Raw genomic sequence first — 55294 nt, 5'->3', positions numbered from 1 at the left:
GGCGCGGGTGGCGGCCAGCTTGTCGGCGCGGCTCGTGGTGGCGTAGGGCGGCAAGTGCTCGAACACCGGGTCGCCCGGCAGCGCCGGACGGTCCTGCCACACTTCGTCGAGCAGGTCGATATCCGTGCGCAGCGCGATGCCTTTGGCAGACAGCGCATCCGCCAGCAGGCGCGCGCCGGCCAGGCCGAGCACGCGCGCATCGACGGCGACGGTCTGGCCCTTCACCAGGTTGGCGGCCAGCCAATCGACGTGCATCTGGCTCGCCGCTCCCGGGATTTTCATCAGCGCGATCTCGCTGCCGGCCAGTTCGGTCTCGGCCTGGGTCCAGTAGCGGCCATCGGTCCAGACGCCGGCAAAACCGGCGGTGGCGATGAAGGTGCCAACCGAGCCGGTGAAGCCGGACAGCCACTCGCGTCCCTTCCAGTGGCCGGGCAGGTATTCCGACAGGTGCGGGTCGCTCGACGGCACGACATACGCATCGATGCCGGCACGCGCCATTGCGCTGCGCAGCCGGGCCAGGCGATCGGCAGTGGCAAGGGCCGGGGCTTGTTCGAATTCTGGGGACATGGCTTGCTTGTTCACGTTGTTATCCAAGCTACGTATGATACGCCGCAATGCCGCAACGTGGCGCGCTTGCATATTGCGCCACGACATCATTTCAGCATCAGTCGCCGGCACAGGCGCTACAATGCCGCGCACGAACACATACATCGACCGGCCCACACGCCGGCACAGGAGACGACATGGATTTCGAAGCCGCCAAGGACTTGTGCCGCAGCTTCCCCGGCTGCACCGAAGACGTCAAATGGGACCACGACACGGTCTTTTCGGTCGGCGCCAGGATGTTCGCGGTGACCAACAGGGACGTCCCGGCGCAGGGCATGAGCTTCAAGGTCGACGACGACCGTTTCCTGGCGCTGACCGACCGGCCCGGCATCCTTCCCGCGCCCTACATGGCGCGCAACAAGTGGATCTACGTGACGCCGCAAGCGCAGCTCGGCGACGAGGAAGCCGCCGCCCTGCTGCGCCGCTCGTACGAGCTGGTGTTTGCCAAGCTCACACGCAAGCTGCAACGGGACATTTCAGGAAACTGAGTCCCGGACAGCCGGGCCTTCCGCGCTGCAACCGGCACTGATTCCAACAGGAACGCCCCCATGCACCCGATTGGCGCATAATCGGGCTGCTTTCTTCCTACAGAACGACAGAAGACCATGCAAGACTACCACCACGACCGCGCCCGCGCGCTGCTTGCCAACGCCACCCAGATCGTCTCGCCCGACGAAGTCCAGAATGCCGTGGCGCGCGTTGCCGCGCAGCTCAATGCACGCTTCGGCAATTCCAATGACAAGGCCTTTCCGCTGGTGCTGGGTGTAATGGGCGGCGCCGTCGTCTTCACCGGCAACCTGTTGCCCCGGCTCGACTTCCCGCTCGAGTTCGACTACATCCATGTCAGCCGCTACGGCGACGCCGACCGCGGCGGCCAGATCGTCTGGAAGGTGATCCCGCGCCAGGACGTGGCAGGCCGCACGATCGTGGTACTCGACGACATCCTCGACGAAGGCGAGACCCTCGCCCACGTCAAGCAGCGCCTGCTCGACATGGGCGCGGCGGAAGTGATTATCGTGGTGTTCGCCGACAAGGACCTGAAACGCGCCAAGCCGATCAAGGCCGACCTGGTCGGCTTGACGATCCCGAACGAGTTCGTGGTCGGATTCGGCATGGACGTGTATAACTACTGGCGCAACCTGCCGGGGCTGTGGTCGATCAACCAGGACGACCTGAGCGCGGCCGAACCGGCGCCGCCGTTCCCGACGCCGGACGCCAAGCGCCTGGATTGATTGGTCGACTTCAGGCCAGCGCCAGGCGCGCACGCGCCGCGGCGTATTCCGCCTTGAGCCGCGCGACCATCTCGGCCACCGTCGGCACGTCGTCCATCAGGCCCACGCCCTGGCCCGCACCCCAGATGTCGCGCCAGGCCTTGGCGCTGCCGGAACCAAAGCTCATCTTGCTTTTGTCCGACTCGGGCAGGTTGTCCGGGTCGAGGCCGGCCGCGACGATCGATTTCTTCAGGTAGTTGCCGTGCACGCCGGTGAACAGGTTGGTGTACACCACGTCGGCCGCGGCCGATTCGACGATCGCATCGCGGTAGGCGTCGCTCACGTTCGATTCCTTCGTGGCCAGCCAGCGCGAACCGATATACGCAAAATCCGCCCCCATGGCCTGCGCCGCCAGGATCGCGTCGCCGGTGGCGATCGAGCCGGACAGGGCCACCGGCCCCTGGAAGAACTTGCGCACCTCGCCCACCAGGGCGAAGGGCGACAGCGCGCCCGCATGGCCGCCGGCGCCGGCTGCGACCAGGATCAGGCCGTCCACGCCCGCTTCCAGCGCCTTTTCGGCGTGGCGGATCGAGACCACGTCGTGCAGCACGATGCCGCCATAGGCGTGCACCGCGTCCAGCATTTCCTTCGGCGGCGCGCGCAGCGAGGAAATGATGATCGGTACCTGGTGCTTCACGCAGACTTCGACGTCATGCGCCAGCCGGTCGTTCGACCCGTGCACGATCTGGTTGACCGCGATCGGACCGACTTTCGCGTCCGGATTGGCTGCCTGGTACGCACCGAGTTCGCGCTGCAGATCCGTCAGCCAGGTGTCGAGCAGCTCGGCCGGGCGCGCGTTCAGCGCCGGGAAGGAACCGACGATGCCGGCCTTGCACTGGGCCGCCACCAGCGCCGGACCGCTGGCGATGAACATGGGCGATGCGATGACGGGAAGGGACAGGTGTTGCAGCACGGGTGGCAGCGTCATGGAGGGCTCGCGTGATAGGTTGATGGGAACTGCGGAAAGCGCTGCGGGCATTATAGCCCTGAAAAAAGAACGATCGTGCTAGATCCTGGCCTCTAAATTTCACGCATTCACCAGCAAGCCGCCTTCGACCCGGGCAGCGCCGGCGCGCACCAGTGCCGCGGCGGCCCATTGCGCCAGTGCTTCCCGAGTGCGGCCGAGGGGTGCGACGCGCACCCGTTCGACCAGAGGGATCGAGGCCAGCAAGGCCGGCAGCATCTCCAGCGCCAGCGTGCCCCGCTCCAGCAATAAAAACTTGAGCAGCACCTTGACCGCATTCTCGGCATTGCGCACCGGGTCGCGGCGCAGGTAGTCGAGGCGCCCGCGGGCGCGGACGAGCGCCCCGTCGACATCGGTGAACACCCGGCCGTGGCCGGGAATGACGACACGCGCACCGAGCGTGGCGATCAGGTCGAGCGTCGCCGCAACGTCCGTAAAACCGGGTTCGCCCCTCAATTCCGGGAAGATCACGCCGAAGCCGTTTTCCCACAGCGCGTCGCCCGAGATCAGGATGCCCTCCTCCTCGCAGAACAACAGCAAGGCATGCGGATCGTGGCCCGGCGCGGCCAGCACGCGCCAAGGCAACCCGCCCAGTTCCAGGCTGTCGCCGGGCGCGAGCGTGGCGTCGAAGGTAAAGCGCGCGCACTGCTGGCCGGTGGCGCGGTAGCTGAGCGCCTCCTCGTCCCACGCGGCGACCGCGGGCGCGTCGAACGCGGGAATCGCGGTATGGCAGCCGTAGGCGGCCTGCAGCAGCGCGTTGCCGCCGCAATGGTCGGAGTGCAAGTGGGTGTTGAGCAGGCGCTCGAGCGGGCGGCCGCCCAGGGCGTGGCGCACTAGCGCTAGCGTCTGCGGCGCATGCGTCAGGTAGCCGCTGTCGACCAGCGCGCTCGCCCCGCTGCCCGTAAACAGGATGTTGTTGGACGAGAGCCAGCCCCGTTCGAAGACGTGCATCGAGGGTGGTAAGCGCGGGGGCAGGCGCGTGTCCACCTCAGCCCCAGTCGATCTCGGCTTCGCGGCGCCGGATCTCGGCCCATACGGCGCGCTTGTAGTCGTCGCCCGACTTGCCCCAGGCCACGATCTCGTCGATCGTGCGCAGGCAGCCGCGGCACAGGCCGATGCCCGGTTCCATCTGGCACACGTTGATGCAGGGCGAAGGGACGGGGGTCGGCAGTTCTGGATGATCCGGCATACGGCGCTCAGGAAAAAGTGGACAAACCCAAGGTGGGGAACATCGGCATTATCGCCGATCGGTGGGCACGGCCTGCTTGCGCGCCACCCGCGCCGCGAAGCGTGCCGGGTCGATCAGGCAGCGCTCATGCTCGCCTTCGCACACTTTGTCGACGTCGTCCCAGGCCTCGACCCGGAAACGCACCCGGTTGCCCTCCACCTCGGTTACCTCGCCGCGGATGGTGAGCGTCAGGCCGGGCGGCGTCGGCGCCAGGTGGCGAAAGTTCACCATCGTTCCCAGGCTCTGCTCGCGCGGCCAGTCCATGAAAGGCATCAGGCCGTGCAGGCAGGCCAGCTCCATCATGCCGACCAGGTAACCGGTGGCCAGGACGTCGGGCATGTCGCGGCAGAACGGCGTGTCGTGGTAGAGCTCGGGAACGGTGGCCCGCTGGGGAACCGTGTACTGCCATTCGAAACAATGGCCGAGTTGTATTTTTGCACCCATGTGCGCAGGTTAACGTAAGAAAGGAATTTCCGCTTGACCCTTCGACACAGCGGCGTACACTCCATCCACCATCCAGCTGGATGGTGCAAGCGTGGCGTAAGGAAGCAAGGAGACAGTGTGAACAAAGAACTCGTGCCCAAAGAGTTAGCAAGACCGGTCGATTCGGAAAAGATCACGATCAACCTCGGACCAATCGACCTCGGGCAGATCGACCTGCTGGTAAGCGAAGGTTTTTATGCCAACCGTTCCGACCTGATCCGCACGGCAATCCGCAACCAGTTGCAGGCCCATGCGGACGTGGTGCGGCAGACGGTGGCGCGCCGCAGCCTCGTGCTCGGCATGCACCATTACACCCGTGCCGACCTGGAACGGGCACAGCAGGCCGGAGAACGCCTGCAAATACAGGTACTCGGCATGGCCAGCATCGCGCACGACGTTCCGGTCGAGCTGGCGCTGGCCACCATCGAATCAATCGTCGTCCTCGGCGCGCTGCATGCGAGCAGCGCAGTGAAGACGGCACTTGCCGGGCGCATCCGCTGATCGCGCCGGCCAAAGGACAACCATGAAACTGAACATGCACCTGCTTGCCAACATGCGCAAGGTCACCAGCACCCTGCTGAAGAAAGGACCGGTGGACACCACGGCCATCGTTCAGGAAGCGATGAAGCACGCCACGGCGTTCCAGCACACCACGCGTCCCCCCGCCGCGCCGCCGCCGATGCGCGACATTAACCCGCCTCCTGCGGGAAGCGCGGCCAACGAAGCCATGCACGATGCCCGCCACCGGGCCACCCACGAGGCGCCGCAGCAGCGCGCCACGCCGGACGCGGTCCCCGACATGCTGGCCAACCTGCAGCGCACGATGGAATCGGTGCGCGAACAATTCGGCGGCCTCGGCGGTCTTGGCAATCTCGGCGGGCACGGTGCCGACACCGGTCCCTCGCCGTGGCCGGGCACCTTCAGCAGCGGCAGCTACACGAACGAAGCCGGCACGCGCGACTACAAGCTCTACGTGCCCAGTACCCTGGCCGACCAGCCCGCAAGTCCCGTGGGCCTGGTGGTCATGCTGCACGGCTGCACCCAGAATCCCGACGACTTCGCGCATGGCACGCAGATGAATGCGCTGGCCGAGGAATTGCAATGCCTGGTCGTTTATCCGGCCCAATCGCAGGGGGCCAACGCTTCGCGCTGCTGGAACTGGTTCAACGAAACCGACCAGCAACGCGACCGCGGCGAACCGTCGATCATCGCCGGCATCACGCGCGACATCATGGCGCGGCACCCGGTCGACCCGGCCCAGGTCTACGTGGCGGGACTGTCGGCCGGCGGCGCGATGGCCACCATCATGGGCACGCTCTACCCGGACCTGTATGCCGCCGTCGGCGTCCATTCCGGGCTGCCGTTCGCCTCGGCCAGGGACCTGCCTTCGGCGCTAGCCGCGATGAAGGGCGACTTCCGCCGCAGCCAGGCACCGGGACGCACCGTGCCGATCATCGTGTTCCACGGCGACCGCGACACCACCGTCCATCCCGCCAACGGCGACGAGCTGGTGGCGCAGGTCCGTGCCCGTGGCGCCCGCAAGACGGCGGTCGAGCCGGGACAGGTGCCGAACGGCCATGCCTATACGCGCACGATGCACCAGCATGACGACGGCACGGTCCATGCCGAGCATTGGCTGATCCACGGCGCCGGCCACGCCTGGTCGGGCGGCAATGCGCGCGGCAGTTACACCGACGGCAAAGGGCCCGATGCGAGCCGCGAAATGATGCGCTTTTTCCGCACGCGCCGCAGCAGTTGAGCCGGACTCACGGTGCCATGCCGGTGTCCCGCTTTGCCTGCTCTGCCTCGATATGGCTGCGCAGGCAGGCCGGGCACCAGCAACCCGCTGCCTCCTGCGGCACGGGTACCGGTACGACAGGCGGCAACGCCGTGCACCAGCACGGTTCCGGGTTGCCATCACGCATGGCGCAGCCGAAGCTGGCCCCACAACGGGTACATACGCTCACGGCGCGCTCCAGGATGGAATGGTGGACATGTTCTGATAGGTGGCGATAAGGACCATAAAATACAACAAGACGCCATATAATCAGCACAAGCACTACCCTGTTGCCTTAAAATCTCGCGACATTTATTTTGGACCCTCCATGAACGCAACCTTGAGCAGCCTGAATACCGACGACCAACCCAACGACCTGACCAAGGTGTCGCCGCAGATCAAGGCGCAGATCCTGGCCGAGGCGCTCCCGTACATCCGCAACTTCCACGGCAAGACCATCGTCATCAAGTACGGCGGCAACGCCATGACCGACGAACGCCTGAAGCACGGCTTCGCCCGCGATGTCATCCTGCTCAAGCTGGTGGGCATGAACCCGGTCGTGGTGCACGGCGGCGGTCCGCAGATCGACAACGCGCTCAAGAAGATCGGCAAGCAGGGCACCTTCGTACAAGGCATGCGCATCACCGACGAAGAAACCATGGAAGTGGTCGAGTGGGTGCTGGGCGGCGAGGTGCAGCAGGACATCGTGATGCTGATTAACCACTACGGCGGCCAGGCCGTGGGCCTGACCGGCAAGGATGGCGGCCTGATCCGCGCACGCCGCATGAGCATGCCGGACAAGGAAAAGCCGGGCGAATTCCTCGACATCGGCTTCGTGGGCGAAATCGAAGCGATCAACCCGGCGGTCGTGAAAGCGCTGCAGGACGACGCCTTCATCCCGATCATCTCGCCGATCGGCTTCGGCCAGGACGGCCAGGCCTACAACATCAACGCCGACGTCGTCGCCGGCAAGATCGCCGAGATCCTGAAAGCCGAAAAGCTGATCATGATGACCAACATCGCCGGCGTGCAGGACAAGAACGGCAACCTGGTCACCGACCTGTCGGCGCGCGAGATCGACGAGATGTTCGCAGACGGCACGATTTCGGGCGGGATGCTGCCAAAGATCTCGTCGGCACTGGACGCCGCGAAGTCGGGCGTCAATACCGTGCACATCATCGACGGCCGTATCGAACACTCTTTGTTGCTGGAAGTCTTGACCGAACAGGCTTTTGGCACTATGATCCGGTCTCACTAAATTTTTTGTGGCGGAAATCTTCGCCACAAAAAACGACCTGAATGCCCTTGTAGCTCAGTGGTAGAGCACTCCCTTGGTAAGGGAGAGGCCACGTGTTCAATCCACGTCAAGGGCACCACTTCCCGCACTACCCTCCCCAGTAACTCCCCAGTCCGGTTTCAATAGACGCGCTCGACCTTCGCGCCGCGCTGGCGCAGCAACTCCGGCAATCCTTTTTTCCCCAACAGGTGCAGCAAGCCGACCGCTACCACCGCGTTGTTTTCGCGCGCCAGCAGGGACGCCACCTTGTCCGCCATCGGTTCATTGCGCTCGTCCCACACGATCCTGCGCAAGAATTTGCCGCCCACGCTATCGTCGGCTTCCATGCGGCGGGCGATCCGGTCCAGCGCCGCCTGGTCGGCGCGTTCGTAGGCATCGAACAGTTCACGCGCCTCGCGCAGCTGGCGGCCCGACGCCATGTGCGCCAGCGACTCTTCCAGCAGGTCCCACTGCTCGTCCATCGGCAGGCCGCCCAGCAGCGCCGCCTGGTACTGGATCGACTCGAGCTCGGCGATGCGGGTTTTACCGCCGCGCGCCAGCTGCGCCAGGTGGTGATCCACGCCGAGCTCGGGGTGGTAGCCCAATCTGGTGAGGTCGGCCACCGCGAGCATCATCAGCAGCATCCAGGGTTTCATTGGCGCCACGGCGGCAGGATCGATGCCCTGCTTCTTCAATGCCGTTTCGATGCGCAGGCGGCGTTCGGGCGGCAAGCCCGCATAGCCGGGACTGCCGGCCGGGAACAGGCCGTGTTGCTGGAATGCCGCTGCCGTGGCGGCCGGATCGCGCGCGACGTCGATCTCCAGCGCCAGCGTGGGCGCAGCCGCCATCGCCGCGCGGATGCGCGGCTCGAGCGGATAGAAGTCGGCGCGGCCGGCGTGGATGGTGCCGTACAGGTACAGCGTGTTGCCCTTGTCCGTCACCTTGAACAGGGCCCCGCGTTCGGCGGCAACGGACTGGAACGCCAGCAGGAACAGGCTGAGGAACACCACTATAATCGGACGTCGCATTCTTCTCTCCGTGTCTGAATCGTGCCCAATCATAATCCTGCCTCTCCCGTCTGGCTATTTGATCTCGACAACACGCTGCATGACGCCTCGCACGCGATCTTCCCGGCAATCAGCGCCAACATGAACACGTACATCGCGCGCGTGCTGGGTGACGGCATCACCCCCGCCAGCCAGGAAGCCGTCGACGCTGCGCGCCTCGGTTATTGGAAACGCTACGGCGCCACGCTGCTCGGCATGATCCGCCACCACGGCGTGTCGCCAGCCGACTTCCTGCACGTGACGCACGACCTCGGCGCGCTCGAAAAACTCGTGCGTGCGGAAAAAGGATTGGCTACCTTGCTGCGCCGCCTGCCGGGCCGCAAGATCCTGCTCACCAACGCGCCGACCCGCTATTCGACGGACGTGATGCGTCACCTGGGCCTGAGCCGCCATTTCGCGCACCACGTCGCCATCGAGCACATGCACGTGCACCGCCAGCTGCGTCCCAAGCCGTCGAGCCTGATGCTGCGCCGCCTGCTGCGCAAGCACGGCGTGGCGGCCCGGCGCTGCATCCTGGTCGAGGACACGCTGGCCAACCTCAAAAGCGCCAGCCGGCTCGGCCTGCGCACCGTGTGGGTGACGCAATACCTGCGCATGAGCGATCCGATCGGCAGAGCTCCCCTGCCGAGGACCCTGAAACGCCCCCGTTATGTCGATGTCAAAGTAAAATCCGTGCGGCAACTACCTGCGCGCCTGCACCGGCTGCGCTGAGACAACAACAGGAACCTCGACAACCATCGCGAGCGGCGGTCAGCCGGCCGAAAGCGCAGCATCGCCAGCCGGGACGACGACGCGCCGCGGGTAGCGCGAGGTTCACGACAATTACATACTAGGGATCACATGGTTAGCACCAAGCCTGGCCAGCGCAAGCTGCAAATCCTCCAGGCCCTGGCCTCGATGCTCGAGCAGCCGAAGGGCGAGAAAATCACCACTGCAGCGCTGGCCGCACGCCTGTCGGTGTCGGAAGCGGCGCTGTACCGCCATTTCGCCAGCAAGGCGCAGATGTACGAAGGCCTGATCGACTTCATCGAGTCGAGCGTGTTCAGCCTGATCAACCAGATCGCCGAACGCGAGGAGCGCGGCGTGGACCAGGCGCATGCGATCCTGCAGATGCTGCTGGGTTTCGCCGCCAGCAACCCGGGCATGACGCGCGTGCTGATCGGCGACGCGCTGGTGGGAGAGGACGAGCGCCTGCAGCTGCGCATGAACCAGTTTTACGACAAGATCGAGCTGGCATGCAAGCAGGCGCTGCGCGTGGCGGTGACGCAGGGCCACGGCCTCGAGGCGGACGTCGCGGCGCGCGCGAGCCTCCTGGTAAGCTACGTGACGGGGCGCTGGCACCGTTTCGCCAAGAGCGGTTTCAGGCAGAACCCGGCCGAAGGCACGGCCCTGCAGCTGTCGCTGCTGCTGGCCGCGTAGGCAATCACAGGGAGCGCCCGCCGCACCATGGATACCCAGGAAGTCTTTGCCCTGCTCGACGACGCCGGCGCCGCCGGCGAAGCCCGTTCACGCCTGTACAGCCGCCACGCAGGCACGCTGCGCTGCGACGGCGCCGCCGGCTGGCCGCAGCTGCTGCACGACATGCAGGCGGCGCTGGGGCGCGGCCTGTACGCCGTGCCGCTGTTCACCTATGAACTGGGCGCGCACCTGGGGGGATTGCCGGCCCGTGCGGTCGACGGTCCGCTGGCGCAGGTGCTGCTGTTCGCGCAGTGCGAGCTGCTCGACGCCGGCCAGGTCGAGGCCTGGATCGCCACCCGCGCCACCGGCCTCGAGCCGGCCGGCGTGGCCGGCATCGCGGCGAACGTCGACGAAGCCGCGTTCACCGCTGCCATCGCGCGTATCCGCGACTACATCGCCGCCGGCGACACCTACCAGGTCAACTATACCTACCGCCTGCGCTTCGACGCCTTCGGCCCCCTGGTCGGCCTGTATGCGCGCCTGCGCGCCCGCCAGCGCGTGCCCTACGGCGCCCTGGTCGCCCTGCCCGACGGCGGTGCCGTGCTGTCCTTCTCGCCCGAGCTGTTCGTGCGCCACGATGGCGGCAGGCTGCTGGCGCGCCCGATGAAGGGCACTGCGCCCGCCACCGGTGAGGATGCGATCGACGCGCAGCGTGCCCGGACCCTTGCTGCCGACGGTAAAAACCGTGCCGAGAACCTGATGATCGTCGACCTGCTGCGCAACGACCTGGGACGGGTTGCAGTCACCGGCAGCGTCGACGTGCCGGCGCTGTTCGACGTGCAGCGCTACGGCAGCGTGCTGCAGATGACCTCGACGGTGCAGGCGCGCCTGCGCGAGGACGCAACGCTCGAACAGGTCTTCGCCGCGCTCTACCCCTGCGGTTCGATCACGGGGGCGCCCAAGCGCCGCACCATGGAGATCATCCACGAGCTGGAACCGAGCGCGCGCGGCATCTATACCGGCGCGATCGGCTGGTTCGACCCGCCCCGGGGTAGCCAGGCCGGACCGCCCTTCGGCGACTTCTGCCTGTCGGTCCCGATCCGCACGCTGGCCCTGGGGAGTCTGCAAGGCGGCACGCGGCGCGGCGAGCTGGGTGTCGGCGCCGGCATCGTGTACGACAGCGATCCCGCGTCCGAATACGCCGAATGCCAGCTGAAGGCGCGCTTCCTCACCGGCCTGCACAACGAGGTCGAGGTCTTCGAGACCGTGCGCGCGTCGTTGGAAAACGGCTGCCGCCACGTCGAGCAGCACCTCGACCGCTTAGCAAGCTCGTGCCGCTATTTCGGCCACCCGTTCGACTTCGGTGCCGCGCGCGCGGCGCTGAACGACGCCTGCGCCGCGCTGCCGCCCGGGCAGCTGCACCGGCTGCGCCTGGCGGTCGCGCATACGGGAGACATGACGGTGCAGGCTGCGCCGCTGGCGGCGCTGGGCGAGCCGGTAAAGGTGCTGTTATCCAGCACGCCGACGCACTCGGGCGACGTGTTCCTGCGCCACAAGACGAACGTGCGCAGTCGCTACGACGCGGCCTGGCGCGCCGCCGAGGCGCATGGCGCCTTCGACATGCTGTTCTTTAACGAGCGTGGAGAATTGACCGAGGGTGGGCGCAGCAACGTGTTCGTGCGCTTCGACGGCGCCTGGTACACGCCGCCGCTGTCCTGCGGGCTGCTGCCGGGCGTGATGCGCGCCATCCTGCTGGGCGCGCCTGCATGGAATGCCAGCGAGCGCGTGATCACGCGGGAGATGCTGGAAGCGGCCGACGACCTGGTCGTCTGCAATGCCTTGCGCGGACCCTTGCGCGCCGTCCTGCTGAAGAGCTGAATTAGAGCGCGAGCGCCTGCTCGATCTTGCCGACCAGCGCCGGGTCTTCCGGCGTGACCTTGCTCGGGAAGTGCTCGAGCACCTTGCCGTCGCGGCCGATCAGGTACTTGGTGAAGTTCCATTTCGGCGCCTGGCCGGTGGCTTTTGCCAGGCTGGCGTGCAGCGGATTGGCGTCCGGGCCGGTGACCGCGCTTTTTGCGAACATCGGGAACTTTACGCCGTAGGTGTTGAAGCAGAAGTCGGCGATCTCTTTCGCACTGCCCGGTTCCTGCTTGCCGAAATCGTTGGACGGGAAACCCAGCACCACCAGGCCACGGCCGCCGTACTTCGCGTACAGCTTCTCCAGCCCCTCGTACTGCTTGGTGAAACCGCAGTAGCTGGCCGTGTTCACCACCAGCACCACCTTGCCGGCGTACTGGCACAGGTCCTGCGGCGCGTCGTCCTGCAGGCGCTTGAAATTCTGCTTGAGGATGGCCGGGCAGGCGGCCGGGGTACGGGTGTCCGGCATGCGGGCGGCGGCCGGCGCAGCGGTGACGGCGTTGGTCGCCTGTGCGGCGGCCGGCTGGGCGACGCTCGCGGCAGCGAAGGCGGCGAAGGCGGCAAACGACAGGGCGGTGGTCTTGGACATGGCGGGGAGTTCCCTCGGTTTGGAATGCCACGATTGTAACGCAGCCGCCGCCATGCAAATACAGCCGATTGTTCAGCCGATATTCAGCCGAATATTCAGCCGGATATTCAGCCGTTCAGGCCGCGGTGCTCGATCTTGATGCAGTGGTTCATGACCACGTCGAGCCCGGCGGCGCGCGCCAGGTCGGCGGCGGCCTGGTTCTCGATGTCGAGCTGCATCCACAGGCAGCCGGCGCGCACTTCGATGGCGTCGCGCGCGATCGGCGGGATGTCCTCGGACTTGCGGAAGCAGTCGACGATGTCGATGCGCTGTCCGCCCGCAGCCAGCGCGTCGGCCGCTTCCTGCAGGCTGGCGTAGACCTGTTCGCCAAGGATGCGCTCGCCGGCCTTGGACGGGTTGACCGGCACCACCCGGTAGCCGTGCTGCTGCAGGTATTCTGCCACGCCGTAGCTGGCGCGTTCGGGTTTGTCCGACAGGCCGACGATGGCGACCGTCTTGCTGTCGTTGAGGATCTGGGCAATGCTTCTCATGGTATCCGTAATGGGTTCTGGGTTCCACGTTAGCTTATCAGGTTTGCATCATCCGGCGCGCCTGCACTGGCGCGGCGCATGCAAACGTGAAAAGATGCGGGCTCGTCCATTATTCCGTCAACCATGCACCACCAGGGCGAGCCGTTCAAGCCGGATACCGACCCGCAGGCCTACCTGCGCCGTATGCAAACCTGGTCGCGCACGGCCAAGGGCTGGCTCGACATAGTCGAACCGAATCAGCTGCAGCTCGACGCCGTCGTCAACCTAATGGCGCTGCTGGCGGCGAAGTACAAGGTGCCGCTGGACGATATCAAGAGCCACCGCGACCATTCCGACAAGACCGTCTGTCCGGGCGCGAACCTGTACCGCTACATGCAGGAGGATTACTTCCGCCACAAGGTGGCGCTGCGCCTGGCCGGAGAACAGGCCAGGGCAGCGCGCTGAGTATCAAACTTACAGCTTGCGGGCCGGCAGGCTGCGCCCGCCCTGCTTGAGGAGGAAGCTGCCCTTGTCTTCCCCAAAGCTGATCTCGGCATCGACCGCGTCCGAGAAGAACATGGTCTCGCTCAATGGAAAGATCTCGAGCTTGGGCTGGCCGGTGGCCTGGGCAAAGTAGCGCTCGCCCTCGCGGCTCAGCTCGATCACGAAACCGGGCCGCAGCTCGTAGCGGCCGACGCGGGCATCGAAGGCCGCGTCGGCGATCTTGACCGCCTTGCGCCCGGCCGGCGCGTCGCCGATGCGCGGGTTGGCCAGCGCCTTGCCGTCCTGGTGCAGCACCACCCCGGTCACCTTGCCGCCGCTAACGCCCCCCTCGCGCTGGAATTCGAACCAGTCGAGCGAGCCCGGCACGAAAAACTCGGTGCTGGATGCCGCCTTCAGCGCTACCGGCGGGCGGCCCGTACGCTGCATCAGCAGGCCATCGCCGCTGCGGCGGAACACGCGCTGCACGCCCTTCTCGATTTCATAGGTGCCGGCGACGGCATCGAGCGCCGCGCCGTCCAGCGCCACCTCCTTGAATTCACGGTAGGGCTTGCCGATGGCGATGCCGGCCGCCTTGCGCGCCAGCACGCCCGGGCTGGCCGGACCGCTGTCGCTGTTGGCCAGCACCGCAACATACACCTTCTGTTCCGGCAGGCGCATCGCATAGGTCGAGAAGCCGTTGATGCCGCCGCCATGCGAGATCGCCTTCGCGCCCTGCACTGACGCGACTTCCCAGCCGTAGCCGTAACCGGTCGCCTTGCCGTCCTTCAGGCGGTAGGAAGTGAATGCTCGCTCCCAGCTGGACGGCTTGAGCAGGCGGCCGGCGCCGATGGCGGCATCCCAGCGCGCCAGGTCGTCCACGGTCGACACCAGCGCCCCTGCCGCGTAGGGCTGGCTCATGCTGAGCGGCTTGGCAGCGCCGAAGCCCCCTTCAATGCGCGTATGGCCTGCGGCGCGCGGCGCCTGGCTACGCTCGAAACCTTCATAAGCGGTGTCCTTCATCCCGAGCGGGGCGAAGATGCGCTGCGCGACGAATTGCGCGTAGGGCTGGCCCGAGAGCTTCTCGATGATCGCGCCCAGCAGGAAATAGCCGGAATTGTTGTAGCGGTACTGGCTGCCGGGCTCGAACTCCAGCGGATCGTTCCTGAACGAGTCAATCATCTGGGCCACCGTCACGTCCTGCGCCATGTTCACCATGTAGCCCGGCTTGCCGGTGTAGCTGGGAATGCCGGAGGTATGCGTCAGCAGGTGTTCGATCGTGATCCGTTGTCCCTTGCTCGGGTAATCCGGCAGGTGCTTCGTGATGTCGTCGTCCAGCGACAGCTTGCCCTCATCAAGCAGCATCAGGATGCCGACCGCCGTGAACTGCTTGGTGATCGAACCGAGGCGCAGCGTCATGCTTGGGGTCATCTTCACGCCCTGCGCGGTATCGGCGATGCCGTAGGCCTTGCGCAGCACGGTCTTGCCGTCGTGTACCACGATGACGGTGGCGCCGGGCGCATCGGCCGTGAAGTACGGGGCGATCGCCCCATCGATCCGGCTCGCCATGTCCTGCGCAGCGTTGGCGGGCCTGGCGGCGTCCCGGACGGTGTCTTGCGCATGCGCGACATGTGACTGGCACAGCAGCAGCGCGGCGGCGCAAATGGCGGTTCGGAGCAGCATGGTCGGCATCCCTTTCATCGTTGTGTAGAGTGCAACGACTATAGGAGCACGATGCCGGGCTCGCAACAGGGAACCGACAGCCCGTCAAACCAGGCGACGAGCGGTGGAAAAGCGGGAGCAAGCCGTCGGTGCCGTGGAGATGAGGTGCGAACCTGATTGCCGGCCAGATGGCGCGGCAGCGGCAGGAACAGCGTCAGGACAATCTTGACGAGGCCAGGAACAGCCAGGTGACGATCATGACGACGATGCCGGTGACGGTGACGCAGGAGCCGGTGAAGAACAGCGCCGACAGCACGGTGGCGGACAGGACGCGTTCGAACACGAAACCGAGTGCGAAATCGCAGGCTGCCAGCACCGACCAGCGCCGCATGTAGACCGGTAAATAACGGCTCATGCGGCGGTTGTGTTCGCGCGCGGCGTGGCGCTCGTAGAGGTTGCGGGCGGCGCCGACGTCGCGAAACAGCCAGTCGAAGAACAGGAAACGATACAGGGTCTGCCCGAACGGCGCGTCAGCCGGCTGGGCTTGCGCCGGCTGGGTATGCTGATCGCGAGGGTCTGGAGGGATTGCCATGGTCCGGCCCGACAGGTTCTCATGCTGAAGGAACCATACTAAGCCTGAATATGGCGCGCACCCCGTGCGCTGGCTAACCGTGCGCGGCGTTTGCAGCAGGCGAAATTGCGCCAACGCAAGTGCCAATAAAAAAGGCAGCCCGAAGGCTGCCCCTTTGTACCGCAGATACGGATGCTGCTTGAATCAGCGTCCTTTCGAACGCAGCTTCTGGATCGCCGCCAGCTGCGCGATCGCCGCGGCCATTTCGGCCTGGGCTTTCGCGTAGTCGATCTTCGATTCCTTGTTCAGCATCAGCTCTTCGGCCTGCTTCTTTGCTTCCAGTGCCTTCGCTTCGTCCAGGTCGCCACCGCGGATCGCGGTGTCGGCCAGCACGGTCACGCCGTTCGGCTGCACTTCGAGGATACCGCCCGCGACGAAGACGAACTCTTCGCCGCCGCCGGCTACCTGGATTCGTACAGCACCTGGCCTGATGCGCGTGATCAAGGGGGTGTGGCGTGGGTAGATACCCAGCTCACCCGCTTCACCCGGCAGCGCGACGAATTCGGCCTGGCCGGAGAAGATCTGCTCTTCGGCCGAGACCACGTCCACTTGAATCGTGTTTGCCATGTCTGTCTTTCAGGTTGAAGAAGTTAGCTTAGGCAGCCAGCTTCTTGGCCTTTTCGATTGCTTCCTCGATGGTGCCGACCATGTAGAAGGCCTGCTCCGGCAGGTGGTCCAGTTCGCCCGACGCGATCATCTTGAAGCCCTTGATCGTGTCCTTCAGCGAAACGTACTTGCCCGGCGAGCCGGTGAACACTTCGGCGACGTGGAACGGCTGCGACAGGAAACGCTGCATCTTACGGGCGCGTGCCACGACCAGCTTGTCTTCCGGCGCCAGTTCGTCCATGCCCAGAATCGCGATGATGTCGCGCAGTTCCTTGTAGCGCTGCAGGGTGCCCTGCACGGCGCGCGCGGTGGCGTAGTGCTCTTCACCGACGACCAGCGGGTCCAGCTGGCGCGAGGTCGAGTCCAGCGGGTCCACTGCCGGGTAGATACCCAGCGAAGCGATGTCACGCGACAGAACGACGGTCGAGTCCAGGTGGGCGAAGGTGGTTGCCGGCGACGGGTCGGTCAAGTCATCCGCAGGGACGTACACGGCCTGGATCGAGGTGATCGAACCGGTCTTGGTCGAGGTAATACGCTCTTGCAGGCGGCCCATTTCTTCGGCCAGGGTCGGCTGGTAGCCCACCGCGGACGGCATACGGCCCAGCAGTGCCGACACTTCGGTACCGGCCAGGGTGTAACGGTAGATGTTGTCGACGAAGAACAGAACGTCCTTACCTTCGTCACGGAACGCTTCCGCCATGGTCAGGCCGGTCAGCGCCACGCGCAGACGGTTGCCCGGCGGTTCGTTCATCTGACCATAGACCATCGCCACTTTCGAGTTGGTCGGGTTTTCCAGGTCGACGACCTTGGCGTCCGCCATCTCGTGGTAGAAGTCGTTACCTTCACGGGTACGCTCACCCACGCCGGCGAACACGGACAGACCCGAGTGCGCCTTTGCGATGTTGTTGATCAGTTCCATCATGTTGACGGTCTTGCCGACGCCGGCGCCGCCGAACAGGCCGACCTTACCGCCTTTTGCGAACGGGCAGACCAGGTCGATGACCTTGATGCCGGTTTCCAGCAGGTCGGTCGATGGCGACAGTTCGTCGTAGGCCGGCGCATCGCGGTGGATCGAGGCCATGCGCTCATGGCTGACCGGACCGCATTCGTCGATCGGATTGCCCAGCACGTCCATGATGCGACCCAGGGTGGCGGTGCCAACCGGGACCATGATCGGGTTGCCGGTGTTCTGGATGGTCATGCCGCGACGCAGGCCTTCCGAGCTGCCCAGTGCAATGGTACGGACCACGCCGTCGCCCAGCTGCTGCTGGACTTCCAGGGTCAGTTCCGAACCTTCCATTTTCAGTGCGTCGAAAACCTTCGGCATGGCGTTACGCGGAAATTCCACGTCAACCACGGCGCCGATACACTGAACGATTTTGCCATCAGCCATGTTCGTTCCTTCAGATATATAGTTAAATTCTTTTAGTTAAGATCAGTTGGGGGACAGAGTAGCGCTCGCTTCGCTCGCCCGACTCTTTCCCCAAGGCGCTTGCTTAGACGGCTGCCGCGCCCGAGACGATCTCGGAAAGTTCTTTGGTAATCGCCGCCTGGCGGGTCTTGTTGTAGACCAGCTTCAGGTCGCTGATGACACTGCCGGCGTTATCGCTCGCGGCCTTCATCGCGACCATGCGCGCCGACTGCTCGGACGCCAGGTTTTCTGCAACCGCCTGGTACACCAGCGCTTCCACGTAACGCACCAGCAGTTCGTCGATGACGACGGCCGCTTCCGGTTCGTAGATGTAGTCCCAGCTGTGTCCGCCCGCTTCCGCTTCCATGTGCTTTGCGGGCAGCGGCAGCAGTTGCTCGACCATCGGTTCCTGCTTCATCGTGTTGATGAACTTGGTGTAGCACAGGTAGACAGCGTCGAGCTTGCCTTCCTGGTACGCATCCAGCATCACTTTGACCGGGCCGATCAGCTTGTCCAGGTGCGGGGTGTCGCCGAGCTGGGTGGCTTGCGAGACCAGCTTCATGCCCATGCGGTTCAGGAAACCCAGGCCCTTGTTGCCGATGGCGACTGCCTCGACGCGGTTGCCTGCCTGTTCCACTTCACGCGCCTTCAGCGTCACCTGGCGCAGCACGTTGGTGTTCATGCCGCCGCACAGACCCTTGTCGGTCGTGACGACGATGAAGCCGACTGCTTTTGCCTGCACGTCCTTGGCTTGCGCCATGAACGGGTGGGTGTATTCCGGGTTTGCGCCGGCAAGATTGGCGGTGATGTTACGAACCTTGTCACTGTAGGGACGGGCGGCGCGCATGCGGTCCTGCGCCTTGCGCATTTTCGATGCGGCGACCATTTCCATCGCCTTGGTGATCTTCTTCGTATTTTCTACGCTCTTGATCTTGCCACGAATCTCTTTGCCTACTGCCATGAGTCCTTACTCCTTCCGCGCACCGGCACCGTGTCTACACGGCGCCGGCTTGACGATTAATATGCGCCGGATTTCTTGAAATCAGCAATGGCGGCGGCCAGCGCAGCTTCGCCGTCCTTGTCCAGTTGCTTGGTTTCGTCGATCTTCGACAGCAGCGCAGCGTGGCCCGACTTCAGGAAGTTGTGCAGTCCCTGCTCGAACGGCAGGACGCGCTTGACTTCGATGTCGTCCAGGTAGCCCTTGTTGACGGCGAACAGCGATGCGGCCATCAGCGAGGTCGACAGCGGCGAGAATTGCGGCTGCTTCAGCAGTTCGGTCACGCGTGCGCCACGGTCCAGCTGCTTGCGGGTCGATTCGTCCAGGTCCGATGCGAACTGCGCGAACGCAGCCAGTTCACGGTACTGCGCCAGGTCGGTACGGATACCGCCCGACAGGCCCTTGATGACCTTGGTCTGGGCTGCGCCACCGACGCGCGAGACCGAGATACCTGCGTTGATCGCAGGACGGATACCGGCGTTGAACAGCGAGGTCTCCAGGAAGATCTGGCCGTCGGTAATCGAAATCACGTTGGTCGGCACGAATGCCGAGACGTCGCCTGCCTGGGTTTCGATGATCGGCAGTGCGGTCAGCGAACCGGTCTTGCCGGTGACGGCGCCATTGGTGAACTTCTCGACGTAGTCGGCGTTCACGCGCGCTGCGCGCTCCAGCAGACGGCTGTGCAGGTAGAACACGTCGCCCGGATACGCTTCGCGGCCCGGCGGACGGCGCAGCAGCAGCGAGATCTGGCGGTAGGCGACTGCCTGCTTCGACAGGTCGTCATAGACGATCAGCGCGTCTTCGCCGCGGTCGCGGAAGTATTCGCCCATCGCGCAGCCCGAGTAGGCCGAGATGTACTGCATCGCAGCCGATTCCGAAGCGGAAGCGGCGACCACGATGGTGTACTCCATCGCGCCGTGCTGTTCCAGCGAGCGGACGATGTTCTTGATGGTCGAGGCCTTCTGGCCGATTGCGACGTACACGCAGGTGACGCCCTGGCCCTTCTGGTTGATGATCGCGTCGACAGCCACGGCCGACTTGCCGGTCTGGCGGTCGCCAATGATCAGCTCACGCTGGCCACGGCCGATCGGCACCATCGCGTCGATCGACTTGATACCGGTTTGCATCGGCTGCGAGACCGATTCACGGGCGATCACGCCCGGCGCGATCTTTTCGATCGGTGCGGTCAGGGTGGTGGCGATCGGACCCTTGCCGTCGATCGGCTGGCCCAGTGCGTTGACCACGCGGCCACGCAGTTCCGGACCGATCGGCACTTCCAGGATGCGGCCGGTGGTCTTGACGGTATCGCCTTCCGAGATGTGCTCGTAGGCGCCCAGGATGACGGCGCCGACCGAGTCGCGCTCGAGGTTCATCGCCAGGCCGAAGGTGTTGCCGGGGAACTCCAGCATCTCGCCCTGCATCACGTCCGACAGACCATGGATGCGGCAGATACCGTCGGCGACGGAGATCACCGTGCCTTGATTGCGAACTTCAGCCGAACCTTCCAGACCCTGGATGCGGCTCTTGATCAGTTCGCTGATTTCAGAAGAATTAAGTTGCATGAGTGCTAACTCCAAATGTTTTTGATGCGTAGGGCAAGGGCGCGAGGGCGGCGCGTGCGAATCGATTCGACCCGATTACGACACCAGCGCAACATGCAGCTGTTGCAGCTTGGCGCGTACCGAGGTATCGAGCACTTCGTCGCCGACGACCACGCGCACACCACCGATCAGCGAAGGATCCACTGTTACCGTTGGGTTCAGCTTGCGGCCAAATTTCTTTTCCAGCGTAGCGACCAACTGTGCCAGCTGGTCACCCGAGATGTCAAAGGCGCTGAAGATCGTCGCGTCGGCGGCGCCTTCGTTGGCGTTCTTCAGTGCCGCGAACTGGGCGGCGATCTCGGGCAGCAGGTTGATGCGGCCGTTTTCGGCCAGCATCGCGATAAAGTTCTTCGCTTCAGCGTTCAGCGGCGACTTGACCAGGGACGCAATCGTGTCGGCCAGCTGTGCGGCGGTGACCTTCGGGTTGGCGGCGAAAGCCTGCACGTCCGGGTTGGCGCCGATCTGGCCCAGCTCGGCAGTAGCGGCCGACCAGGCGGCCATGTCGCCCGACTGGGCAACACGGAACAGCGCTTCGGCGTAGGGGCGGGCGACGGTTGCGAGTTCAGCCATGATCAGAGCTCGGTCGACAGTTTCGACAGCAGGTCGGCGTGGACCGCTGGGTTCACTTCGCGCTTCAGGATCTGTTCGGCGCCTTGCACCGCGAGGGCGGCAACCTGGCCACGCAGTTCTTCGCGGGCGCGGGTCACTTGCTGCTCGGCGTCGGCCTGGGCGGCGGCGACGATACGGGCGGCTTCTTCGGCAGCGGTCTGCTTGGCTGCGTCGATGATCTGGGCAGCGCGCTTTTCGGCATCGGCGATGCGCTTTTGCACTTCGTCACGGGCGCCGGCCAGTTCGGCCTGCACGCGCTTTTCGGCGGCGGCCAGGTCGGCCTTGCCGCGGTCGGCGGCAGCCAGGCCATTCGAGATCCTCTCGGCGCGCTCGTCGAGCGCTTTCATCAGTGGCGGCCACACGAATTTCATCGTGAACATCGCCAGGATGAAGAAGACCACGAACTGAGCAATCAGGGTTGCGTTGATGTTCACGGTTGTATCCTTCTTACAGAAACACGGATGCCGAACCAGAACTGGTTCGGCCCTTCAAGACGTTCTGAACCAGAGCTCTTAGGTCGGGGTGAACGGGTTTGCGAACGCGAACAGCATGGCGATACCAACACCGATCAGGAATGCCGCGTCGATCAGGCCAGCCAGCAGGAACATCTTGGTCTGCAGGGTGTTCATCAGTTCAGGCTGACGTGCCGAAGCTTCCAGGTACTTACCGCCCATGATTGCGATACCGATACATGCGCCGATAGCGCCGAGGCCGATGATCAAACCGCAAGCCAGTGCAACAAAAGAAACGTCAGTCATGATTACTCCAATAAGTTAAAAATTAAAAGCTAGATAAAAACTACAACTTCGTTACAACCACATTCGTTCGATGCTTGCGGCGCCGATCAGTGGCCTTCGTGGGCCTGACCGAGATACACCAGCGTCAGCATCATGAAGATGAATGCCTGCAGGACCACGATCAGGATGTGGAAGATCGCCCAGATGGAACCAGCAATCACGTGGCCGACGAAACCGAAGATGGTCGCGGTCCCGCCCAGCAGTGCGATCAAGAGGAACAGCAGCTCACCGGCAAACATGTTGCCGAACAGTCGCATACCGAGCGACACCGTTTTTGCTGCGTATTCGATGATGTTCAGCAGCAGGTTGAACGGCGCCATCAGGATGCCGAACGGGGCTGCGAACAGTTCGTGGAGCCAGCCGCCCAGACCCTTGACCTTGATGCTGTAATAGAACATCAGGGCCAGCACGCCAAGCGCCATGCCGAGCGGGGCGTTGAGGTCGGCGGTCGGAACCACGCGGTGATACGGGAAGATGTGTTCCACGCCGAAGAAGGCGAACAGCCAGGACCACATGTCCACCGGCAGCAGGTCCAGCGCGTTCATCAGGACAACCCAGACGAAGACGGTCAGCGCGGCCGGCGCGATAAAGCTGCGGTCGCCTTTCACGATGGCCTTGGCCTGGTCATCGACCATCTCGAACATCATTTCGACAAAGCCCTGGAAACGGCCCGGCACGCCCGCGGTGGCGCGGCGCGCGGCCAGCCACATGAGCAGGCAGCCGGTAATGCCCATGGCGATCGACCAGAACAGGGTGTCGTAGTTGAGGATCGAAAAATCGACCACGAAGTCCTGGTGCTTGTTCGACAGGTGGCCCAGGTGGTGCCGGATATATTCTGAAGCGGTGGGCGCGTGCGCTGCGCCGTCTGCGGATGGAGTCGCCATTTTTCAGTGCCTAAATAATAAGAATATGTAACTTTTCAGCGCCACGATGAACCCGGCGATCAGCGCCAGCCAGTTCAGATCGCGGTACAGCCACGCGGTGATGCCCAGCAGCACCAGCGTTAAAGCAATCTTTATAAATTCCCAAATGAAAAACGTGGCAGGGTTCGCCGTACCCGTTTTTGCAGAAGCAAACAAGCGCACTGCCATGATGCCATTGGGCACGACACAACATAATCCGCCCAGTACTGCAGAAAACATCGCAGCCCATCCCCCCAGCAGTGCGGCGATGATGCCTACGACTACTGTTGCGATCAATTGCAGGGAGACGATGCGCAGCATGTTTTTGTTATTTCGCGCTAGCGCATTGGGACGAGTTACGATGTGGTAATTACATGAATCAGCGGGATTATAAGTGGTTATACGGACGCGAGTCAAACGATTCCGCGCTTATAACTGGGGTGTAAAGATGTGCCGGATGCAACATAAAGATTGCTGAAAATCCCATAATTTCAGTTACTTAACCGCTGAGTCAGTACCCACTTGCGCGGGCTTGGCTATCGCGCGGCTACGCGCCCGACGGGTGACGGACGCGCGGCAGCGTGGCATGCATACGTCAATTGCACGCGCGGCCGCGTGCCGGCCGGGCTTTCATGGACAAGTCACAATCTCAGGCGCGCAGGCGGGCCAGCACGCCGTCCAGGATATCGAGGTCGGCGAAGTCGATGATGAGCTGGCCCTTGCCCTTTGGTCCCATCTTGAACATGACGGGCGTGGCAAGCTTGTCGGACAGCTCTTCTTCCAGGCGCACGATGTCGCCCGGCTTTTCCCTGGCGCGCGCAGTGGCGGCCGGGCTGGACTGCTCCTCGAGCGCACGCGCCACCAGCTTTTCAGTCTCGCGCACGGACAGGCGCTTGGCGATCACCTGGTTCGCCAGCGTGATCTGGTGGGCGCTGTCGACGGCCAGCAGGGCGCGGGCGTGGCCCATGTCGATATCGCCGGCCATCAGCATGGTCTGGACCGGCGAGGCGAGGTTGATCAGGCGCAATAGGTTCGATACCGCGCTGCGCGAGCGGCCCACGGCGTTCGCCGCCTGCTCGTGGGTAAAATGAAAGTCGTTGATCAGGCGCTGGATGCCCTGCGCCTCTTCGAGCGGGTTCAGGTCTTCGCGCTGGATGTTCTCGATCAGGGCCATCGCGGCGGCGGACTGGTCGTCCACTTCGCGCACCAGCACCGGAATCTCTTCCAGGCCGGCCATCTGCGCGGCGCGGAAGCGCCGCTCGCCGGCGATGATCTCGTACGGGACCGGCGCGCCCTCGCCCAGCGGGCGCACCAGCACCGGCTGCATGATGCCCTGGGTCTTGATGGAGGCGGCCAGTTCGCTGAGCGAGGTTTCGTCCATGCGGGTGCGCGGCTGGTACTTGCCGGCCTGGATCTGCGCCACCGGCAGCGAGGACGGCGCGGCGCTCGGCGCCGGCTGGCTGTCGCCGCCCAGCAGGGCGTCAAGGCCGCGGCCGAGGCCCTTGAGTTTTTTGGTTGCCATTCTCTGTCAGCTCCCTGTAGTTGTTGTTTATGTATTGATCACATCGTCTTGATGCGCTCGACCATTTCGGCGCCGAAGGCAATGTACGCCTGCGCGCCCTTGGACGAGGGATCGAACACGACGCCGGGCATGCCGTACGAGGGCGCCTCCGCCAGACGCACGTTGCGCGGGATGATGGTCTTGAACACCTTGTCGCCGAAATGCTGCTCCAGCTGCTTCGACACCTGTTGCGACAGCGTCATGCGCGGATCGAACATCACGCGCAACAGGCCGATGATGCGCAGGTCCGTGTTCAGGTTGGCATGCACCTTCTTGATCGTGTTGACCAGGTCGGACAGGCCTTCCAGTGCGTAGTACTCGCACTGCATCGGGATGATCACGCCGTGCGCCGCGCACAGGCCGTTGAGGGTCAGCAGCGACAGCGCGGGCGGGCAGTCGACGAGGATGAAGTCGTACTCCTCGTCCACGGCGGCCAGCGCTTCCTTCAGGCGGCGTTCGCGGTTCTCGAGCGCCACCATCTCCACTTCGGCACCGGCCAGCTCGCGGTTGGCGGGCAACACGTCGAAGCGCCCCGCTTCCGAACGCTGGCGGGCGGCGGCCACGTCGGCCTCTCCCAGCAGTACCTGGTAGATCGAACTGGCAAGCGAAGCCTTGTTGATGCCCGCGCCCATCGTCGCATTGCCCTGCGGGTCGAGGTCCACCAGCAATACCCGCTGCTCGAGCTTGGCAAGGCCGGCCGACAGGTTGACGGTGGTGGTGGTCTTGCCGACCCCGCCCTTCTGGTTCGCTACGCAAAAAATCTTCGCCATCTATTCTTATCCGTGGGAGCAACGATACGATGCAATGAACAAGTCACTATACCGTTCATACAATACAAACCATTTTAATGATTTATACTATAAAAACGATATAAACTATTTATACGGTTTATTCTGTTTATACTGGAGTAGGACCGGAACGCTCGACGAAAACCAGGTGGCGTTCCGCTCCCAGCCTTGGCACCTGCAGCGGCTGCACACCGGTCACTTTCCATTCTTGCGGTATGCGTTCCTGCTCTTGTGCCGGCGCCACTCCCTTCAAGGCGATGAACCTCCCGCCCTCGAGCAGCAGGTGACCCGACCAGTTCAGGAAATCGCTCAGGTCGGCAAAGGCGCGCGAAGTGATCACGTCGAATTTCTCGCCTACCGCCAATTCCTGCACCTTCATCGTGTACACGGTGACGTTGGCCAACTCCAGTTCCGCTTTGACCTGCTTGAGGAAAGCGGTTTTCTTGTGCACCGTGTCGATCATCGACACCTGCATGTCGGGGCGGCAGATCGCCAGTACGGTCCCGGGCAGCCCGCCCCCTGCCCCGACGTCCAGCACGTTGCGCGCGCCGGCGAAGGCCGGTACCGCGGCAAGCGAATCGAGCAGATGGTGGGTCACCATCTGCATCGGGTCGCGCAAGGAAGTCAGGTTGTAGACGCTGTTCCACTTGTTCATCAGCGCCAGATAGTCCAGCAACTTGTCCTGCTGTGCCTGGGAGACGTCGAGCTTCATGTCGGCGATGCCGTCGCCCAGCACCTGCGCCAGCGCGGCGCGGTCGAAAAACTTCATTCGGCCGCCTCCGCCGTCGTGCCGGTAAAACCTTTGGCGCCGCGTTTTTTCAGGTGTACCAGCAGCAGCGAGATCGCCGCCGGGGTCACGCCCGAGATGCGTGATGCCTGGCCCAGGGTTTCGGGACGCTGTTTGTCCAGCTTCTGGCGCACCTCGATCGACAGTGCCGCGATCTCCAGGTAGTTCAGGTTCTCGGGCAGCTTCAGGTTTTCGTAATGGTCGTGGCGTTCCACCTCGCGCGCCTGGCGGTCGATGTAACCGGCGTACTTCAGCTGGATCTCGATCTGCTCCTTCACGGCCGGGTCTTCCACGCCGGGACCGGCCAGCGGCTGCCCCTCCATGCCCGTCATGCTCATCAGGGTGTCGTACTGCACGCCCGGGCGGCGCAGCAGGTCGGCCAGGTTGTATTCGCGCTCGATCGCCTGCCCCACCACGCGCTCGGACTCGGCGGCTGCCAGGATGCGTGGGTTGACCCAGGTCGAGCGCAGGCGTTCCAGTTCGCGTGCGATGCTTTCGCGTTTGGTCTCGAAGGCGGCCCATTGCGCGTCGCCGACGATGCCGAGCTTGCGGCCGATTTCGGTCAGGCGCATGTCGGCATTGTCTTCGCGTAGCGACAGGCGGTATTCGGCACGGCTGGTGAACATCCGATAAGGCTCGGCCACGCCCTGCGTGGTGAGGTCGTCGACCAGCACGCCAAGGTAGGCTTCCGAACGGCCCGGCGTCCAGGCCTCCTTGCCTTGCGTCTGCAGCGCCGCATTCAGGCCGGCCAGCAAGCCTTGGGCCGCCGCTTCTTCATAGCCGGTGGTACCGTTGATTTGGCCGGCGAAGAACAGGCCCTTGATCGCCTTGGTCTCGAGCGAAGCCTTGAGGCCGCGCGGGTCGAAATAATCGTATTCGATCGCATACCCGGGGCGCAGGATGAAAGCATTCTCCAGGCCGCGCATCGAGCGCACCAGTTCCAGTTGCACGTCGAACGGCAGGCTGGTCGAGATCCCGTTCGGATAGAACTCGTTGGTCGTGAGCCCTTCCGGTTCCAGGAAGATCTGGTGCGACTCTTTCGAGGCGAAGCGGTGGATCTTGTCTTCGATCGATGGGCAGTAGCGCGGGCCGACGCCTTCGATGACGCCGGTATACATCGGGCTGCGGTCGAGGCCGTTACGGATGATGTCGTGGGTTTTCTCGTTGGTGTGGGTCACCCAGCACGGCACCTGGCGCGGATGCATGCTCGCGTTGCCCATGGTTGAAAACACCGGCACCGGATCGAGGTCGCCAGGCTGTTCGGCCAGCACGGAGAAATCGATGCTGCGACCGTCGATGCGCGGCGGGGTGCCGGTCTTCAGGCGGCCCTGCGGCAGCTTGAGTTCTTTCAGGCGCGCCGAGAGCGACAGCGCAGGCGGGTCGCCGGCACGGCCACCCGAGTAGTTTTGCAGGCCGACGTGGATCTTCCCGTCGAGGAAGGTACCGGCGGTCAGTACCACGGCGCGGGCGCGGAATTGCAAGCCGACTTGGGTCACGGCGCCGACAACGCGGTCGCCCTCCACCATCAGGTCATCCACCGCCTGCTGGAACAGCCACAGGTTAGGCTGGTTTTCGATGCGCGAACGAATGGCCGCCTTGTACAGCACCCGGTCCGCCTGGGCGCGGGTGGCGCGCACGGCCGGGCCCTTGGACGAATTCAGGATACGAAACTGGATGCCCGACTCGTCGGTGGCGATGGCCATGGCGCCTCCCAGGGCGTCCACTTCCTTCACGAGGTGGCCCTTACCGATGCCGCCGATCGACGGATTGCAGGACATGGCGCCCAGCGTTTCGATATTGTGGGTCAGCAGCAGGGTCTTTTGGCCCGTGCGTGCGGATGCGAGTGCGGCCTCGGTTCCGGCATGGCCGCCGCCGACGACGATGACGTCGAATTCAGTAGGAAATAGCATGATGGAGAGTGAGGCGAGGAGACTAATGCGCGATTATAGATTCTTTTTTCTTGCTGGACTCTTCTACGGCCGGAAAACGACGTTTTTGTTTCACGTGGAACACTTTACGCGTTCGCTGTCGACGTTTCACGTGAAACAAAAAACAAAAGCCGGGCGAACCCGGCTTTGCTGTTTCACGTGGAACAATCACCAACCGATCGTCCTGAATGCATCGTAGGCTGTCTTCAGGATCAGGCCGGACACCACGAACAGGAACAGCTTGCGCACGAAGCCGCTGCCGTGTTTCAGCGCCAGCCGGGTACCGACCAGCGAGCCGGCAATCTGGCACCCTGCCATCATCAGGCCCAGTTGCCACAGCAGGTGACCACTGTAGCCGAACCAGAGCAAGGCCGAGAAGTTGCACGCCACGTTGACGATCTTGGCCGCCGCCGACGCGCTCAGGAAGTCGAAGCCAAAGAAGCGGACGAACAGGAAGATCAGGAAGCTCCCGGTACCCGGCCCGAAGAAGCCGTCGTAGAAACCGATGGCGGCACCAATGCCGATGGCCCAGTAACGCTCGGCCAACCCGCTGTGCACGGGCGCATGCACCGCACCCAGATCTTTCTTCTTGAACGTGTACACCGCGACCGCCACGAGGATGATCGGCAACAGTGTACGTACAAAATCGGCCGGTACCCGCGTGACGGTCCAGGCCCCGGCAAAGGACAGCGCAAAGGCAGCCAGCGCCGCCGGTGCCGCCGTGCTCCATGCCACCCGCACCCGGCGCGCATAGTTCACTGCTGCGGCACTGGTGCCGAAGATGCTGGCGAACTTGTTGGTACCGAGCAGGGTCGCCGGCACTTCCTTGGGCAGCACGGAAAAAATGGCGGGAATCTGAATCAGGCCGCCGCCGCCGACGACGGCATCGACCAGGCCGGCGGCGAAGGCGGCGACGCCGAGCCAAGCAAAATCAATCATGGGAGATTTGTTTATGTGGAACGCAGAGGCCGCATTGTAAGGCAGAGCGCCTACCCTGGTCAGCAGCAGACTATTGTCCCCAAGCAGCACGAAAACCGAGAAGACTTGTATGACCGCCTTTGCCTTGTGCACCGTGCCAACCATCCTGTCCGCGCGACCAAGGCAGGCACGGCTTCCCAAGTCACCAACGTCGCCATCGTCACCACGGGCACGGACGGCAACGGCGCGAAGATGGGCGTTGTTGCAATGCAGCACACCCCAGGATCACCGGCATCGAGACGACCCTGCGGCAAGTCGGCATCCAGGAGGGCGACCTCGACCGCCTGGCGGCTGAAGCCATGCTGCAGACTCGACTGCTCGGCAACAACCCGCGCGAACTCACCCGCGCTGATGCGCGCACAATCTATGCCGCAGCGCTTTGAAAATGGACGAAAGCAGGTCGGTACAGCACGGACGTGCGATCGGGCCAGCACCCAATCGTCAGGCCCCCTGGCCGCCCGGTTGCAGGAAGTCGATCAACAAAGCGTTGAGCCGGTCAGTGGCCGACAGTTGCATCCAGTGCCCTGCACCACTGAGCCGCTCGTAGCGGAACCCCGCGCGGCAGTGGTGAACGGAGTCGAGCATCTGTTTCTCGCCCAGCGCCGGATCGCGGTCGCTCCACACGCCCATGACCGGCACCTCGACCGGACACCAGTGGTGCGGACGCCCCAGCTTGAGGTTGGCCCGGTAATAGTTCAGGGCGGCGCTCAAGCGCCCTTCCGGCTCGAGCGCCCGGCGCCAGATCGCCACCTGCTCGGGCCGGTTCGTCAGTTGGCGCAGGAAAAACCAGTCGTTGGCACGGATCGCATGCTCCGCCACGACCGGCATCAGGAAGCCCAGGATGTACCAAAAGCGCATCTGCTGGGTGACGCCGGCATTGGCGATCGCCGCCGGATGGCCGGTGGACATAGCCACGAAGCGTACGAAGCGCTGCGGCGCATTCATGCACAGCTGCCACCCGATCAGGCCGCCCCAATCGTGGCCGACGAGCGACACCTTGTCCAGGCCCAGCTTATCCATCAGGCCGAGAATGTCGGCGCACAGGAACTCGACCGCGTAGGCGCCCATGCTTTCGGGCGCATCCGTCTGCCCGTAGCCGCGCATGTCGGGCGCGATCACGCGCAGGCCGCGCGCCGCCAGCGCCGGAATCTGGTGGCGCCAGATCTCGTGGGTATCCGGAAAACCATGCAGCAGGATGACGGCCGGCCCCTCGCCCGCGCTGACGTAATGCATGCGCAGGCCGTGCACGTCGACGAAATGCGATTCCAGGTTCATGTCCGCTCCGTGGTCAAGGCAGTGCCGTCGAGGGTGTCGCCAGGCGCACTGATTGCCCCCACAATACCACGTCGCAACAATAGAACATAGCCAAGGAACATCGGGCTGGCCACGATATCCTTGGCGCGGCCAGCGCCTCGCACCAACCCTCACCCGGACTGGGCAAGAATGTCCTGGGCCGCCTTCTCGGCGATCATGATCGTCGGCGAATTCGTGTTGCCGGAAGTAATAAAAGGCATGATCGAGGCGTCGACGACACGCAAGCGGCCAATGCCGCGCACGCGCAGCCGGCTGTCGACCACCGCCATCGGGTCGTCCGTCCGCCCCATGCGGCAGGTGCCGACCGGGTGGAAAATCGTCGTGCCCACCAGCCCGGCCGCATGGGCCAGCTCTTCCTCGGTGCGGTACTGCGGCCCCGGCATGACTTCCTCGGGGCGATACTTCGCCAGCGCCGGCGCGGCCACGATACGGCGGGTCAACCGCAAGGCGGCGGCCGCCGTCCGGCGGTCGGCTTCGGTGCTCAGGTAGTTCGGCGTGATCTTCGGCGCCGCATGGCTGTCGCCGGAAGCGATGCGCACATGGCCGCGCGAGGTCGGCTGCAGGTTGCACACGCTCGCCGTGAACGCCGGGAAACGATGCAGCGGATCACCGAACTTGTCCAGCGACAGCGGCTGCACGTGGTATTGTAGGTCCGGCGCCGGCCGCTCGGGCGACGAGCGGGCAAACGCGCCGAGCTGGGACGGCGCCATCGACATCGGCCCGCTCTGGAACAAGGCATATTCGAGCCCGATGCGGAGCTTGCCGAACCGGCTGCCGGCGCGGGTGTTCAGGGTGTCGGCGCCCTGCACCTTGAAGATCATGCGCAGCTGCAGGTGGTCCTGCAGGTTCTCGCCCACCCCCGGCAGCTCCACCACCGGGGCAATGCCGTGGCGCTGGAGCGCGCCCGCGGCACCGATGCCGGACAGTTGCAGGATCTGCGGCGATCCCACCGCTCCTGCCGCCAGCAGGGTTTCGCGGTGCGCCGTCGCCGTGAAGACGCGCCCGCCGCCGGTGAAGTGCACGCCGGTGCAGACTCTACCTTGCGGCGTGTCGGCAAACAGCAGGCGCTCGACGTGGCAGCCCGTCATGATGGTCAAATTCGGCCGCTACGACGCCGGTTTCAGGAAGGCTTTCGCCGTGTTGAGCCGGATGCCGCGCCGCTGGTTGACCTCGAAGTAAGCCGACCCTTCGCCACGGCCGGCGTTCAGGTCGTCGATCTTCGGAATACCGCTTTCGGCCGCAGCCTCGCGGAACGCGTCCAGGATCTTCCACGACAGGCGTTGCCGTTCCACCCGCCATTCGCCGCCGGCACCATGCAGTTCGCTGGCGCCCAGGTAGTGGTCTTCGCTGCGCCTGAACAGCGGCAGCACCGCTTCCCAGCGCCAGGAATCGTCGCCCGACACCTCGGCCCAGCGCTCGTAGTCGAGCGGCTGTCCACGCATGTAGATCATGCCGTTGATCGACGAGCTGCCGCCCAGGACTTTTCCACGCGGGTAGATCAACGCCCTGCCGTGCAGGCCCGGCTCGGCTTCGGTACGGAACAGCCAGTCGGTACGCGGATTGCCGATGCAGTGCAGGTAGCCGACCGGGATGTGGATCCACAGGTAATCGTCCTTGCCGCCAGCCTCGATGAGCAGGACGTTGACATCGCGCTTGCAGGTCAGCCGGTTGGCCAGCACGCAGCCGGAAGTGCCGGCCCCGACGATGATGTAGTCGTACTCGCCGGCCGATTCCACTGGCTACCGTCCCCGGATGACGCTGCAGACCTGACACGTGCTATCGAAAACGCATGGCCGCAAGCCGCCGCAGTTCGGCTCACGTGGCACAGGCATGGGAAACAGCGCGTCGAGATCCACCAATCCCTCCGTTCATCATTCGTTGAGGCAAGCTTACCAGATCGTAAACGGAAGTCCAGAGCCCAACTGTGGATAACGTTCTGGATATCCACAGGTGCGATTTGTGCAAAACCTCACTGGTTTGCCACCATGCGAATTCTTGTCCCCTTTTCCAGCGAACGTTCAGGGTAGGTGCTGCACCGACTTATCCGGACAATAAGCTGCTGATTTTGCGGGCGTAAACGTCTTTGTCCACAGAACCGGGCGGCTGTTAACCACTACTACTACCCTTGTATACAAACTTTGGTTGTAAACCTCGGGACACGCGCAAAAATTTTTTTTTGTCCGTGGCTTCAAGCCGACAGGCACTGCATCCAACCCTGTCTCGCCCTGCCTTGCTCACGCGTCGACCAATGCCTTGTCTCCTGTCCGCAGGCTCCTGGTGGACGAACGCGCCCGACGCTCCCGCACGTGCCGGCTTCGCAGGCGGGCTGTCCAGCTTGCTTGCCTGGCGTGACCACCCGGATAGCAGGCATCGGCCCGTTCTTGTGGAAAACCGCTGGGATATCCACAGGATCGAATGTGCAAAACGGCGCGTTAACCCAACCCGCCCTTTTTCTGTCCAACTTTCCTACAGTCCAGAAACAAGCTTTGTCCAGCACGTTAACGCGACCGTAAACCACTGACGTTGTGGAAAAAATTGGTCTTATCCACAGAACCCTGCGCGTTTACTATTACTACCAGTTTGTATACAAACTTGTTTACTACAACGACAAAACAGACAACGCGTCCGCCCCGTTTTTGCATGCGGGTGTGCTGCCAACCCGACTGGCGTATCCGCTTCCAGCGCGTCTGCCAACCTGAATTCAACCCAGCCAACCTGGACGGCATGCGAAATCGGGCAGGCACGCAGGCTGCAAACACGGTTGCCAAGGTGCGCGCCGGCTTTGCCTGGAAGACAAAGGTCCTGGCTGCCCAAGGCATTGTCGCCGGTTGGATGGTCTGGCTGTGGAAAAGCCGATGCATATCCACAGGACCGGATGTGCAGAACGATGCCTTTCCAGTGCATCCAAAAATTTGTCCAGTTAACGTTCAGTCCGCACACACGCCTTGTACAGCAGGTAAACCGGTAGCCAAGTCCTTGATACTGTGGAGTAAACGCGAGTTATCAACAGAAGTGCCCGCGTTTACTATCTACTACCAGTTTTTATATACACCTTAGTTAACTAAAGACGTGATTGCGCCAGCGCGTGGAAAAGCCTGCGACATGCCTTTTGCTGGCTTCCAGACACTAAGACAAGCAAAATGGGAGGGAACAAGCTTGAACGGAGTGATCCATGACCGTGATGCACCGCTGTACAAGCGTTGAACAAGTCGGGTGGCTGCAACTGCGCATGGCCTTGTGGCCTGCCGATCGCGGCGAACACCTGCGTGAAATGCAGGCCCTGTGTGAACAACCCGGCCGTTATGCACAGTTCGTCGCCTGCACGGACGCTGGAGCGCCCCAGGGACTGGTCGAAGTGGCGCTGCGCACCGATTACGTCAACGGCACCGCGTCGTCGCCGGTCGGCTTCCTGGAAGGCCTGTATGTCGTCCCGCAATGGCGCCGCCGGGGAATCGCCGCCCTGCTGGTCGCCACTGCCGAACAATGGGCGCGTGAACAGGGGTGTGCCGAGATGGCGTCGGACGCGCTACTCGAGAACACGGCCAGCCATGCCATGCACCGGGCGCTCGGTTTCGAGGAAACGGAGCGTGTGGTCTACTTCCGCAAGCCGCTTTAATGCATTCAACAACAAGGAAAACATGCGACTGGGAATTATCAGTGCCTTGCAAGAAGAACAACTAGGGCTCGTAGAAGCCATGGAGAGGCGCTACAAGCTCATCCATGGCATGCGCGAGTACACTGCCGGACAGCTGTGGGAAATCGACGCTGTGTGCGTTTTATCGCGAATTGGCAAGGTTGCCGCCGCCATGACGGCCACGACGCTTGTGGAAAAGTTCGGAGTTACCCACATCCTGTTCACGGGCGTGGCCGGCGCGGGCGATAAAACGGTGGGGGTGGGCGATATCGTGGTGGCGGAAGCACTGGTCCAGCACGACATGGATGCCAGCCCCTTGTTTCCGCGTTTCGAGGTGCCGCTGACGGGCCGGACGCACTTCCAGCCGGATCCTTCCTTCTCGCTGCGCCTGTCGCGCGCGGCCCATGACTTCCTCGAGCTGGATTTCCTGGATGCGGTCAACGAGACGGAACGGCGCGCATTTCGGCTGCTGCAGCCGCGCGTGCACCGCGGCCTGGTGGCGAGTGGCGACCAGTTCATGAACGACCCGGCACGCCTGGAAGGGCTCAACGCGGCCCTGCCCGGCCTGGTGGCGGTCGAAATGGAAGGCGCCGCGGTGGCGCAGGTATGCCATGAACTAGGCATTCCCTGTGCGGTCATCCGCACGATTTCCGACAACGCCAATGAAAACGCGGCGATCGACTTCATGCGATTCGTGAAGTCGGTCGCCGCGCAGTATGCCTTTTACGTCACCCGGCGGCTGTGCCGGGACCTGAACACGGCGCCCCTGGTGCAGGTCGGCCCGGGTTAGGCCGGGTCAGGCCAGCAGGGACTCTGCCGGCACGTAGTCGTAGCCGAGATCCCGGGCGACGGCTTCGTAGGTGACCTTGCCCTGGCAGACGTTCAAGCCGTTGCGCAGGTGGCCGTCGTCCGCCATCGCGCGGCGCCAGCCCTTGGTGGCCAGCGCCACCGCATGGCCGATCGTGGCGTTGTTCAGCGCAAAGGTGGAGGTGCGCGCCACCGCACCCGGCATGTTCGCCACACAGTAGTGGACCACGCCATCGACGACAAACGTCGGGTCGGCATGGGTGGTGGGGTGCGAAGTTTCGAAGCAGCCGCCCTGGTCGATCGCCACGTCCACGATCACCGCACCCTTCTTCATGCGCGCGATCATGTCGCGGGTGACCAGTTTCGGGGCAGCGGCCCCCGGCACCAGCACGCCGCCGATGACGAGGTCGCTCGATAGCACCGCTTCCTCGATCGCATGGGCCGTGGAATACAAGGTGGAGATGCGGTTGCCGTAGACCAGGTCGAGCTGGCGCAGGCGGTCGACATTCTTGTCGAGCACCGTCACGCGCGCCCCCAGGCCGACCGCCATCTGCAGCGCATTGGTGCCGACCACGCCGGCGCCGATGATGACCACGTGTCCTGCCGCCACGCCCGGCACGCCGCCCAGCAGCAGGCCCATGCCGCCTTTCGATTTTTCCAGGTGGGCCGCGCCGGCCTGGATTGCCATGCGGCCGGCGACTTCGCTCATCGGCGCCAGCAGCGGCAGGCCGCCGCCCGGGCCGGTGATGGTTTCGTAGGCGATGCAGACCGCGCCGGATTTCACCAGCGCCGCGGCCTGTTCGGGATCCGGCGCCAGGTGCAGGTAGGTGTAGAGCACCTGCCCTTCGCGCAGCATCGCGCATTCGAGCGGCTGCGGCTCCTTGACCTTGACGACGATGTCGGCGCGCGCGAAGACTTCCTGCGCCGTGCCGACGATGGCGGCGCCGGCCGCGGTGTACTGCTCGTCCGACAGCCCGATCTGCTCGCCGGCGCCCTGCTGCACGATCACGTCGATCCCGCGCGACGTCAACTCGCGCACCGAGGGCGGCGTCATCCCGACCCGGTATTCGTGGTTCTTGATCTCCTTTGGTACGCCAACTAGCATGTCTACCTCCAAGTTATAAGAATGTCTCCTGCTCCTGGTATGGCTGCTGCTACTGCAGTACTGCTGAAAACGATCCTACCACCGACGACCTACAAAAAAGGGGGCTTGCGCCCCCTGTGATGATTACACCCCCAGCGTCATCAGGCTTGCGTTGCCGCCAGCCGCCGTCGTGTTGACGCAGACGGCACGCTCGGCCACCAGGCGCCACACGGCGACCGGTTCCGCTGCTTGCGTATCGACGATGCCGACGATGGCGCCTGGACGCGCCGCCAATTTCGTGCGCAGCGATCCCGCCAGGCCGGCTTCGAGCAGCGCGATATGGAACTCGTTCGCGTCGATCTCGTCCATGCCGATGAAGCGCACGCGTTCCTGCACCAATGCCGGCAGGTTGGCCGGAATCAGGCCGGGTTCCGCCAGTACCAGCGCGCGGTTGCCCGTGGCCAGCACCGCGGCCAGCTGGTTGAGCAGGCCGGCGGCGCTCTTCGGCGCGCACAGCGCGGTGCCGCGGGCTGTAAAGGCCAGTGTGTTGCGCTCGCCGGTCGGACCTGGCAGGGCAATCTCGACGCCGGTCAGGGCGGTGCGGCCATAGCCCTGCGCCAGCGTGGCGACTTCCTGATGCTTGCTGCTGCGCAGCCAGCCGAGCAGCGCATCGAGGCCGGCGTCGAACCTGCGGCTGTGCTCCATCAGCGGCGCCGCGTGGCGCTGCAGGCGCTTGAGGTAGAGCGGACCGCCGGCCTTCGGGCCGGTGCCGGATTTGCCCTCGCCCCCGAAAGGCTGCACGCCGACCACGGCGCCGACGATGTTGCGGTTCACATAGATGTTGCCCACATGTGCGCGCGCCACGATGAAGTCGATGGTCTCGTCGATGCGCGAATGCACGCCCAGCGTCAGGCCGTAGCCGGTGGCGTTGATGGTGTCGATCACCTTCGGCAGGTCCGCACGGCGGTAGCGCACGATGTGCAGCACCGGGCCGAACACTTCCTGCTTGAGCTCCGCCATCGAGCCGATCTCCAGCACGGTCGGCGGCACGAAGGTGCCCTGGCCCGTCACGCTATCGGGCAGGTCGAGCGCGAAGTGGCTGCGCGCGGTGGCGCGCATGCGCTCGATGTGGGCCAGCAGGTTGCGCTGTGCTTCAAGATCGATCACCGGGCCGATGTCGGTAGCCAGGCGGTCGGGCGGGCCGACGCGCAGTTCCTGCATCGCGCCCTTGAGCATCTTGATCGTCTTGTCGGCGATGTCTTCCTGCAGGAACAGCACGCGCAGGGCCGAGCAGCGCTGGCCGGCGGAGTCGAAGGCCGACGACAGCACGTCCTGCACCACCTGTTCCGGCAGCGCCGAGGAGTCGACGATCAGCGCGTTCTGGCCGCCCGTTTCCGCCACCAGCGGAATGTCGATGCCTTCCTGTTCTGCACGGGCAGCCAGGGTGCGGTTGATCAGCTGCGCCACTTCGGTCGAGCCGGTGAAGATCACCCCTTTTACGCGCGAGTCGGAGGTCAATGCGGCGCCGACCACTTCGCCGCGGCCCGGCAGCAGCTGCAGCGCGGCGCGCGGGGTGCCGGCCTCGATGAACAGCTCGACGGCGCGGTGCGCGATCAGGGGAGTCTGTTCGGCCGGCTTGGCCAGCACCACGTTGCCAGCCACCAGGGCGGCGGCCACCTGGCCGGTGAAGATCGCCAGCGGGAAGTTCCACGGGCTGATGCAGGTCACCGGTCCCAGCGCGCCCTCGGCTTTGGCATCGCGGGCCTGCACCGCGTAGTAGCGCAGGAAGTCGACCGCTTCGCGCAGTTCGGCGATCGCGTTCGGCAGCGACTTGCCGGCTTCGCGCACCGCCAGCGCCATCAGTTCGACGCCGTTCTGCTCGAACAGGTCGGCGGTGCGCTCGAGGATGGCCGCGCGTGTCTCGGCAGGAGTCGCTTCCCATGCGCCGGCAAAGCCGGCCGCCGCCGCGAGGGCGGTTTCGACGTCGGTGCGCGAGGCTTCGTGGACCTGGCCGACGATGTCGCCTGCTACCGCCGGGTTGACGATGTCGGCGACCTCGTTGGCCTGCGCCGGGCCGGCGATCAGCGGGCCGGCCACGTGCCGGCGCTGCTGCGACAGGCCGTCGGCGAGCTGGCGCAGCACGTCTTCGTTGACGAGGTCCATGCCGCTGGAATTCTTGCGCTCGGCGCCGAACATCTGCAGCGGCAGCGCGATCGCCGGGTGCGGGCGGCCAGCCGCGGCGCGCGCCTGCTCGAACGGATCGGCCAGCAGGCTGTCGATGGCCACGCTTTCGTCCACGATCTGGTTCACGAACGAGGAGTTGGCGCCGTTTTCCAGCAGGCGGCGCACGAGATACGCCAGCAGGGTTTCGTGTGAGCCGACCGGTGCGTAGATGCGGCAGGCCTTGCCCAGCTTGTCGGCACCGACGACCTGGTCGTACAGGGTCTCGCCCATGCCGTGCAGGCACTGGAATTCGTAGTTGCTGACGCCATCGGCCCTGGCCCAGGTGTAGATCACCGCCAGCGAATGGGCGTTGTGGGTGGCGAACTGCGGATACAGGATGTCGCTGGCCGCGAGCAGCTTGCGCGCGCAAGTCAGGTACGAGACATCGGTATAAACCTTGCGCGTGTAGACCGGGTAGCCCGGCATGCCGTCCACCTGGGCGCGCTTGATCTCGGCATCCCAGTAGGCGCCTTTGACCAGCCGCACCATGAACTTGCGACCGCTGCGCTTGGCCAGGTCGACCAGGTAATCGATCACGAACGGGCAGCGTTTCTGGTACGCCTGCACCACCAGGCCGATGCCTTCGAAGCCGGTGAGCTCCGGGTCGAAAGCCAGCGACTCCAGCATGTCGAGCGAGATCTCGAGGCGGTCGGCTTCCTCGGCGTCGATGTTGATGCCGATGTTGTAGCGCTTGGCCAGCAGGACCAGGCTGCGCACGCGCGGCAGCAGCTCGTGCATCACGCGCGCGTACTGCGCGCGGCTGTAGCGCGGATGCAGGGCCGACAGCTTGATCGAGATGCCCGGGCCGTCCTTGATGCCGCGGCCGTTGGAGGCCTTGCCGATCGCATGGATCGCGGTTTCGTACGAGGCGTAGTAGTTTTTCGCGTCGCTTTCGGTGAGTGCGGCTTCGCCCAGCATGTCGTACGAATAGCGATAGCCGCGGGTTTCGTTGTCGCGGCTGTTCTTGAGCGCTTCCTCGATGGTCTGGCCGGTGACGAACTGGTTGCCCAGCATGCGCATGGCCATGTCGACGCCCTTGCGGATCAGCGGTTCGCCGCCCTTGGCGATGATGCGCGTGAGCGCCGAGCCCAGGTTCCTTTCGCTGTTGGTCGAGACCAGTTTGCCGGTGATGAGCAGGCCCCAGGTGGCGGCGTTGACGAACAGCGAAGGCGATTCGCCCAGGTGCTTGCGCCAGTCGCCCTTGCTGATCTTGTCGGCGATGAGGCGGTCGGCGGTTTCGCTGTCCGGGATGCGCAGCAGCGCTTCGGCCAGGCACATCAGCGCCACGCCTTCTTCCGACGACAGCGAGAACTCGTGCATCAGTGCGTCCACGCCCGAGGCGCGGGTGCGCTTTTCGCGCACGCTCGAGACCAGGCGGTGCGCCAGCATGGGGGCGTCGCCGTTGGCGCTGGCGCCCTGCGCCAGCAGCCACTGGACCGCTTCGGTTTCGTCGCGCCGGTAGGCGCTCGTGATGGCCGCGCGCAGCGCAGTCTGGTCGCGTTTGACCTCGGCGTGAAGCGCATCGAACGGAACGAAATGGGAGGCCGTGGGGGTAGCCAGGGCGGCGGCAGTCTGCATGGTGTCTCTTCAAAAAAGGAATCGGAAATCGTGCGCCGGATGGTCTAAACAGCACAAAAGGCCGCACCGCTTGACAGGCGGCCGGCAGGCTCCGGAACACGATGGAATGATTCGATTGTAGAAGGAAATCTTCTGGATTAATTCTGTTTTTACGACAGACTAGCAAAAGATAGTTTTTGGTGCGACAATCTGACCGAATAATATTTACATGGCAAGAGGCGGACCATGCTCGACAAGATCAGCAAGAAAATTCTGGCGGAACTACAGAACGACGGACGCATCAGCAACGTCGAGCTGGCTGCCCGCGTGAACCTGTCTCCGGCCGCCTGCCTGGAGCGCGTGCGCAAGCTGCACGAGTCCGGGTACATCCAGGGCTATACGGCCCAGCTCAATCCGCAATTGCTGGACGTCTCGCTGCTGGTCTTCATCGAAGTGGTACTCGATCGTACCACTCCCGAGGTCTTCGATGCATTCAAACAGAGCGTGCAGATGATCCCGGAAGTGCTGGAATGCCACATGGTGGCCGGCGGCTTCGACTACCTGGTGAAGGCGCGCGTCAAGGACATGGCGGCCTACCGCGAATTCCTCGGCAAGACGCTGCTGCAGAAAGGCGTGCGCGAGACGCATACCTATGCGGTGATGGAAGAGGTCAAGAACACGACCAAGCTGCCGATCCGCTGAGCCGACCACCCTACGGTGAAGGGTGGAGCGGTCGCCAAAGGCCGCCCCAGGGACCCAATCAGACGACTTTGCGGGCGCCCGTCTTCGGCGACGCGCTTTCCGCCATGCTTTCCAGGTTCTTGCGCAGCCAGCGGTGCGCCGGGCTACGGCCGTCGCGCTCGTGCCAGAGCATGTCGAGGTGCACCGCCGGCAGCTGGAACGGCAGCTCGCGCCAGACCAGCGCATCGGTCATGCCGGTCGAGACCATCAGGTGCTTCGGCAGCACCGTGATCAGGTCCGAGTTCGCGACCACCCGCCCTGCTGTGAAGAACTGGTTCACCGTCAATAAGATACGGCGCTCGCGGCCGATCTGGGCCAGCGCTTCGTCCACCAGGCCGTGCGCACGGCCGGAGAAGCTCACCAGCAGATGGTTCGCCTTGCAATAGGTGTCGAGGTCGAGTTTTTCCTTGGCCAGCGGATGGTCCTTGCGCATCACGCACACATACACGCCCGAATACAGGCGCTCGTGACGAATCGGCGAGCCCGTTTCATACGATAACTGGGCCGCCACGCCCGGGAAGAAACCGACCGCCAGGTCGATGTCGCCGCGCAGCAGCATCGGGCGCGGCTCGCGCGTGGTCAAGGGCACCATGCGGATGTTCACGCCGGGTGCTTCGCTCTCGATCGAGCGCATCAGGGAAGGCAGCCACAGCGCGGCCGTGGCATCCGCCATCGCCATCCGGAAGGTTGCCTGCGCCTTCGAGACGTCGAAGGTTTCCGGCATCACGGCCGCTTCCAGCGCGGCCAGCGCCTGGCGCACGGCCGGCCACAAGGCTTCCGCGCGCGGGGTCGGCTTGACGCCGTAGGCGGTGCGGATCAGCAATTCGTCGCCGAGGCTTTCGCGCAGGCGCTTGATGGCGTTCGACACCGCCGGTTGGGTCATCGCCAGGTGGCCGGCGGCGCGGGTGAGGTTTTGCTCGGTCATGACTGCGTCGAAGACACGCAGCAGGTTCAGGTCAAGCGTGAGAAAGCTCATGGGAACTCTTGGAAAAGCGGGCGATAAATATGCCAAGAGTGTACCTTAACTATTCACAGAATGCATAAGCGTCATCAGTGAACAAAATTAGATTTATATGTTGCATCGCACTATATTGTGCACAACTGAACAATACACGCACCATGTCTACCACGCTTACCCTGATCCAAACCGCGGTCGCCGCCGTCCCTGTCGGCCAGGTCGTCCAGACCGCGACCGGCCTTGCCCTGCTGGGTGGGGTCGCCATGTTGTTCCGTCCCCTTCTTGTCGGCCTGGGCCGCGCCGCGCTCTTGAGCGTGCGTCCGCGCCCTGCCAAGACCGAGCTGGGCGCGCCTCGCTGATCCCTGCTGCTTCCTCCTCCGTTTAACGCGGCCTCCGATCCGGACGCCGCGTTTTTTTTCGCCCGTCGATTCGGCCGGACAAATAACGACCATCCCTCGCCGTCCATTGGGTGACTTGTCGTCACCGGAGTTTTCTCGTCCGGTCGATTTAACAAATCTTACAAAGAGTCAAAATATAGATAAACAGCATTGCATTTAGCAAAAGCAGATTGTGAGAAGTTGGCTACAAATCGCGGATGGATATACGAACGATGAAGGGCAATATCGCCTGTTCCCCCATTGGTTGCGGGCCATGAAAAATACGCTGCGAATCGTGCAATTAGTCGGCTATTGTATGGATATTTGTTGAAGATAGAGGAGTTATGAAAGGTGTTACACACAATTCACATTGTCGATATCGACATGCGTAATTTTCGGTAATGAAGGCGGTAAAGCACTGCCATGGCCGCGCAAGCGCGCGGGCAGGCGACCGTGCCGGCATTCATTCTTTCTTGCAGTTGAGGTTTTCCGCTTCGTCTTCAATGATGTCGAGGACGGCTCCCGTGTCGGTTGGCTTGCCCAGCTCTTGGGCCGCCTGGTTCACCTTGTTGGGAACGTTCGGCAGGGCGCGCCGCAGTTCTTCCAGCATCTGGATGATCTTGCTGTTCTTTTCTTCGGCCATCAGGTTCACCTGCAGATCGAGGTGCGCGTGGTGATTGGCGAGCTTGGACATCCGATTCTGGCGAATCAGGACGGTGGTGGAGATGACAAAGGCGTTCAGGCCGATCAGGCCCTGCAACCAGAAAAAGGGCGGTTCGTCGATCTGCTCGTAGCCGAGCTCCGGCGCCGCCAGGTTCCAGGCGATCCAGGCGACCACGAACACGAGATTGCCGGCCACGTACCAAGGGCTGCCGAGAAACAGGCTGATCTTCTCGACGATCCGCTGCGCCGGCGTCACCTCTTGTTCATGGCGCGCATAGAACTCGGACAGGGTGCCGAGATGCTCCCGCAGGACGGAAGGAACCGCATTCTGATGATCGTCGCGCGTGTCCATGCAAATCAGGATAGCACGGCGCAAATCCAATCAAATGCGCGTGCGCGCGCACGGCGTAGTGCTGCCGGCAAGGAAAAAATCGGGAGAAATAAAAAAGCCGGCGGAAGCCGGCTCGGGAATCAGGCGTTTGCCTTCTCTGCGGTGAGGCGCTCGAACTTGGCCTGCAGTTCTTCGCGCGTTTCGCGCCAAGCCGGGTTCAAGGGGATGCAGGCCACCGGGCACAGCACCGCACAGGTCGGCTCATCGAAATGGCCGACGCATTCGGTGCATTTATGCGGGTCGATCTGGTAAAACTCGGCGCCCATCGAGATGGCGTCGTTCGGACACTCGGGTTCGCAGACGTCGCAGTTGATGCAATCGTCGGTAATCATCAGGGCCATGGTGGACTTCTCCCAGCTTGCAGCTGTCAGGCAGCCGGCGCCGCTTTGATTGCTGCGATTTTCCTTTGCAGCCAGCGGTCCACCGACGGGAAGACAAATTTCGATACGTCGCCGCCCAGCATGGCGATCTCGCGCACGATGGTGCCCGAGATGAACTGGTACTGGTCGGACGGGGTCAGGAACAGGGTTTCGACATCCGGGAGCAAATAGCGGTTCATGCCCGCCATCTGGAACTCGTATTCGAAGTCGGACACGGCGCGCAGGCCGCGCACGATCACGCGTGCATCGTGCTCGCGCACGAAATCCTTGAGCAGGCCGGAAAAACTTTCGACCTGCACGTTCGGGTAATGGCCCAGCACTTCATTCGCGATTTCCAGCCGCTCGTCGAGCGAGAAGAACGGTTTCTTGTTCTTGCTGTCGGCCACACCCACTACCAGGCGGTCGAACAGGCCCGAGGCACGGCGGACCAGGTCCTCATGGCCACGCGTGAGCGGATCGAAAGTACCTGGATAAACGGCTACAACCATTGCGGCTCCCTTGGAGAATCACCCTGTAAGAACGCGCATTATGCCTGAAAATCCGGCAGCCGCCCCAGCCCGGGGCCGTCTTTGCCCAATGTTTGTGCAGGTTTGGCCGTTTAAGTATTGTTTTCGTGCAACCTGAGCAGGTAGTAATAAACCATGCCGGCCTTGTCCGCGCGCACGGCCTCCCAGCCGGCCAGCCAGTCGGGCACGGCATCGCCTTCGAGTACCAGCGGCGCGCCGGCTTCCGCATACACCATGCCGCCTTCGTTCAGGATGGCCGGGCACAGGGGCAGGATCTGCTCGAGCAGGTCGAGCTGGTAAGGCGGATCGAGGAAGATCACGTCGAACCGCTGGCCGCGCGCGGCCAGGTCGCGCACCAGCGCCAGCGCGTCGGCGCGCAGCACCGTGACCTGGTTCGCCTTGAGTTTTTCGCGATTGGCGTCGAGTTGGTGCGCCGCTGGCGCGTAGTTGTCCACCATGATGACCTTTGCCGCGCCGCGGCTGGCCGCTTCGAAGCCGAGCGCGCCGGAGCCGGCAAACAGGTCGAGGAAGCAGGCACGGTCCCAGTCACCGCCGAGTTGGTGGTTGATCCAGTTGAAGACGGTCTCGCGGACACGGTCTGGCGTCGGGCGCAAGCCGTTGGCGTCGAGGACCGGGAGCAGGGTACGTTTCCAGGCGCCGCCGATGATGCGGACCTGGCGCGGCGCCAGGCGCGGTGCGCCGTGGGGCTGGGGTTTGGCTGACTTCTTTTGCATGGGCCGGACTATAGCACGGGCACGCCCTGCCCTTATCTGCCCGCGGCCAGCGTCTGGAAATCATCGATCCAGCCCTGCATGCGCTGCTGTGCATGCTTTTTCTGGGCTGGGGTGGCGATGCGGATCGCGGTCAGGATGTAATTGGTTGTCTGGTTGAGGCTGGTATCGTAAAAAGCCTTGCGCTCGGGCGACTCCATGCGGGCGAAGAACTCGCGCTGCAGCGCGCCGATCTGGGCGGCTGCCTGCTCGCGGTTTGGCTTTTCTTGCTGGAACGTGCGCAGCAGGGCAAGCACGCGGCGCTGGCGCCAGATGCGCTCTTCCAGCCAGATCTCGTTGTCGAGCGGGCGGGCATCGGAAACGCGGCGCAGCGTGGCTTCCTGTTCGCTGTTGAAGTTGCCGAACCACAGTTCGAACTGTTCCATCGACTTCTTGAAACGGGCGCGCTGGCGTTTTTCGGTGCTACCTTGAATAAATTTCTTACGGTATTCCGCGTTTTTTGCATTGAACTTGCGCTCGATATTGGCGATCTGTTCGGGTTTGATCGACAGTGCCAAGGTGGTCAGCTCCGGCACGGCGCGCGTGGCCAGGCGTTCCCCGCGGGTGCGGATCTCGCGGTAGGTGTTGATCAGGTCGGCCTGGGTGGGGTTGCCGGCCAGCTGGCGCTGCAAACCGCCGAGCAGGCTGGCGTAGTCGCGCAACTGCGTCTGGCGGTGCCAGCGGAACAGGCTATTGATGTCGCGCTTGGTGATGTCGGCCTGTTGCCCTTCCAGGTCGGCATAGGAATCCAGCCACCAGTACAGCAAGGTATCGCCCTGGTTATACGTAAAACGCACCGAGCTGCAACCTGCGGCCAGCGCCAGCAGCGCGACCATGCAGAGCGCAATCGTGCGCCGGAGCAAGTTGTCTGGCGTGTTAAACTTTTTCATATTATCAACTTTTCGAGAACGGCTTATGAACGTTGTGATCCTCGCCGCCGGCATGGGAAAGCGCATGCAGTCTGCGCTGCCGAAAGTCTTGCATCCACTGGCGGGGAAACCGCTGTTGCGGCATGTCATCGATACCGCCCGCGGCTTATCGCCGAGTAAATTATGCGTGATTTATGGGCACGGGGGCGCAGCGGTGCCGGAGATGGTAAGCAGGCTGGCCGCCGAGACCGGCACGGTGATCGACACTGCGCTGCAGCAGCCGCAGCTGGGTACCGGCCACGCGGTGATGCAGGCCGTGCCGCAGCTCGATGAAAGCGTACCGACCCTGGTGCTGTACGGCGACGTGCCGCTGACCACGGCGGCTTCGCTCGGCCGCCTGGTGGAAGCCGCCGGCAACGACAAGCTGGCGATCCTGACCGTCGAGCAGGCCAATCCCTTCGGTTTGGGCCGCATCGTGCGCGAGAACGGCAACATCGTGCGCATCGTCGAAGAAAAGGATGCGAACGAGGCCGAGCGCGCGATCCGCGAAATCAACAGCGGCATCATGGTCATCCCGACCGTGCGCCTGAAAACCTGGCTGGCGGCGCTGTCGAACAACAATGCGCAAGGCGAGTATTACCTGACCGATATCGTGGCCCAGGCCGTCAATGACGGCGTGCCGGTGGTGTCGGCCCAGCCGTCCGCCGAATGGGAAGTGGCGGGCGTGAACAGCAAGGTGCAGCTGGCCGAGCTCGAGCGCCGTCACCAATTGAACATTGCCAACGCCCTGCTGGAAAAGGGCGTGACCCTGATGGACCCGGCGCGCATCGACGTGCGCGGCGAACTGGTATGCGGGCGCGACGTCGTGATCGACGTCGGCTGCGTGTTCGAGGGACGGGTCGAGCTGCTCGATGGCGTGACGATCGGACCGCACTGCGTGCTGGTCAACGCCAAGGTCGGCACCGGGGCCCAGATCAAGCCCTTCTGCCATATCGAAGACGCGATCGTCGGCGCCCAATCGCAGATCGGTCCGTATGCGCGCCTGCGCCCGGGCACCGAGCTGGGCGAAGACGTCCATGTGGGTAACTTCGTCGAGATCAAGAACAGCCAGGTGGCGGCGCACAGCAAGGCCAATCACCTGGCCTATGTGGGCGACGCCACCGTCGGTTCGCGCGTGAACATCGGCGCCGGCACCATCACCTGCAATTACGACGGCGCGAACAAATTCCGTACCGTGATCGAGGACGACGCCTTCATCGGCAGCGACAGCCAACTGGTGGCCCCGGTCACCGTCGGTAAAGGCGCCACGCTGGGCGCCGGCACGACGCTGACGAAGGATGCGCCGGCGGGCAAGCTGACGATTTCGCGTCCGAAGCAGATGACGGTCGAAGGCTGGAACCGTCCGGTGAAGGTGAAGAAGTAAGCGTCCGGAAGAGTCATCCACCGCCTGTCAACAGGCTAGTAACAGGAAAACCACAGGAATAGCACAGGGTAATCACAGGCTTATCCTGTGGATTTCCCTGGGGTATTCCACAAAGTTGTCCACACCCTTGCCTTGGCTTGCCTCCTGTCAGACGGCGATGCGCGTGTCGAATTTGCTGCGGTGGGTCGAAAAATACGCTTTCACGTTGCGCACATTGGCGTGCGCGGTGAACAGCCGGTGGGCAAGCGCGTGGTAGGCGGGCATGTCGGCAACCTGCACGACGAGCACGAAGTCCGGGCCCGGCGTGACACGGTAGCACTGCATGACGCTGGTTTCCGTGGCGGCCAGGCGTTCGAATTCCGTCATGCGCTCGGCCGCCTGGACGTCGAGCGTGATCTCGACGATGGCAGTCAAGCCTGCACCGACCTTGCCCGGGTCGACGATGGCGACCTGGCGCGCGATGACGCCGCTGTCGGTCAGCTGTTTTACGCGGCGCAAACAGGTCGGCGGTGATACATGGACGAGTTCAGCCAATTCGGCATTCGTATGCGATGCATCAGTCTGCAATGCATTGAGGATGCGACGATCGAGATCGTCCAACGGTGCTTGTTCTGGCATGGTGTGAAATAAATCTACAAAAATCCAATTAATTTGAAATTATATTTCATGTATAGTATGCCGTGAAATAATATTTCAAAAATAGCCGCGCACTGAAAGCATATTTCAAGCAAGTTGCTCTACGATGAGATTCATTAACAATCATTAACGAGGTCAATCATGTGCGGTATCGTCGGTGCAGTCGCCAAGCGCAACATCACTCCAGTTCTGATCGAAGGCCTGAAACGCCTGGAATACCGGGGCTATGATTCGTGCGGCGTGGCCGTGCACCTGGACGGCAAGCTGACCCGTTCGCGCAGCACCTCGCGCGTGGCCGACCTCGAATCGCAGGTCCGTGAAGCGCGCCTGGACGGTTTCACCGGCATCGCCCACACCCGCTGGGCCACCCACGGCGCGCCGGCCTCGCACAACGCGCACCCGCACTTCTCGCCGAGCGAAGAGAACGCGCGCATCGCACTTGTCCACAACGGCATCATCGAAAACCACGACGAGCTGCGCCGTGAATTGAGCGAGCTCGGCTACCAGTTCACGAGCCAGACCGACACCGAGGTCATCGCCCACCTGGTCGACCACATGTACACCGGCGACCTGTTCGAGACCGTCCAGCAGGCCGTCAAGCGCCTGCACGGCGCCTACGCCATCGCCGTGTTCTCGCGCGAGGAACCGCACCGCGTGGTCGCCGCGCGCCAGGGTTCGCCGTTGATCGTCGGCGTGGGCGAAAGCGAGAATTTCGTGGCGTCGGACGCAATGGCGCTGGCCGGCACCACCGACCAGATCATCTACCTGGAAGAAGGCGACGTGGTCGACCTGCAGCTGGCTCGCTACTGGATCGTCGACAGCGAAGGCCGTTCGGTCGAGCGCGAAGTCAAAACCGTGCACGCCCATACCGGCGCGGCGGAACTCGGTCCGTACCGCCATTACATGCAGAAGGAAATTTTTGAACAGCCGCGCGTCATCGGCGACACCCTCGAGGGCGTGACCGGCATCATGCCGGAACTGTTCGGCGATGGCGCCCACCGCGTGTTCAAGGAAATCGACCGCGTCCTGATCCTGGCCTGCGGCACCAGCTACTACGCCGGCCTCACCGCCAAGTACTGGATCGAATGCATCGCCAAGCTGCCGGTCAACGTCGAGATCGCCAGCGAATACCGCTACCGCGACAGCGTGCCGCACCCGCAGACCCTGGTCGTGACGATTTCGCAGAGCGGCGAAACGGCCGACACCCTGGCCGCGCTGAAGCACGCGCGCAGCCTGGGCATGCCGCACACGCTCACCATCTGCAACGTCGCCACCAGCGCCATGGTGCGCGAGTGCAAGCTGGCCTACATCACCCGCGCCGGCGTCGAAGTGGGCGTGGCCTCGACCAAGGCGTTTACCACGCAGCTGGCCGCCCTGTTCCTGCTGACCCTGACCCTGGCCCAGGTCAACGGCCGCTTGAGCGACGAGCAGGAAGCCGAACACCTGAAAATGATGCGCCACCTGCCGGTCGCATTGAGCTCGGTGCTGGCGCTGGAACCGCAGATCATGGCCTGGGCCGAAGAGTTCGCGCGCAAGGAAAACGCCCTGTTCCTGGGCCGCGGCATGCACTACCCGATCGCCCTGGAAGGCGCCCTGAAACTCAAGGAGATTTCGTACATCCACGCCGAAGCCTACCCGGCAGGCGAACTGAAGCACGGCCCGCTGGCGCTGGTGACCGAAGAGATGCCGGTGGTGACGATCGCCCCGAACGACGCGCTGCTGGAAAAACTGAAGTCGAACATGCAGGAAGTGCGCGCGCGCGGCGGCCAGCTGTACGTGTTCGCCGACGTCGACTCGCGCATCACTTCCGGTGACGGCCTGCATGTGATCCGCCTGCCGGAACACTATGGAGAACTGTCGCCGATCCTGCACGTGGCCGCGCTGCAGCTGCTGGCCTACCACACCGCGCTGGCGCGCGGTACCGATGTGGACAAGCCACGTAACCTGGCCAAGTCGGTGACGGTGGAATAAGCCGTACCGTCTTCCGTGCTGGCTCTTTGAATGACAAATATTACGGACAATTTGTACGGGGCAGACGCGCAGTTGGACAATTTTTCCTGTAATGCGGGAATTTTGGCCAATTGAAACTTCGATAGGCGGCAAGGGCTCATCCATGCCGCCTTCGTTTGAGTTTGACTATGTACGACGTCCCTAACGTCCACAACGGTCAGCCTCAACCCTCGGCGCGAAACCAAGTTATGCCGTCACTTGCTGAACAGAACTAACTAGACGTTCGCCGGTTCTCTAGGCTTCTGATAGTGGAAAGAGGGCAAACCGCTGCTCAGCAACAACCTGGACCGCCCCAGCCCAAGTGCGCGCCGCGTATGGCTGGGGTGGAACGTCTCGCTTTATTCATTTGTCTAGAAGTTTTCTTCTGATTTCCTCGATGAGTTCTGCAACTTGTTTGGTGCTTACCAACGCAGAAATGCCAGCCAATTCCCTTACCATGCTCGGCGCCAAGCTGAGACCTTCCGCTAGTCTTTTCTTAACAGCCCACTCTAACGCCCTGTGCCTGAACACCCAGAGATCCTCTTCTATAAGGCTATCGGGAATCCGGTATTTTGCCGCCTGACTTAGCAGCGTTTTTACCGAAGTATTCAAGCCTCGGGCGGCGTCCCGGCGCCTAAACCTTTTCGGGCGTTCCGTCCGCTCACAGTGCTCAGTACGTGCGAGATCAAGTCGGCGGACGAGATTCGTTCGTGACTCGGCGTTACGTTTGTCGCGCGACGACATAATCGTAGACTCGAGCCATGCCGTGTCCCGATATAAGGCACGAATCGCCGCCTCATGCAGCTTTCTGGTCAACCTAAACTTGAGAGCCAAGTCAACATCACAAGTGAGCAGTATTCTATCGGACTCGATCGATGGAATTAGCTCCACCAATCCTTTCGATCTTTCAGGTAGCTGTCTCTGTAACCAAGGAAAGTCCTCAAGAGCAAGTCGCCAGAAGACGAAAGGCCGAGCGGATCGAATAGCTTTCCATCCAATGGCTTTTTTATCCGCGAAGAATTCGAGAAAGCGTTGCCGCGCCCCTTCTACGGTCGCGGGGCGCGGGTTTCTTTGCCAAATTGGCTTTATTTCTTCGACCGCACCTGGATTAAAAGCCGAAACCTCACCAAGTGCCATCTCGAACGAGATTCCGCAGGCAGTGAACAGTGCGGCATAAACAGCTACCGTAGCATTTGTTAAGGATAGGTTACTTGTTCGACTTGTCGCGCCGATTTGCCTTCGTGATGTTCGCCGAATCCAGTTTGCCCCACCCTCTCCGAACGCATGTTCAAGTGCTCGTTGCCCCCCGTGCCGACCGGAACCGGGATAGCTAACGCGCAACTGTTGGCGTAGATACCCGAGCAGCCTGGGGCCTGCAAGCGCTCCCCTCTCAGAATGTAAGCACATATGTTCAAAGATCGCCAACCGCCACCATATATCCTTCTTCTTCTCGTTAACGCCAAAGTGACGGGCATCAGTCAAGTCAGCCCCGCAACGGCAATTTGGGTAAATCAACAGAAGATTTCGCACATCACCTAGCGGCGTTGTACACGCTGGGCAGTTACTTATCAGATCGAGACCATGCTTGTGGCAGACGCGGGATCCCCTCAGCTGATGCGAACGGTGGAAGTAGCAAGATCCAAGCACCTTCCAATCGTCGTACAGGCATGCTGGGCACGCCCTTAAAAATGCCTGATTGAGGTCCTTGCTTGATTTGCGTGATCCTCTTCCGAAATTTAATAGCGCAGGCGGATCAGCAGCATTTGTACCACCTTTCTCACAATTTCCCTCCCAAGCGTGCATACATTCCCAATATGGGCGCGTAGAGAAGCGAGACAAGCATTCCAGATATGTCAGATCTAATGTGGAAAGAATATGAAGCGTGCTCTCTGATGGAGGGATTATGTCGGCGAGTACGATCCTCCCAAGACGTTTCGGTACTCCTAGCCATCTTAAAAATACAGGTTTAGTGTTGATTCCGTTAGTGGCAGCGAGCCGGCCCAGCCAGCTTCCAAAAATCTCGTCAGGGAATGCTTTCGGAATGAAGGATAGAGGAAAAGGATCTGAAAAGCCTTGCATTAACGCATCGAACAAACTTCTTATATAAAAATTCCCGTGAGCCTTTTAGGACTGATCAAGGTCCTAAAGATCAAGGGGTACCCCGCGTATAATATATTAATTGATGTAAACAAGCCTATCTATTTTCTTTATTTTCCATTTCGTGTAGATAGTGTGTGTAGCTGTCCAGTTCTTTATTCCCGCTACCCTTTGCACGCGCCAAATCATCAGCTTCTCCCCAGCCTCTCGCAAGCGATCAATCGCTATATCAAGCCTGTGTAATTCGTATGAAAAGGGTGGCTCTTCCAGAACGTCGAGACAAGACTTTACAGTAGGAAGGCGTTGTTCATTCGCCCGAAAGAGTGCTTCGCCAATTTGCCGGACAAGTAGAGTCCTGCTAAGTCTTGGTCTAGACGGCTGCAATCTAAGCGTAGATGCGAACTGCTTCAATCGTTCGGAGAGCTCCAAGTCCCGAGCACCCCAGTCTACTCGAAAGTAGCTTCGTCGTTCAGTTCGGAAACCTTGACAGCTCAACTCCAGCCATTCCCGATCATTGCGGCGAAGCCAAGCGTAAGCTGCAGGCGCAGCGGTACGCGCTGCTTTTACTCCAACATCATGGGATGCTTCGGCCGCTAATTCCCATTGTCGCCGTCTCTCCTCTTTTTCCTTCTTTAACCGTGCTGAGAGACACGCGGTGGCAACTTCCGGTCTTTCGGCCATTATCCGATACACGGTACTGAGCGAGACGTCGCAAATCGAAGCGACTTCGGTGATCGGTAACCCGTCTTGCAACAGGTTAGCAATCCTGGTTAGCCAATCGTCATCAAGATACTTTTGGCGGGCAGATATCTTTACCCCTAACGATCGGCGGCGACTAACGACACTCGTAACAGACACACCTAATATGCGAGCCACTTGGCGGCATGAGAGACTGTTGTCGCGATAAAAGGCTTGCTCTTCACTGCTGAACTCCTGGGAAAAAATCTGTTCGTTTTCCTCGGGTTCGTGACCAAGTTTTGAATTGGCTTCGACTGACTTTAAAAAATTGGAAAGCGATCCGAACAAGTAGCCTATGAGAATAAGGTGGCAAATCGGGTGGCAAGAGCGATTACTTCTCTCTAGTGTAGGGCGCAGCCATGCTAGAGGAGTTCTCTCCGTCGAGAGAATCCTGGACTTGTGAAAAAAACCGTCAAACTCGCTGTAGTGCCGACGCAGAGCCATGGAAAGGCTGGGATAGTGGATACGTCCCCGCTTGCATAGCCCTAACGAATTTATGGCTGATTCGTATGCTTTTTTACGCATCAGCGGATCATGTGCTGGCAATCGCGCTTCTAGTAGCGCTTGGGACAATATTGAGAAACTGACCTGCTGCGGAGGGGGCTCTTTTTGATATGACCGACTAAGGTTGTGGTAAGACGGTAATATGAAACGCTGCTTGTGATCGATAACGCCCGATAACTCTTGGCTGATCAAAATGGTCTCGTGTTCCGGGCAGACTGTAACGCCTGGTAGCTGATGAGACCTATGCCAATAAGGCGTTCCATGGTTTTTTAAATCCTGCTGCACACATTCGGCACAAAATCTCAAATTCGGGTTTGCGCCAAAGCGGTTAGCAAGACGTCCGATCAAGGCTTTCAGGCCTTTGCCATTGCCATGAAGTAGAAGATTAGTGGCCGTTTCGCCCCGTTCGGGAGTAAGGAAAGGGCGATGATAGGGATAGAGCGTGCCAAATTCGATCATCTCAATTGCAGATGCAAGAGGTGAGCTCGACCCTAGTCGCTGCTGTAGTTCTTGCAGCCGGGTTGGAAGGTCTGGACTTGGAATGACATTGCATGACCCGAAAAGCTGCTGCAAACATCGTCTGGCGCTTCCGAGAATATTCAAATTGGAAACTCTGCCAATATATGAATAGAGCAGCTCGTCCGGCAAGAGCTGTGGCATAAAGCATATGCTTAAGCTTGATGATGAGGCAATACTCATTTGAAGCTCTATAGGGCGAGTGGGTCTTCTGTAGGTAGATCGAAAGTGCTTGCTTCAGATATCTGTCGTGTCTTTTTTACTTTACGGGAAGCTTTTTTGAGTGCCTCTGCTGAAGTGTCGTCGATCGCGTCGAATTCATCGCCGTTGCTGGTTTCTGGTTCAGGGTCTTTTGCTCCCAGCATCTTACGAAGTGCTCGATATTTCTCGCTAAATAACAAATCATCGAAAGCGCGTAGTTTGTCTGGATTCCCGCTTCGAAGCGCTGACACTGCCGGTTGCAGAAACGCCATATCAGTGGCAGCCGCACGTGCGAACGCACTGGCATCAATAACTTCTCGTCCACCGATCTCATTACGTTGTGCTAGCATGAATGCTAGGGCTGCAAAAGCTGTGTTTCCTGCCGATGCTTTCCACCAAGCCTCCATAACCGATTTGTCGAGCCGCCCCTTTTTCTTTACGTACGTATAGTCCCAATAGGTATCGCAAAAATCCTTCCATTGCGGATCATTCTTCTTCATGGGTTTCAGGATCGTTTCGCCATAGGATGCCATTTTTCTACCGTTGCGAACGCTTCCTTCGATGACTGATTGTACGGCTGGTGTAGCTAGAGCTAACAGACTTATGCCGAGCCGCTCGATAATCTCGCTAAAAAGGTTTAGCACAATTGACGCATTTTCTCCGCGCGCGCTTTTCAAATTCTGTACTTCGTCGACAATTAAAAAGCCTAAGGAAACTGCGGTAGCCACTTGGTTCATCAACTGAACCATGGGAGCGATTTGACGTAATGCACGCGCTTCGCGAACATAGTTTGTGCCGAGTAGACGATCTACTTCTTCAAAAAACTGTATGCATAAGCTCTTCAATGTCGCATCATGTGGGACACGAACTACTATGTACACGATCTGCTTGCACCTCAAAGGCTGTCCGTTATATTTCTCGTGACTGATGACTTGAGGGTATCGAAGTAGGAAAGACAGTGCAAACGTGGTCTTGCCCATTCCGCTGACGGCCATCATAAAATGGCCTTTACCTGAAGATTTCCAGTCCTGTGGAAAGGGCAATCCGTTTGCATTTTGGCTTGCAAGCGCGTGTCGCCGTTGCTGGTCAATTATCGACAACGGATTTCGCGATACATAGGTCTCCCGCATTATTGTGGCAAGTGAGATGGCGGCTTTTTGATATTCCGGAAAGGGAAAGACAATGTCATTTAGAGTAGACATCTCCATTATTCGTACAATCTCTCCCGCCTTCCGGGTCGCTACAGTCGGCTGCGGAGGGTAGTGCGAAAGAGCGGTTAGAAATTCAGCCTTTGTCTGCTCAATTGGCGGTAGCGCTTCAATGAACGGGTTATCACTGAAGCGGCGGACGCCGGTCACGTTGTATGTCGCCGTAACAGTGGTACTGCCCTTCATTGTCTGCTCCTGTGTTTACGAATCAATTCCAAGTTACGAAGCCGTTCTTCCTCTTCGTATTTCGTCCAGTCGTGTTCGACCACGGCCTTATCGTCCTCCGAGCGTTCTTCTCGCTCCCCAGCGCCGCCAACTAAATTCCGCTTCATGCGTGCCGTTTCCATCTTCCTTAATGAGTTTTGTTTCGCTTTCTCAACCTTTTCTGCAGGAGTACGAGAAGTCCCCGCTTTTTTTCCTGCTTTTTGACTTTTAGCAGCTACGCGCCCTACGCGACTTTCGTGTTCTGAACGCGCCCACAGCAATGCGTTTTGGGACGAAAGAGCATCCTCTTCATCAAGGGTTAGCCCGGCCATCTCGCTCTCACCACCTCGCGTGACTTGAAAAGATGCCCATGTTCCGCGCTTCGTAACAATAAAAACTTCGGCTGGATCAGTCCTGTCAAGCCGAATGCTGACTTGTCGAGCCCGCCTGGTCGAGTTAGACATGATTTCGATAGCTGCTTCGTTGGCAGGTAAATAGGCTCGCTTCTTGTATCGCAGGACGCCATTCGCTACGCTTGCTAGATCTGACGCTAGCTGTTTAGTTTCGTGCGATCATGTTCCTCGCCGTAGTTGGCCTTTGTTCCGTGCAAAGGCTATGCTGGGCGACTTGATTGCTGGGTTCAGCAGTCCCGGCATTCAATCGCACCAGGAGCAGTTGGCA

55 protein-coding genes, 1 tRNA gene and 2 pseudogenes (1 of these 58 cut by a window edge) are annotated in these 55294 nt (G+C 62.2%); 18 read left to right on the top strand and 40 right to left on the bottom strand.

The genetic code is table 11. From position 1 onward, the window contains the following. Window positions 1-567, bottom strand: the 5' end (the start) of a protein-coding gene (locus tag ACFFJK_RS06900; RefSeq protein WP_379678465.1) for an aminopeptidase P family protein. 1260 nt of this gene lie to the left of the window's left edge; the window shows 567 of its 1827 coding nt (coding positions 1-567); the start codon lies at window positions 565-567; its stop codon lies off the left edge, out of view. A 176-nt stretch (window positions 568-743) separates the two neighbouring features. Between ACFFJK_RS06900 and ACFFJK_RS06895 the strand changes: the two genes are divergently transcribed. Both ACFFJK_RS06895 and ACFFJK_RS06890 read left to right on the top strand, forming a co-directional pair. Then, window positions 744-1094, top strand: a complete 351-nt coding sequence (locus ACFFJK_RS06895; RefSeq protein WP_379678433.1) for an MmcQ/YjbR family DNA-binding protein — start codon at window positions 744-746, stop codon at window positions 1092-1094. A 117-nt stretch (window positions 1095-1211) separates the two neighbouring features. After that, window positions 1212-1838 (top strand): hypoxanthine-guanine phosphoribosyltransferase, encoded by a 627-nt coding sequence (locus ACFFJK_RS06890; RefSeq protein ID WP_379678432.1) that lies wholly within the window; start codon window positions 1212-1214, stop codon window positions 1836-1838. Between the two features lie 10 nt (window positions 1839-1848). Here the strand turns inward: ACFFJK_RS06890 and ACFFJK_RS06885 are convergent, their stop codons facing one another. The 4 genes from ACFFJK_RS06885 to ACFFJK_RS06870 all read right to left on the bottom strand — a co-directional run bounded on the left by ACFFJK_RS06885 (window position 1849) and on the right by ACFFJK_RS06870 (window position 4513). Beyond that, window positions 1849-2805: an NAD(P)H-dependent flavin oxidoreductase gene (locus ACFFJK_RS06885; protein ID WP_379678431.1), complete on the bottom strand. Its 957-nt coding sequence runs from the start codon at window positions 2803-2805 to the stop codon at window positions 1849-1851. 99 nt (window positions 2806-2904) lie between these two features. After that, complete coding sequence (locus tag ACFFJK_RS06880; protein WP_379678430.1) at window positions 2905-3792, bottom strand: MBL fold metallo-hydrolase; 888 nt, start codon at window positions 3790-3792, stop codon at window positions 2905-2907. 37 nt (window positions 3793-3829) lie between these two features. Beyond that, window positions 3830-4030 carry a DUF1289 domain-containing protein gene (locus ACFFJK_RS06875; protein ID WP_379678429.1) on the bottom strand — a complete coding sequence of 67 codons (201 nt, stop codon included), beginning with the start codon at window positions 4028-4030 and terminating at the stop codon, window positions 3830-3832. 48 nt (window positions 4031-4078) lie between these two features. Further along, on the bottom strand, window positions 4079-4513 hold the full coding sequence (locus tag ACFFJK_RS06870) for a thioesterase family protein (protein WP_379678428.1): 435 nt from the start codon (window positions 4511-4513) through the stop codon (window positions 4079-4081). A 117-nt stretch (window positions 4514-4630) separates the two neighbouring features. Between ACFFJK_RS06870 and ACFFJK_RS06865 the strand changes: the two genes are divergently transcribed. Then, entirely contained in the window at window positions 4631-5053 is a 423-nt protein-coding gene (locus ACFFJK_RS06865; protein ID WP_379678427.1) for a ribbon-helix-helix domain-containing protein, read from the top strand. A gap of 22 nt (window positions 5054-5075) precedes the next feature. Further along, a complete protein-coding gene (locus ACFFJK_RS06860) occupies window positions 5076-6311 on the top strand; it encodes an extracellular catalytic domain type 1 short-chain-length polyhydroxyalkanoate depolymerase (RefSeq protein WP_379678426.1) in 1236 nt (411 codons plus the stop codon). 7 nt (window positions 6312-6318) lie between these two features. Here ACFFJK_RS06860 and ACFFJK_RS06855 read toward each other — a convergent pair whose 3' ends face one another. Next, window positions 6319-6519, bottom strand: coding sequence for a cysteine-rich CWC family protein (locus ACFFJK_RS06855; RefSeq protein WP_379678425.1), 201 nt, complete (start codon window positions 6517-6519; stop codon window positions 6319-6321). Window positions 6520-6657: 138 nt separating this feature from the next. Between ACFFJK_RS06855 and argB the strand changes: the two genes are divergently transcribed. Further along, on the top strand, window positions 6658-7587 hold the full coding sequence (gene argB / locus ACFFJK_RS06850; RefSeq protein WP_379678424.1) for an acetylglutamate kinase: 930 nt from the start codon (window positions 6658-6660) through the stop codon (window positions 7585-7587). A 43-nt stretch (window positions 7588-7630) separates the two neighbouring features. After that, a tRNA-Thr gene (locus tag ACFFJK_RS06845) sits at window positions 7631-7705 on the top strand. Between the two features lie 40 nt (window positions 7706-7745). Here the strand turns inward: ACFFJK_RS06845 and ACFFJK_RS06840 are convergent. Then, window positions 7746-8633, bottom strand: coding sequence for a TraB/GumN family protein (locus ACFFJK_RS06840; protein WP_379678423.1), 888 nt, complete (start codon window positions 8631-8633; stop codon window positions 7746-7748). Between the two features lie 21 nt (window positions 8634-8654). Between ACFFJK_RS06840 and ACFFJK_RS06835 the strand changes: the two genes are divergently transcribed. The 3 genes from ACFFJK_RS06835 to ACFFJK_RS06825 all read left to right on the top strand — a co-directional run bounded on the left by ACFFJK_RS06835 (window position 8655) and on the right by ACFFJK_RS06825 (window position 11948). Continuing rightward, the gene (locus ACFFJK_RS06835) at window positions 8655-9383 is read left to right on the top strand and encodes a pyrimidine 5'-nucleotidase (RefSeq protein WP_379678422.1); all 729 of its coding nucleotides are present in this window, start codon (window positions 8655-8657) and stop codon (window positions 9381-9383) included. Window positions 9384-9512: 129 nt separating this feature from the next. Further along, window positions 9513-10091 carry a nucleoid occlusion factor SlmA gene (gene slmA / locus ACFFJK_RS06830; RefSeq protein WP_379678421.1) on the top strand — a complete coding sequence of 193 codons (579 nt, stop codon included), beginning with the start codon at window positions 9513-9515 and terminating at the stop codon, window positions 10089-10091. 27 nt (window positions 10092-10118) lie between these two features. Next, window positions 10119-11948 (top strand): chorismate-binding protein, encoded by a 1830-nt coding sequence (locus ACFFJK_RS06825; protein ID WP_379678420.1) that lies wholly within the window; start codon window positions 10119-10121, stop codon window positions 11946-11948. A 1-nt stretch (window position 11949) separates the two neighbouring features. Here ACFFJK_RS06825 and ACFFJK_RS06820 read toward each other — a convergent pair whose 3' ends face one another. Next, the gene (locus ACFFJK_RS06820; RefSeq protein WP_379678419.1) at window positions 11950-12576 is read right to left on the bottom strand and encodes a glutathione peroxidase; all 627 of its coding nucleotides are present in this window, start codon (window positions 12574-12576) and stop codon (window positions 11950-11952) included. A 107-nt stretch (window positions 12577-12683) separates the two neighbouring features. Then, a complete protein-coding gene (locus ACFFJK_RS06815; RefSeq protein WP_379678418.1) occupies window positions 12684-13106 on the bottom strand; it encodes a CoA-binding protein in 423 nt (140 codons plus the stop codon). A gap of 123 nt (window positions 13107-13229) precedes the next feature. Between ACFFJK_RS06815 and ACFFJK_RS06810 the strand changes: the two genes are divergently transcribed. Beyond that, a complete protein-coding gene (locus ACFFJK_RS06810; protein WP_379678417.1) occupies window positions 13230-13550 on the top strand; it encodes a peptidoglycan recognition protein family protein in 321 nt (106 codons plus the stop codon). Window positions 13551-13559: 9 nt separating this feature from the next. Here ACFFJK_RS06810 and ACFFJK_RS06805 read toward each other — a convergent pair whose 3' ends face one another. The 16 genes from ACFFJK_RS06805 to ACFFJK_RS06730 form a co-directional block, all read right to left on the bottom strand. After that, entirely contained in the window at window positions 13560-15248 is a 1689-nt protein-coding gene (locus ACFFJK_RS06805) for a serine hydrolase (protein ID WP_379678415.1), read from the bottom strand. 193 nt (window positions 15249-15441) lie between these two features. Then, entirely contained in the window at window positions 15442-15819 is a 378-nt protein-coding gene (locus ACFFJK_RS06800) for a hypothetical protein (protein ID WP_379678413.1), read from the bottom strand. A gap of 183 nt (window positions 15820-16002) precedes the next feature. Further along, window positions 16003-16425, bottom strand: a complete 423-nt coding sequence (locus tag ACFFJK_RS06795; protein ID WP_159699284.1) for a F0F1 ATP synthase subunit epsilon — start codon at window positions 16423-16425, stop codon at window positions 16003-16005. A 28-nt stretch (window positions 16426-16453) separates the two neighbouring features. Further along, window positions 16454-17857 carry a F0F1 ATP synthase subunit beta gene (gene atpD / locus ACFFJK_RS06790; protein ID WP_379678411.1) on the bottom strand — a complete coding sequence of 468 codons (1404 nt, stop codon included), beginning with the start codon at window positions 17855-17857 and terminating at the stop codon, window positions 16454-16456. 103 nt (window positions 17858-17960) lie between these two features. After that, window positions 17961-18836 carry a F0F1 ATP synthase subunit gamma gene (atpG, locus tag ACFFJK_RS06785; protein WP_379678409.1) on the bottom strand — a complete coding sequence of 292 codons (876 nt, stop codon included), beginning with the start codon at window positions 18834-18836 and terminating at the stop codon, window positions 17961-17963. A 56-nt stretch (window positions 18837-18892) separates the two neighbouring features. After that, a complete protein-coding gene (gene atpA / locus ACFFJK_RS06780; RefSeq protein ID WP_379678408.1) occupies window positions 18893-20434 on the bottom strand; it encodes a F0F1 ATP synthase subunit alpha in 1542 nt (513 codons plus the stop codon). 75 nt (window positions 20435-20509) lie between these two features. Beyond that, window positions 20510-21043: a F0F1 ATP synthase subunit delta gene (locus ACFFJK_RS06775; RefSeq protein WP_379678407.1), complete on the bottom strand. Its 534-nt coding sequence runs from the start codon at window positions 21041-21043 to the stop codon at window positions 20510-20512. A gap of 2 nt (window positions 21044-21045) precedes the next feature. Further along, window positions 21046-21516 carry a F0F1 ATP synthase subunit B gene (locus ACFFJK_RS06770; protein WP_379678406.1) on the bottom strand — a complete coding sequence of 157 codons (471 nt, stop codon included), beginning with the start codon at window positions 21514-21516 and terminating at the stop codon, window positions 21046-21048. A gap of 78 nt (window positions 21517-21594) precedes the next feature. Beyond that, a complete protein-coding gene (gene atpE / locus ACFFJK_RS06765; protein ID WP_036253157.1) occupies window positions 21595-21840 on the bottom strand; it encodes a F0F1 ATP synthase subunit C in 246 nt (81 codons plus the stop codon). Window positions 21841-21926: 86 nt separating this feature from the next. Next, the gene (gene atpB, locus ACFFJK_RS06760) at window positions 21927-22763 is read right to left on the bottom strand and encodes a F0F1 ATP synthase subunit A (RefSeq protein WP_379678405.1); all 837 of its coding nucleotides are present in this window, start codon (window positions 22761-22763) and stop codon (window positions 21927-21929) included. Between the two features lie 3 nt (window positions 22764-22766). Next, complete coding sequence (locus ACFFJK_RS06755; protein ID WP_379678404.1) at window positions 22767-23102, bottom strand: ATP synthase subunit I; 336 nt, start codon at window positions 23100-23102, stop codon at window positions 22767-22769. Between the two features lie 328 nt (window positions 23103-23430). Further along, the gene (locus tag ACFFJK_RS06750) at window positions 23431-24303 is read right to left on the bottom strand and encodes a ParB/RepB/Spo0J family partition protein (protein WP_379678403.1); all 873 of its coding nucleotides are present in this window, start codon (window positions 24301-24303) and stop codon (window positions 23431-23433) included. Window positions 24304-24341: 38 nt separating this feature from the next. Further along, entirely contained in the window at window positions 24342-25112 is a 771-nt protein-coding gene (locus tag ACFFJK_RS06745; RefSeq protein WP_379678402.1) for a ParA family protein, read from the bottom strand. Between the two features lie 127 nt (window positions 25113-25239). Continuing rightward, window positions 25240-25899, bottom strand: coding sequence for a 16S rRNA (guanine(527)-N(7))-methyltransferase RsmG (gene rsmG / locus ACFFJK_RS06740; RefSeq protein ID WP_379678401.1), 660 nt, complete (start codon window positions 25897-25899; stop codon window positions 25240-25242). After that, complete coding sequence (mnmG, locus tag ACFFJK_RS06735) at window positions 25896-27827, bottom strand: tRNA uridine-5-carboxymethylaminomethyl(34) synthesis enzyme MnmG (RefSeq protein ID WP_379678400.1); 1932 nt, start codon at window positions 27825-27827, stop codon at window positions 25896-25898. The genes rsmG and mnmG overlap by 4 nt, the downstream gene beginning before the upstream one ends. Before the next feature lie 186 nt (window positions 27828-28013). Next, window positions 28014-28784 carry a sulfite exporter TauE/SafE family protein gene (locus ACFFJK_RS06730; RefSeq protein ID WP_379678399.1) on the bottom strand — a complete coding sequence of 257 codons (771 nt, stop codon included), beginning with the start codon at window positions 28782-28784 and terminating at the stop codon, window positions 28014-28016. Window positions 28785-29024: 240 nt separating this feature from the next. Here ACFFJK_RS06730 and ACFFJK_RS06725 point away from each other — a divergent pair. Next, window positions 29025-29206: pseudogene (locus ACFFJK_RS06725) on the top strand (iron-containing alcohol dehydrogenase); the annotation flags it as partial. 58 nt (window positions 29207-29264) lie between these two features. Here ACFFJK_RS06725 and ACFFJK_RS06720 read toward each other — a convergent pair. Both ACFFJK_RS06720 and ACFFJK_RS06715 read right to left on the bottom strand, forming a co-directional pair. Beyond that, entirely contained in the window at window positions 29265-30098 is an 834-nt protein-coding gene (locus tag ACFFJK_RS06720) for an alpha/beta fold hydrolase (RefSeq protein WP_379678398.1), read from the bottom strand. Window positions 30099-30247: 149 nt separating this feature from the next. Beyond that, window positions 30248-31873, bottom strand: a pseudogene (locus tag ACFFJK_RS06715) (GMC family oxidoreductase). Between the two features lie 856 nt (window positions 31874-32729). On the opposite strand from ACFFJK_RS06715, the gene ACFFJK_RS06710 reads away from it, so the two are divergent. From ACFFJK_RS06710 to ACFFJK_RS06700, 3 genes are all read left to right on the top strand, one after another. Beyond that, window positions 32730-33194, top strand: coding sequence for a hypothetical protein (locus ACFFJK_RS06710; RefSeq protein WP_379678397.1), 465 nt, complete (start codon window positions 32730-32732; stop codon window positions 33192-33194). A gap of 124 nt (window positions 33195-33318) precedes the next feature. Further along, the gene (gene aac(6'), locus ACFFJK_RS06705) at window positions 33319-33753 is read left to right on the top strand and encodes an aminoglycoside 6'-N-acetyltransferase (protein WP_379678464.1); all 435 of its coding nucleotides are present in this window, start codon (window positions 33319-33321) and stop codon (window positions 33751-33753) included. After that, on the top strand, window positions 33725-34561 hold the full coding sequence (locus ACFFJK_RS06700; RefSeq protein ID WP_446686049.1) for a 5'-methylthioadenosine/adenosylhomocysteine nucleosidase: 837 nt from the start codon (window positions 33725-33727) through the stop codon (window positions 34559-34561). Before aac(6') ends, ACFFJK_RS06700 begins: the two co-directional genes overlap by 29 nt. A 6-nt stretch (window positions 34562-34567) precedes the next feature. Here ACFFJK_RS06700 and ald read toward each other — a convergent pair whose 3' ends face one another. Together ald and putA are read right to left on the bottom strand one after the other, a co-directional pair. Continuing rightward, entirely contained in the window at window positions 34568-35683 is a 1116-nt protein-coding gene (gene ald / locus ACFFJK_RS06695; protein WP_379678396.1) for an alanine dehydrogenase, read from the bottom strand. Between the two features lie 123 nt (window positions 35684-35806). Further along, window positions 35807-39463 carry a trifunctional transcriptional regulator/proline dehydrogenase/L-glutamate gamma-semialdehyde dehydrogenase gene (gene putA, locus ACFFJK_RS06690; RefSeq protein ID WP_379678395.1) on the bottom strand — a complete coding sequence of 1219 codons (3657 nt, stop codon included), beginning with the start codon at window positions 39461-39463 and terminating at the stop codon, window positions 35807-35809. A gap of 225 nt (window positions 39464-39688) precedes the next feature. On the opposite strand from putA, the gene ACFFJK_RS06685 reads away from it, so the two are divergent. Then, on the top strand, window positions 39689-40144 hold the full coding sequence (locus tag ACFFJK_RS06685) for an Lrp/AsnC ligand binding domain-containing protein (RefSeq protein WP_211518786.1): 456 nt from the start codon (window positions 39689-39691) through the stop codon (window positions 40142-40144). 58 nt (window positions 40145-40202) lie between these two features. On the opposite strand, the gene ACFFJK_RS06680 is transcribed toward ACFFJK_RS06685, so the two are convergent. Continuing rightward, window positions 40203-41159, bottom strand: coding sequence for a LysR family transcriptional regulator (locus ACFFJK_RS06680; protein ID WP_379678394.1), 957 nt, complete (start codon window positions 41157-41159; stop codon window positions 40203-40205). Window positions 41160-41302: 143 nt separating this feature from the next. On the opposite strand from ACFFJK_RS06680, the gene ACFFJK_RS06675 reads away from it, so the two are divergent. Further along, a complete protein-coding gene (locus ACFFJK_RS06675) occupies window positions 41303-41500 on the top strand; it encodes a hypothetical protein (RefSeq protein WP_379678393.1) in 198 nt (65 codons plus the stop codon). A gap of 481 nt (window positions 41501-41981) precedes the next feature. Here ACFFJK_RS06675 and ACFFJK_RS06670 read toward each other — a convergent pair whose 3' ends face one another. The 5 genes from ACFFJK_RS06670 to ACFFJK_RS06650 form a co-directional block, all read right to left on the bottom strand. Next, a complete protein-coding gene (locus ACFFJK_RS06670; RefSeq protein WP_379678392.1) occupies window positions 41982-42533 on the bottom strand; it encodes a DUF1003 domain-containing protein in 552 nt (183 codons plus the stop codon). Between the two features lie 119 nt (window positions 42534-42652). Continuing rightward, on the bottom strand, window positions 42653-42913 hold the full coding sequence (locus ACFFJK_RS06665; RefSeq protein WP_379678391.1) for a YfhL family 4Fe-4S dicluster ferredoxin: 261 nt from the start codon (window positions 42911-42913) through the stop codon (window positions 42653-42655). A gap of 26 nt (window positions 42914-42939) precedes the next feature. Beyond that, window positions 42940-43440 (bottom strand): pantetheine-phosphate adenylyltransferase, encoded by a 501-nt coding sequence (gene coaD / locus ACFFJK_RS06660; RefSeq protein ID WP_379678390.1) that lies wholly within the window; start codon window positions 43438-43440, stop codon window positions 42940-42942. A 110-nt stretch (window positions 43441-43550) separates the two neighbouring features. Next, window positions 43551-44192: a 16S rRNA (guanine(966)-N(2))-methyltransferase RsmD gene (gene rsmD, locus ACFFJK_RS06655; protein ID WP_379678389.1), complete on the bottom strand. Its 642-nt coding sequence runs from the start codon at window positions 44190-44192 to the stop codon at window positions 43551-43553. A gap of 32 nt (window positions 44193-44224) precedes the next feature. Continuing rightward, entirely contained in the window at window positions 44225-45184 is a 960-nt protein-coding gene (locus ACFFJK_RS06650; RefSeq protein WP_379678388.1) for a DUF6279 family lipoprotein, read from the bottom strand. Here ACFFJK_RS06650 and glmU point away from each other — a divergent pair. Further along, window positions 45144-46520: a bifunctional UDP-N-acetylglucosamine diphosphorylase/glucosamine-1-phosphate N-acetyltransferase GlmU gene (gene glmU, locus ACFFJK_RS06645; RefSeq protein WP_379678387.1), complete on the top strand. Its 1377-nt coding sequence runs from the start codon at window positions 45144-45146 to the stop codon at window positions 46518-46520. The genes ACFFJK_RS06650 and glmU overlap by 41 nt on opposite strands. A 147-nt stretch (window positions 46521-46667) precedes the next feature. Here the strand turns inward: glmU and ACFFJK_RS06640 are convergent, their stop codons facing one another. Continuing rightward, entirely contained in the window at window positions 46668-47138 is a 471-nt protein-coding gene (locus tag ACFFJK_RS06640) for an Lrp/AsnC family transcriptional regulator (protein WP_379678386.1), read from the bottom strand. Window positions 47139-47297: 159 nt separating this feature from the next. Here ACFFJK_RS06640 and glmS point away from each other — a divergent pair, with 159 nt between their 5' ends. Then, entirely contained in the window at window positions 47298-49127 is a 1830-nt protein-coding gene (gene glmS, locus ACFFJK_RS06635; protein WP_379678385.1) for a glutamine--fructose-6-phosphate transaminase (isomerizing), read from the top strand. A 381-nt stretch (window positions 49128-49508) separates the two neighbouring features. On the opposite strand, the gene ACFFJK_RS22975 is transcribed toward glmS, so the two are convergent. The 4 genes from ACFFJK_RS22975 to ACFFJK_RS06610 all read right to left on the bottom strand — a co-directional run bounded on the left by ACFFJK_RS22975 (window position 49509) and on the right by ACFFJK_RS06610 (window position 55077). Further along, a complete protein-coding gene (locus tag ACFFJK_RS22975; protein ID WP_512700277.1) occupies window positions 49509-51224 on the bottom strand; it encodes a TniQ family protein in 1716 nt (571 codons plus the stop codon). A 96-nt stretch (window positions 51225-51320) separates the two neighbouring features. Then, window positions 51321-53183 (bottom strand): TnsD family Tn7-like transposition protein, encoded by a 1863-nt coding sequence (locus ACFFJK_RS06620; RefSeq protein WP_379678384.1) that lies wholly within the window; start codon window positions 53181-53183, stop codon window positions 51321-51323. Window positions 53184-53191: 8 nt separating this feature from the next. After that, on the bottom strand, window positions 53192-54595 hold the full coding sequence (locus ACFFJK_RS06615) for an ATP-binding protein (RefSeq protein WP_379678383.1): 1404 nt from the start codon (window positions 54593-54595) through the stop codon (window positions 53192-53194). Continuing rightward, a complete protein-coding gene (locus tag ACFFJK_RS06610) occupies window positions 54592-55077 on the bottom strand; it encodes a hypothetical protein (protein WP_379678382.1) in 486 nt (161 codons plus the stop codon). The genes ACFFJK_RS06615 and ACFFJK_RS06610 overlap by 4 nt, the downstream gene beginning before the upstream one ends. Between the last annotated feature and the right edge of the window lie 217 nt (window positions 55078-55294).

This window comes from Massilia consociata (assembly GCF_042432755.1).
Classification (GTDB): domain Bacteria; phylum Pseudomonadota; class Gammaproteobacteria; order Burkholderiales; family Burkholderiaceae_D; genus Telluria; species Telluria consociata.
Note: the sequence above shows the minus strand (reverse complement) of the source record. Positions and strands in the feature narration are given on the sequence as shown.

Coding starts and splice junctions, on each gene's coding strand:
- rsmD (WP_379678389.1), bottom strand. CDS start 44,192: ATGCAAAAGAAGTCAGCCAAACCCCAGCCCCACGGCGCACCGCGCCTG.
- glmU (WP_379678387.1), top strand. CDS start 45,144: ATGAACGTTGTGATCCTCGCCGCCGGCATGGGAAAGCGCATGCAGTCT.
- ACFFJK_RS06870 (WP_379678428.1), bottom strand. CDS start 4,513: ATGGGTGCAAAAATACAACTCGGCCATTGTTTCGAATGGCAGTACACG.
- ACFFJK_RS06615 (WP_379678383.1), bottom strand. CDS start 54,595: ATGAAGGGCAGTACCACTGTTACGGCGACATACAACGTGACCGGCGTC.
- ACFFJK_RS06750 (WP_379678403.1), bottom strand. CDS start 24,303: ATGGCAACCAAAAAACTCAAGGGCCTCGGCCGCGGCCTTGACGCCCTG.
- ACFFJK_RS06775 (WP_379678407.1), bottom strand. CDS start 21,043: ATGGCTGAACTCGCAACCGTCGCCCGCCCCTACGCCGAAGCGCTGTTC.
- ACFFJK_RS06880 (WP_379678430.1), bottom strand. CDS start 3,792: ATGCACGTCTTCGAACGGGGCTGGCTCTCGTCCAACAACATCCTGTTT.
- ACFFJK_RS06610 (WP_379678382.1), bottom strand. CDS start 55,077: ATGTCTAACTCGACCAGGCGGGCTCGACAAGTCAGCATTCGGCTTGAC.
- rsmG (WP_379678401.1), bottom strand. CDS start 25,899: ATGAAGTTTTTCGACCGCGCCGCGCTGGCGCAGGTGCTGGGCGACGGC.
- ACFFJK_RS06665 (WP_379678391.1), bottom strand. CDS start 42,913: ATGGCCCTGATGATTACCGACGATTGCATCAACTGCGACGTCTGCGAA.
- ACFFJK_RS06825 (WP_379678420.1), top strand. CDS start 10,119: ATGGATACCCAGGAAGTCTTTGCCCTGCTCGACGACGCCGGCGCCGCC.
- atpD (WP_379678411.1), bottom strand. CDS start 17,857: ATGGCTGATGGCAAAATCGTTCAGTGTATCGGCGCCGTGGTTGACGTG.
- ACFFJK_RS06840 (WP_379678423.1), bottom strand. CDS start 8,633: ATGCGACGTCCGATTATAGTGGTGTTCCTCAGCCTGTTCCTGCTGGCG.
- argB (WP_379678424.1), top strand. CDS start 6,658: ATGAACGCAACCTTGAGCAGCCTGAATACCGACGACCAACCCAACGAC.
- ald (WP_379678396.1), bottom strand. CDS start 35,683: ATGCTAGTTGGCGTACCAAAGGAGATCAAGAACCACGAATACCGGGTC.
- glmS (WP_379678385.1), top strand. CDS start 47,298: ATGTGCGGTATCGTCGGTGCAGTCGCCAAGCGCAACATCACTCCAGTT.
- ACFFJK_RS22975 (WP_512700277.1), bottom strand. CDS start 51,224: ATGCAAGGCTTTTCAGATCCTTTTCCTCTATCCTTCATTCCGAAAGCA.
- ACFFJK_RS06875 (WP_379678429.1), bottom strand. CDS start 4,030: ATGCCGGATCATCCAGAACTGCCGACCCCCGTCCCTTCGCCCTGCATC.
- mnmG (WP_379678400.1), bottom strand. CDS start 27,827: ATGCTATTTCCTACTGAATTCGACGTCATCGTCGTCGGCGGCGGCCAT.
- atpG (WP_379678409.1), bottom strand. CDS start 18,836: ATGGCAGTAGGCAAAGAGATTCGTGGCAAGATCAAGAGCGTAGAAAAT.
- ACFFJK_RS06675 (WP_379678393.1), top strand. CDS start 41,303: ATGTCTACCACGCTTACCCTGATCCAAACCGCGGTCGCCGCCGTCCCT.
- ACFFJK_RS06670 (WP_379678392.1), bottom strand. CDS start 42,533: ATGGACACGCGCGACGATCATCAGAATGCGGTTCCTTCCGTCCTGCGG.
- ACFFJK_RS06810 (WP_379678417.1), top strand. CDS start 13,230: ATGCACCACCAGGGCGAGCCGTTCAAGCCGGATACCGACCCGCAGGCC.
- putA (WP_379678395.1), bottom strand. CDS start 39,463: ATGCAGACTGCCGCCGCCCTGGCTACCCCCACGGCCTCCCATTTCGTT.
- ACFFJK_RS06650 (WP_379678388.1), bottom strand. CDS start 45,184: ATGCGCTTTCCCATGCCGGCGGCGAGGATCACAACGTTCATAAGCCGT.
- ACFFJK_RS06820 (WP_379678419.1), bottom strand. CDS start 12,576: ATGTCCAAGACCACCGCCCTGTCGTTTGCCGCCTTCGCCGCCTTCGCT.
- ACFFJK_RS06755 (WP_379678404.1), bottom strand. CDS start 23,102: ATGCTGCGCATCGTCTCCCTGCAATTGATCGCAACAGTAGTCGTAGGC.
- ACFFJK_RS06680 (WP_379678394.1), bottom strand. CDS start 41,159: ATGAGCTTTCTCACGCTTGACCTGAACCTGCTGCGTGTCTTCGACGCA.
- ACFFJK_RS06800 (WP_379678413.1), bottom strand. CDS start 15,819: ATGGCAATCCCTCCAGACCCTCGCGATCAGCATACCCAGCCGGCGCAA.
- coaD (WP_379678390.1), bottom strand. CDS start 43,440: ATGGTTGTAGCCGTTTATCCAGGTACTTTCGATCCGCTCACGCGTGGC.
- atpE (WP_036253157.1), bottom strand. CDS start 21,840: ATGACTGACGTTTCTTTTGTTGCACTGGCTTGCGGTTTGATCATCGGC.
- atpA (WP_379678408.1), bottom strand. CDS start 20,434: ATGCAACTTAATTCTTCTGAAATCAGCGAACTGATCAAGAGCCGCATC.
- ACFFJK_RS06745 (WP_379678402.1), bottom strand. CDS start 25,112: ATGGCGAAGATTTTTTGCGTAGCGAACCAGAAGGGCGGGGTCGGCAAG.
- ACFFJK_RS06890 (WP_379678432.1), top strand. CDS start 1,212: ATGCAAGACTACCACCACGACCGCGCCCGCGCGCTGCTTGCCAACGCC.
- ACFFJK_RS06640 (WP_379678386.1), bottom strand. CDS start 47,138: ATGCCAGAACAAGCACCGTTGGACGATCTCGATCGTCGCATCCTCAAT.
- ACFFJK_RS06815 (WP_379678418.1), bottom strand. CDS start 13,106: ATGAGAAGCATTGCCCAGATCCTCAACGACAGCAAGACGGTCGCCATC.
- atpB (WP_379678405.1), bottom strand. CDS start 22,763: ATGGCGACTCCATCCGCAGACGGCGCAGCGCACGCGCCCACCGCTTCA.
- slmA (WP_379678421.1), top strand. CDS start 9,513: ATGGTTAGCACCAAGCCTGGCCAGCGCAAGCTGCAAATCCTCCAGGCC.
- ACFFJK_RS06795 (WP_159699284.1), bottom strand. CDS start 16,425: ATGGCAAACACGATTCAAGTGGACGTGGTCTCGGCCGAAGAGCAGATC.
- ACFFJK_RS06895 (WP_379678433.1), top strand. CDS start 744: ATGGATTTCGAAGCCGCCAAGGACTTGTGCCGCAGCTTCCCCGGCTGC.
- ACFFJK_RS06730 (WP_379678399.1), bottom strand. CDS start 28,784: ATGATTGATTTTGCTTGGCTCGGCGTCGCCGCCTTCGCCGCCGGCCTG.
- ACFFJK_RS06860 (WP_379678426.1), top strand. CDS start 5,076: ATGAAACTGAACATGCACCTGCTTGCCAACATGCGCAAGGTCACCAGC.
- ACFFJK_RS06620 (WP_379678384.1), bottom strand. CDS start 53,183: ATGAGTATTGCCTCATCATCAAGCTTAAGCATATGCTTTATGCCACAG.
- ACFFJK_RS06685 (WP_211518786.1), top strand. CDS start 39,689: ATGCTCGACAAGATCAGCAAGAAAATTCTGGCGGAACTACAGAACGAC.
- ACFFJK_RS06805 (WP_379678415.1), bottom strand. CDS start 15,248: ATGCTGCTCCGAACCGCCATTTGCGCCGCCGCGCTGCTGCTGTGCCAG.
- ACFFJK_RS06885 (WP_379678431.1), bottom strand. CDS start 2,805: ATGACGCTGCCACCCGTGCTGCAACACCTGTCCCTTCCCGTCATCGCA.
- ACFFJK_RS06720 (WP_379678398.1), bottom strand. CDS start 30,098: ATGAACCTGGAATCGCATTTCGTCGACGTGCACGGCCTGCGCATGCAT.